Annotated in this window: 49 protein-coding genes and 2 pseudogenes; 26 read left to right on the top strand and 25 right to left on the bottom strand. The window is 71.9% G+C overall.

Annotation, left to right across the window (positions count from 1 at the left end):
• Positions 1-227 precede the first annotated feature (227 nt).
• On the bottom strand, positions 228-1,520 hold the full coding sequence (locus tag P4R38_RS00450; protein WP_277190475.1) for an MFS transporter: 1,293 nt from the start codon (positions 1,518-1,520) through the stop codon (positions 228-230).
• Complete coding sequence (locus P4R38_RS00455) at positions 1,517-1,939, bottom strand: MarR family winged helix-turn-helix transcriptional regulator (RefSeq protein WP_277190476.1); 423 nt, start codon at positions 1,937-1,939, stop codon at positions 1,517-1,519. Before P4R38_RS00455 ends, P4R38_RS00450 begins: the two co-directional genes overlap by 4 nt.
• A gap of 292 nt (positions 1,940-2,231) precedes the next feature.
• On the opposite strand from P4R38_RS00455, the gene P4R38_RS00460 reads away from it, so the two are divergent.
• The 4 genes from P4R38_RS00460 to P4R38_RS00475 all read left to right on the top strand — a co-directional run bounded on the left by P4R38_RS00460 (position 2,232) and on the right by P4R38_RS00475 (position 6,581).
• Positions 2,232-2,936, top strand: coding sequence for a response regulator transcription factor (locus P4R38_RS00460; protein WP_275239958.1), 705 nt, complete (start codon positions 2,232-2,234; stop codon positions 2,934-2,936).
• The gene (locus P4R38_RS00465) at positions 2,933-4,588 is read left to right on the top strand and encodes a sensor histidine kinase (RefSeq protein ID WP_277190477.1); all 1,656 of its coding nucleotides are present in this window, start codon (positions 2,933-2,935) and stop codon (positions 4,586-4,588) included. Before P4R38_RS00460 ends, P4R38_RS00465 begins: the two co-directional genes overlap by 4 nt.
• Positions 4,589-4,633: 45 nt before the next feature.
• Positions 4,634-6,115, top strand: coding sequence for a trypsin-like peptidase domain-containing protein (locus tag P4R38_RS00470; RefSeq protein WP_277190479.1), 1,482 nt, complete (start codon positions 4,634-4,636; stop codon positions 6,113-6,115).
• Between the two features lie 157 nt (positions 6,116-6,272).
• A complete protein-coding gene (locus tag P4R38_RS00475) occupies positions 6,273-6,581 on the top strand; it encodes a hypothetical protein (RefSeq protein ID WP_277190481.1) in 309 nt (102 codons plus the stop codon).
• A gap of 14 nt (positions 6,582-6,595) precedes the next feature.
• On the opposite strand, the gene P4R38_RS00480 is transcribed toward P4R38_RS00475, so the two are convergent.
• Complete coding sequence (locus P4R38_RS00480) at positions 6,596-8,884, bottom strand: hypothetical protein (RefSeq protein ID WP_277190483.1); 2,289 nt, start codon at positions 8,882-8,884, stop codon at positions 6,596-6,598.
• A gap of 268 nt (positions 8,885-9,152) precedes the next feature.
• Between P4R38_RS00480 and P4R38_RS00485 the strand changes: the two genes are divergently transcribed.
• The 3 genes from P4R38_RS00485 to P4R38_RS00495 all read left to right on the top strand — a co-directional run bounded on the left by P4R38_RS00485 (position 9,153) and on the right by P4R38_RS00495 (position 16,392).
• Positions 9,153-11,303 (top strand): MMPL family transporter, encoded by a 2,151-nt coding sequence (locus P4R38_RS00485; protein WP_277190485.1) that lies wholly within the window; start codon positions 9,153-9,155, stop codon positions 11,301-11,303.
• Between the two features lie 172 nt (positions 11,304-11,475).
• Positions 11,476-14,217, top strand: coding sequence for a patatin-like phospholipase domain-containing protein (locus tag P4R38_RS00490; protein ID WP_277190486.1), 2,742 nt, complete (start codon positions 11,476-11,478; stop codon positions 14,215-14,217).
• A 138-nt stretch (positions 14,218-14,355) separates the two neighbouring features.
• Positions 14,356-16,392, top strand: a complete 2,037-nt coding sequence (locus P4R38_RS00495; protein WP_277190540.1) for a HelD family protein — start codon at positions 14,356-14,358, stop codon at positions 16,390-16,392.
• A 206-nt stretch (positions 16,393-16,598) separates the two neighbouring features.
• Here P4R38_RS00495 and P4R38_RS00500 read toward each other — a convergent pair whose 3' ends face one another.
• Entirely contained in the window at positions 16,599-17,036 is a 438-nt protein-coding gene (locus tag P4R38_RS00500; protein WP_277190488.1) for a MarR family winged helix-turn-helix transcriptional regulator, read from the bottom strand.
• Positions 17,037-17,109: 73 nt separating this feature from the next.
• Here P4R38_RS00500 and P4R38_RS00505 point away from each other — a divergent pair, with 73 nt between their 5' ends.
• Positions 17,110-17,481, top strand: a complete 372-nt coding sequence (locus tag P4R38_RS00505; protein ID WP_277190490.1) for a cupin domain-containing protein — start codon at positions 17,110-17,112, stop codon at positions 17,479-17,481.
• A 24-nt stretch (positions 17,482-17,505) separates the two neighbouring features.
• On the opposite strand, the gene P4R38_RS00510 is transcribed toward P4R38_RS00505, so the two are convergent.
• Entirely contained in the window at positions 17,506-20,046 is a 2,541-nt protein-coding gene (locus tag P4R38_RS00510; protein WP_277190492.1) for an ABC transporter permease, read from the bottom strand.
• A 2-nt stretch (positions 20,047-20,048) separates the two neighbouring features.
• Entirely contained in the window at positions 20,049-20,798 is a 750-nt protein-coding gene (locus tag P4R38_RS00515) for an ABC transporter ATP-binding protein (RefSeq protein WP_277190493.1), read from the bottom strand.
• A gap of 160 nt (positions 20,799-20,958) precedes the next feature.
• On the opposite strand from P4R38_RS00515, the gene P4R38_RS00520 reads away from it, so the two are divergent.
• Positions 20,959-21,282, top strand: a complete 324-nt coding sequence (locus tag P4R38_RS00520) for a WXG100 family type VII secretion target (RefSeq protein ID WP_275239973.1) — start codon at positions 20,959-20,961, stop codon at positions 21,280-21,282.
• On the opposite strand, the gene P4R38_RS00525 is transcribed toward P4R38_RS00520, so the two are convergent.
• A complete protein-coding gene (locus tag P4R38_RS00525) occupies positions 21,269-22,210 on the bottom strand; it encodes a winged helix-turn-helix transcriptional regulator (RefSeq protein WP_277190495.1) in 942 nt (313 codons plus the stop codon). The two genes, P4R38_RS00520 and P4R38_RS00525, sit on opposite strands and share 14 nt — an antisense overlap.
• 82 nt (positions 22,211-22,292) lie before the next feature.
• Here P4R38_RS00525 and P4R38_RS00530 point away from each other — a divergent pair, with 82 nt between their 5' ends.
• Positions 22,293-23,567, top strand: a complete 1,275-nt coding sequence (locus P4R38_RS00530) for an MFS transporter (protein ID WP_277190496.1) — start codon at positions 22,293-22,295, stop codon at positions 23,565-23,567.
• On the opposite strand, the gene P4R38_RS00535 is transcribed toward P4R38_RS00530, so the two are convergent.
• Positions 23,533-25,542 carry an NADPH-dependent 2,4-dienoyl-CoA reductase gene (locus P4R38_RS00535; RefSeq protein ID WP_277190497.1) on the bottom strand — a complete coding sequence of 670 codons (2,010 nt, stop codon included), beginning with the start codon at positions 25,540-25,542 and terminating at the stop codon, positions 23,533-23,535. The genes P4R38_RS00530 and P4R38_RS00535 overlap by 35 nt on opposite strands.
• Entirely contained in the window at positions 25,539-26,123 is a 585-nt protein-coding gene (locus P4R38_RS00540; protein WP_277190499.1) for a PadR family transcriptional regulator, read from the bottom strand. The genes P4R38_RS00535 and P4R38_RS00540 overlap by 4 nt, the downstream gene beginning before the upstream one ends.
• Positions 26,124-26,199: 76 nt before the next feature.
• On the opposite strand from P4R38_RS00540, the pseudogene P4R38_RS20080 reads away from it, so the two are divergent.
• Both P4R38_RS20080 and P4R38_RS00550 read left to right on the top strand, forming a co-directional pair.
• Positions 26,200-26,412: pseudogene (locus P4R38_RS20080) on the top strand (4a-hydroxytetrahydrobiopterin dehydratase); the annotation flags it as partial.
• 301 nt (positions 26,413-26,713) lie between these two features.
• Positions 26,714-26,890 (top strand): annotated as a pseudogene (locus P4R38_RS00550) (VOC family protein); the annotation flags it as partial.
• A gap of 3 nt (positions 26,891-26,893) precedes the next feature.
• On the opposite strand, the gene P4R38_RS00555 reads toward P4R38_RS00550, so the two are convergent.
• Positions 26,894-27,316 carry a MarR family winged helix-turn-helix transcriptional regulator gene (locus P4R38_RS00555; protein ID WP_277190501.1) on the bottom strand — a complete coding sequence of 141 codons (423 nt, stop codon included), beginning with the start codon at positions 27,314-27,316 and terminating at the stop codon, positions 26,894-26,896.
• 63 nt (positions 27,317-27,379) lie between these two features.
• On the opposite strand from P4R38_RS00555, the gene P4R38_RS00560 reads away from it, so the two are divergent.
• Positions 27,380-27,967, top strand: coding sequence for a TIGR03086 family metal-binding protein (locus P4R38_RS00560; RefSeq protein WP_277190503.1), 588 nt, complete (start codon positions 27,380-27,382; stop codon positions 27,965-27,967).
• A 10-nt stretch (positions 27,968-27,977) separates the two neighbouring features.
• Entirely contained in the window at positions 27,978-28,814 is an 837-nt protein-coding gene (locus P4R38_RS00565) for an alpha/beta fold hydrolase (RefSeq protein ID WP_277190505.1), read from the top strand.
• Between the two features lie 49 nt (positions 28,815-28,863).
• Here the strand turns inward: P4R38_RS00565 and P4R38_RS00570 are convergent, their stop codons facing one another.
• A complete protein-coding gene (locus tag P4R38_RS00570; RefSeq protein WP_277190506.1) occupies positions 28,864-29,829 on the bottom strand; it encodes a quinone oxidoreductase family protein in 966 nt (321 codons plus the stop codon).
• Between the two features lie 57 nt (positions 29,830-29,886).
• Here P4R38_RS00570 and P4R38_RS00575 point away from each other — a divergent pair, with 57 nt between their 5' ends.
• The gene (locus P4R38_RS00575; RefSeq protein WP_275239985.1) at positions 29,887-30,186 is read left to right on the top strand and encodes an ArsR/SmtB family transcription factor; all 300 of its coding nucleotides are present in this window, start codon (positions 29,887-29,889) and stop codon (positions 30,184-30,186) included.
• Here P4R38_RS00575 and P4R38_RS00580 read toward each other — a convergent pair.
• Positions 30,167-30,643 (bottom strand): GNAT family N-acetyltransferase, encoded by a 477-nt coding sequence (locus P4R38_RS00580; protein ID WP_277190509.1) that lies wholly within the window; start codon positions 30,641-30,643, stop codon positions 30,167-30,169. The genes P4R38_RS00575 and P4R38_RS00580 overlap by 20 nt on opposite strands.
• A gap of 42 nt (positions 30,644-30,685) precedes the next feature.
• On the bottom strand, positions 30,686-31,624 hold the full coding sequence (locus P4R38_RS00585) for a universal stress protein (RefSeq protein WP_277190511.1): 939 nt from the start codon (positions 31,622-31,624) through the stop codon (positions 30,686-30,688).
• Between the two features lie 104 nt (positions 31,625-31,728).
• Between P4R38_RS00585 and P4R38_RS00590 the strand changes: the two genes are divergently transcribed.
• Positions 31,729-32,286, top strand: coding sequence for an NUDIX domain-containing protein (locus P4R38_RS00590; protein WP_277190513.1), 558 nt, complete (start codon positions 31,729-31,731; stop codon positions 32,284-32,286).
• Positions 32,287-32,442: 156 nt separating this feature from the next.
• Here P4R38_RS00590 and groL read toward each other — a convergent pair whose 3' ends face one another.
• From groL to P4R38_RS00610, 4 genes are all read right to left on the bottom strand, one after another.
• The gene (groL, locus tag P4R38_RS00595; RefSeq protein ID WP_275239990.1) at positions 32,443-34,071 is read right to left on the bottom strand and encodes a chaperonin GroEL; all 1,629 of its coding nucleotides are present in this window, start codon (positions 34,069-34,071) and stop codon (positions 32,443-32,445) included.
• 180 nt (positions 34,072-34,251) lie between these two features.
• Positions 34,252-34,857, bottom strand: a complete 606-nt coding sequence (locus P4R38_RS00600) for a hypothetical protein (RefSeq protein ID WP_277190515.1) — start codon at positions 34,855-34,857, stop codon at positions 34,252-34,254.
• Between the two features lie 55 nt (positions 34,858-34,912).
• Positions 34,913-35,293, bottom strand: a complete 381-nt coding sequence (locus tag P4R38_RS00605; RefSeq protein WP_277190516.1) for a hypothetical protein — start codon at positions 35,291-35,293, stop codon at positions 34,913-34,915.
• A gap of 174 nt (positions 35,294-35,467) precedes the next feature.
• Positions 35,468-35,752: a DUF3263 domain-containing protein gene (locus tag P4R38_RS00610; protein ID WP_275240053.1), complete on the bottom strand. Its 285-nt coding sequence runs from the start codon at positions 35,750-35,752 to the stop codon at positions 35,468-35,470.
• A gap of 302 nt (positions 35,753-36,054) precedes the next feature.
• Between P4R38_RS00610 and P4R38_RS00615 the strand changes: the two genes are divergently transcribed.
• Positions 36,055-36,396 carry a YciI family protein gene (locus tag P4R38_RS00615; protein WP_277190517.1) on the top strand — a complete coding sequence of 114 codons (342 nt, stop codon included), beginning with the start codon at positions 36,055-36,057 and terminating at the stop codon, positions 36,394-36,396.
• A gap of 56 nt (positions 36,397-36,452) precedes the next feature.
• Here the strand turns inward: P4R38_RS00615 and P4R38_RS00620 are convergent, their stop codons facing one another.
• Positions 36,453-37,802: a pyridoxal phosphate-dependent decarboxylase family protein gene (locus P4R38_RS00620; protein ID WP_275239995.1), complete on the bottom strand. Its 1,350-nt coding sequence runs from the start codon at positions 37,800-37,802 to the stop codon at positions 36,453-36,455.
• A gap of 121 nt (positions 37,803-37,923) precedes the next feature.
• Between P4R38_RS00620 and P4R38_RS00625 the strand changes: the two genes are divergently transcribed.
• The 6 genes from P4R38_RS00625 to P4R38_RS00650 all read left to right on the top strand — a co-directional run bounded on the left by P4R38_RS00625 (position 37,924) and on the right by P4R38_RS00650 (position 43,370).
• Positions 37,924-38,601 carry a uracil-DNA glycosylase gene (locus tag P4R38_RS00625; RefSeq protein WP_277190519.1) on the top strand — a complete coding sequence of 226 codons (678 nt, stop codon included), beginning with the start codon at positions 37,924-37,926 and terminating at the stop codon, positions 38,599-38,601.
• Positions 38,598-39,398 (top strand): SGNH/GDSL hydrolase family protein, encoded by an 801-nt coding sequence (locus tag P4R38_RS00630; RefSeq protein ID WP_277190521.1) that lies wholly within the window; start codon positions 38,598-38,600, stop codon positions 39,396-39,398. The genes P4R38_RS00625 and P4R38_RS00630 overlap by 4 nt, the downstream gene beginning before the upstream one ends.
• Positions 39,399-39,465: 67 nt before the next feature.
• Positions 39,466-40,224 (top strand): molybdate ABC transporter substrate-binding protein, encoded by a 759-nt coding sequence (modA, locus tag P4R38_RS00635; RefSeq protein WP_277190522.1) that lies wholly within the window; start codon positions 39,466-39,468, stop codon positions 40,222-40,224.
• On the top strand, positions 40,221-41,027 hold the full coding sequence (gene modB / locus P4R38_RS00640) for a molybdate ABC transporter permease subunit (protein ID WP_277190523.1): 807 nt from the start codon (positions 40,221-40,223) through the stop codon (positions 41,025-41,027). The genes modA and modB overlap by 4 nt, the downstream gene beginning before the upstream one ends.
• A complete protein-coding gene (locus tag P4R38_RS00645; protein WP_277190525.1) occupies positions 41,024-42,109 on the top strand; it encodes an ABC transporter ATP-binding protein in 1,086 nt (361 codons plus the stop codon). The genes modB and P4R38_RS00645 overlap by 4 nt, the downstream gene beginning before the upstream one ends.
• A complete protein-coding gene (locus P4R38_RS00650) occupies positions 42,099-43,370 on the top strand; it encodes a hydroxyacid-oxoacid transhydrogenase (protein ID WP_277190527.1) in 1,272 nt (423 codons plus the stop codon). Before P4R38_RS00645 ends, P4R38_RS00650 begins: the two co-directional genes overlap by 11 nt.
• 220 nt (positions 43,371-43,590) lie before the next feature.
• On the opposite strand, the gene P4R38_RS00655 is transcribed toward P4R38_RS00650, so the two are convergent.
• From P4R38_RS00655 to P4R38_RS00685, 7 genes are read right to left on the bottom strand one after another with little or no spacing between them, the layout of a single operon-like run.
• Positions 43,591-44,268: an N-acetylmannosamine-6-phosphate 2-epimerase gene (locus P4R38_RS00655; RefSeq protein WP_277190528.1), complete on the bottom strand. Its 678-nt coding sequence runs from the start codon at positions 44,266-44,268 to the stop codon at positions 43,591-43,593.
• The gene (locus tag P4R38_RS00660) at positions 44,261-45,205 is read right to left on the bottom strand and encodes an ROK family protein (protein WP_277190530.1); all 945 of its coding nucleotides are present in this window, start codon (positions 45,203-45,205) and stop codon (positions 44,261-44,263) included. The genes P4R38_RS00655 and P4R38_RS00660 overlap by 8 nt, the downstream gene beginning before the upstream one ends.
• A complete protein-coding gene (locus tag P4R38_RS00665; RefSeq protein WP_277190531.1) occupies positions 45,202-46,146 on the bottom strand; it encodes a dihydrodipicolinate synthase family protein in 945 nt (314 codons plus the stop codon). The genes P4R38_RS00660 and P4R38_RS00665 overlap by 4 nt, the downstream gene beginning before the upstream one ends.
• On the bottom strand, positions 46,143-47,198 hold the full coding sequence (locus P4R38_RS00670) for an ABC transporter ATP-binding protein (RefSeq protein WP_277190533.1): 1,056 nt from the start codon (positions 47,196-47,198) through the stop codon (positions 46,143-46,145). The genes P4R38_RS00665 and P4R38_RS00670 overlap by 4 nt, the downstream gene beginning before the upstream one ends.
• On the bottom strand, positions 47,195-49,228 hold the full coding sequence (locus P4R38_RS00675; protein WP_277190535.1) for a dipeptide/oligopeptide/nickel ABC transporter permease/ATP-binding protein: 2,034 nt from the start codon (positions 49,226-49,228) through the stop codon (positions 47,195-47,197). Before P4R38_RS00675 ends, P4R38_RS00670 begins: the two co-directional genes overlap by 4 nt.
• Positions 49,228-50,184 (bottom strand): ABC transporter permease, encoded by a 957-nt coding sequence (locus P4R38_RS00680; RefSeq protein WP_275240011.1) that lies wholly within the window; start codon positions 50,182-50,184, stop codon positions 49,228-49,230. The genes P4R38_RS00675 and P4R38_RS00680 overlap by 1 nt, the downstream gene beginning before the upstream one ends.
• Positions 50,185-50,212: 28 nt before the next feature.
• The gene (locus P4R38_RS00685; protein WP_277190536.1) at positions 50,213-51,850 is read right to left on the bottom strand and encodes an ABC transporter substrate-binding protein; all 1,638 of its coding nucleotides are present in this window, start codon (positions 51,848-51,850) and stop codon (positions 50,213-50,215) included.
• A gap of 153 nt (positions 51,851-52,003) precedes the next feature.
• Here P4R38_RS00685 and P4R38_RS00690 point away from each other — a divergent pair, with 153 nt between their 5' ends.
• The 3 genes from P4R38_RS00690 to P4R38_RS00700 are packed head-to-tail and all read left to right on the top strand — an operon-like array spanning position 52,004 to position 54,732.
• Entirely contained in the window at positions 52,004-52,714 is a 711-nt protein-coding gene (locus P4R38_RS00690; RefSeq protein WP_275240014.1) for a FadR/GntR family transcriptional regulator, read from the top strand.
• 9 nt (positions 52,715-52,723) lie between these two features.
• Positions 52,724-53,698, top strand: coding sequence for an acetylxylan esterase (locus P4R38_RS00695; RefSeq protein ID WP_277190538.1), 975 nt, complete (start codon positions 52,724-52,726; stop codon positions 53,696-53,698).
• Positions 53,695-54,732, top strand: coding sequence for an SIS domain-containing protein (locus P4R38_RS00700; RefSeq protein WP_277190539.1), 1,038 nt, complete (start codon positions 53,695-53,697; stop codon positions 54,730-54,732). The genes P4R38_RS00695 and P4R38_RS00700 overlap by 4 nt, the downstream gene beginning before the upstream one ends.
• Positions 54,733-54,854: the final 122 nt, after the last annotated feature.

Here is a 54,854-nt window from a genome sequence, read left to right on the forward strand (position 1 = left end):
ACACCCGCCGGTCGAGTAGGGCGAACGAAGTGAGGCCCGTATCGAGACCAGGTGACCGCGTGCACCTGGTCTCGATACGGGCCTCCGCAGGCTCCGGCCCTGCTCGACCGGCGGGGTTCGCCTCCGCCACCGGCGAGTGGGTCAGGACAGGAATGCGGACAGGACGGGGACGCCGATCAGGGCGACCAGCGCGATGACGACGACCCAGCGGCGGAAGCGCGGCGACATCATCGGACCTGCTCGGGCGTCAGGGCCTGCGATCGGTCACGCAGGCGCAGCACGTTCAGGTGCGGCCCGCGGTCCCACTCGTACCGGAACCGGATGTCGTCGCGTCGCATGAGGTAGATGGTCGCACCCACGGCTGTGAGCCCGGTGGCGATGCTGCCGACCAGGATCGTCCAGCGGGCGCCGTACTCGCTGCCGATCCAGCCGATCAGCGGCGCCCCGAGCGGCGTACCGCCCATGAAGATGGCCATGTAGAGCGCCATCACGCGGCCGCGCATGTGCGGCGCGACGCTGAGCTGGACCATGGAGTTGGCCGTCGGCAGCACGGTCATCGCGGACAGTCCCACCGGGACCAGGAAGATCGCGAACAGCACGTACGACGGCGCGAGCGCGGCCACAGCGGAGGCGACGACGAAGGCCGCGAGCGCGATGAGCAGGGTCCGCAGGCGGGGCCTGCTGCGCCGGGCGGACATCAGCGCCGCGGACAGCGACCCGATCGCCATGATCGAGCCGAGCAGCCCGAACTCGCCGGCGCCCTTCCCGAACACGGTCGTCGCCATCAGGGCCATGGTGATCTGGAAGTTCATGCCGAACGTGCCGAGCATGAACACGATGGCCATGATCAGCATGATGTCGGGACGGTGCCGTACGTACGCGAATCCCTCACGCAGGCCACCGCGCCCCTTGGCCAGCGGCGGCTTCTCCAGCTCGTTGCCGCGCATCATCCGCAGGGCGAAGAGCACCGACACGAAGGACACCGTGTTGAAGACCAGCGTCCAGCCGGTCCCGATCCAGGCGATGAGCAGGCCTGCGAACCCTGGGCCGATCAGCCGGGCGGCGTTGAACGACGCACTGTTGAGACCCACCGCGTTGCTGATGCGGTCCTGCGGGACCATCTCGGACACGAACGCCTGTCGCGTCGGGTTGTCGGCGGCCGTCGCGACGCCCTGCAGGAGCGCCAGCAGGTAGACGTGCCAGAGCTGCACCACCCCGGTCAGCGTGACCGCGGCGAGGATCGCGGAGGTGACGGCGAGTGCCGTCTGCGTACCGAGCAGGATCCGCCGCTTGCGGAACCGGTCGGCCAGCGCGCCGGCCCAGGGCGCCAGCAGCACCACGGGCGCGAACTGGAGGGCGGTGACGATGCCGAGAGCGGTCGAGTCGTGGTCGGTGAGCTCGGTGAGGACCAGCCAGTCCTGCGCGACCCGGCCCATCCACGTACCGATGTTGGAGACCAGCGCGCCGCTGAAGTAGACGCGGTAGTTGTAGATCGACAGCGAGGCGAACGTCGGGCTCATCGGGCGGCCACCCGGGCGAGGATGTCGCGAGCCCGGTCCAGCACCTCGCACTCCTCGTCGGTGAGGTCGCCCAGGCGGACGAGCATCCACTCGTCCCGCGAGCGGCGGGTCTGCCTCAGCGTGCTGCGACCTTCGGGCGTCAGGCTGAGGATCGTCTGGCGGCCGTCGTCGGGGTCGTCGGTACGGGCGATGTAGCCGCGCTCGACGAGTGCGCCGATCGTGCGGGACATCGAGGGGGCGCTGACGCACTCGTGCTCGGCGAGCTCACGCGCGGTGGCGGTGCTCTTCTCGAGCCGCGCCAGGACCGAGAAGTGGTGCGGCGCGATGGTCTCGGTGTTCTCGAAGCGTGCGCGCCGGCTGATCCGCATGCACACGGACCGGAGCTCTCCGGCCAGACGGCGCCGCGCGGCGGTGGACATCGGGGCTGGTCTGGTGGTCGTGGTTCCTCCGCACATCGTTAACTGGGGTAACCATCATAACTCATTACTTCCGTTAACTATGTCAACCCTCACGGCCGCCCTCCCCCGCTAGGCAAACTGAGTCATTCGAAGGTGACGCACTCGCAAGTCGGTCAGATTGGAGTGACTCAGTTGCCTGGGCGGGGCCACCTCGCCGCAGCCGTACGCACCCTCCATGCGGGCCGCCGACCAGCCCTCACACCTCCAGCAGACTCCCAGACGGCTCACAGGAAACAGGCGGACAGTGGTCGGCATGAGCACCTCCGCACCCGAAGCACGACTGCTCGTCGTCGAGGACGAGACCAACATCCGCGAGCTGCTGGCGACCAGCCTGAAGTTCGCGGGGTTCGAGGTGCATACGGCCGCCAACGGCCGCGACGCGTTGGACCTCGCGGACGCCAACGAGATCGACCTCGCCGTCCTGGACGTGATGCTGCCCGACATGGACGGCTTCACCGTCACCCGCAAGCTGCGCGGCAACGGCCACGAAGTCCCGATCGTCTTCCTCACCGCGCGTGACTCGGTCGAGGACAAGGTGAAGGGCCTCACCGTCGGCGGCGACGACTACGTCACCAAGCCGTTCAGCCTGGAGGAGGTCGTCGCCCGCATCCGTGCCGTGCTGCGCCGCACCCAGACCGAGGAGCCCGGCGACCGCGCGGCCATCACCGTGGCGGACCTGGAGCTGGACGAGGACTCCCACGAGGTACGCCGGGCGGGCAAGGTCATCGACGTCTCCCCCACCGAGTTCAAGCTGCTGCGCTACCTGATGCTCAACGCGGGCCGGGTGCTGTCGAAGGCGCAGATCCTGGACCACGTCTGGGACTACGACTTCCGCGGCGAGTCCGGCATCGTCGAGTCGTACATCTCCTACCTGCGCCGCAAGATCGACGTGGTCGGCGAGCCGCTGATCCACACCAAGCGCGGCGTGGGCTACGTCCTGCGTGAGCCGAGGGAGTGAGCTCTCCCACGCCATCGGCCGGGACCGGCGCCTCACCCGCGGGACCCAGCGCCCGCCCGCACGAGCCGGCCCGGCCGCTGGACCCCGGACCCGGCCCGGCAGCCCGCACCCGTGAGCGCCTCGCGGAGCCGCTGCACGAGATGCCGTTGCGGCTCCGGCTGGTCGCGGTCATGGTCAGCCTGCTCGCCGCAGCGCTCGCCATCACCGGAGCCGCCGGCGCCCACCAGCTGCGGGCGTACCTGGAGGACCGCCAGGCCAACGAGCTCGCGCAGTCGTACCGGCCGATCGCGAACGCCGCTCACCAGGCCGTGATCGAGAACCGCAACACCACGATCAACGCGGTCGTCCCCGAGAACACCTACGTCACGCGGATCATCCTCCCGGCGACGGACGACCGGCCGCTGCCCCAGATCCGGGACCTGCCGGTCACGCCGGTCACCGGCGAGGGCTCCTCCGCGACCACGTCCGACGGCCCGCGCCCGCACTTCCCCGACCTGTCGGCCGCCTCGACGCGGGTGGAGGACCACCGGCCGTTCATCGCCGCCTCGGAGGGTGGCGGCTCGACGCGCTGGATGGTCATCGCGGGTACGGCCAGTGACGGCAGCGTGTACGCGGTCGCGGTCTCCCTGGACCGCGTCGACGAGATCGTGTCGAAGGTGCGCTGGTTCAGCGTGATCGTCGCCGCTCTCGCCCTCGCGACACTGGCCGTACTCGGCTGGTTCGCGATCCGGCGGGCGTTCCGGCCCCTACGGCAGATCGAGGACACCGCGAAGGCCATCGCCGCCGGCGACCTCAGCCGTCGCGTCCCGCTGGCCGCCACCAACGACGAGGTGTCCAGCCTGTCGCAGTCGATCAACGTGATGCTCGCCCAGATCGAGGAGTCGTTCGCGGTGCGCGCCGCCTCGGAGGAGCAGATGCGCCAGTTCGTCGCGGACGCCTCGCATGAGCTGCGGACGCCGCTGGCGACCGTGCGCGGGTACGCCGAGCTGTTCCGTCAGGGCGCCGTCTCCGACCCGGAGGACCTGCGCTCGGCGATGCGCCGGATTGAGGACGAGGCCGCGCGGATGGGCGTCCTGGTCGAGGACCTGCTGACCCTGACCCGGCTGGAGCGCCGCGGGACGGCGCCGGGCGACCAGCCGCGCAGCATCGGCCCGGTCGACCTCACCGTCATCGGCGCCGACGCCGCCCAGGACGCCCAGGCCCTGGACCACGGCCGGGCGATCCACGTGGTCGGGCTGAACGGACCGATGCAGCCGGTCGTCGTCCAGGGGGACGAGGACGCGCTGCGGCAGGTCGTCACGAACCTGATGGCCAACGCGATCCGCTACACGCCTGAGCAGAGCCCGATCGAGATCGCGGTCGGCTCGCGCGATGGGCGGGCCGAGCTGCAGGTACGCGATCACGGCGACGGCGTACCCCCGCACCTGCGGGAGCGCATCTTCGAGCGGTTCTACCGCGCCGACGCCAGCCGCAACAGCGCCAGCGGCGGCAGCGGACTGGGCCTGGCGATCGTGGCCGCGATCGTCGAGGGCCACGACGGGACGGTGCACGTGGAGGAGACCGTGGGCGGCGGCGCGACGTTCGTGGTGCGCGTTCCACAGGTCACTCACAGTGACCAGCCAGGACCCGTCCAGACCGAACCGCTTGAGTAGAACCACCGCTTCCGAAGAAGCAAAAGGGCACAGAAGGAGTAGGCGATGACCCCGGACGAGCAGCAGCCACGCCAGGACGACAGCACGGGCCCGGAGCACACGCAGCCGATCCCGCCCGTCCCGCCGGCTCGCCCGTCCGCACCCGCCGGCCAGCACGGCACACCGGCGTACGGCCCCCCGCAGGGCTACGCGGGCCAGGCGTCCGCCCAGGGTCACCCCACTGCGCCGCACGGCGCCCCCGGTCACCAGACCGCCGCCCAGGGCGCCCCTTGGTCGGCTCCGCAGGCGCCGGGCTCGTACGGCCACGGTGCGCACACCCCGGGGTACGCGGCGCCGGGTCACGCACCGACGACGACCGCTCCCCGGTCCAGCAACCGACGCGCGCCGTGGGTCGCCGTCCCGCTGGCGGCGCTGCTGGCCGCGGGGCTCGCGAGCGGCGGTACGTACGCCGCGACTCGGAGCGACAACGGCGGCGGCGCGACCACCGCCGGTCCGACGACCGTCGTCAACGCCAACCCGGCCGACTTCGCCGACGCCGGCTCGGTCAACTGGGCGGCGACCGCCTCCAAGGTGTCCCCGAGCGTCGTGTCGATCACCCTCAAGACCTCCTCCGGTGGCGACCAGGGATCGGGCGTCATCCTCGACACCAAGGGCAACATCGTCACCAACCACCACGTCGTGGCCGACCAGGGCACGCTGACCGTCACGCTTAACGACGGACGGACGTACGAGGCGACGGTCGTCGGGACGGACGCCTCCACCGACCTGGCCGTCATCCGGCTGAAGAACCCGCCGAGCGGCCTCAAGCCGGTCGCGATCGGTGACGACAAGAAGCTCGTCGTCGGTCAGCCGGTGATGGCGATCGGCAACCCGCTCGGGCTGAGCGGCACGGTCACCACGGGCATCGTCAGTGCGCTGGACCGCCCGGTCAGCACGCAGCAGAGCAGCGGCGGCCAGGGCCAGCAGAGCGACCCGTTCCAGCAGCCGCAGCAGCAGTCGACGGAGGCCGAACCGGTCGTCACGAACGCCGTTCAGACCAGCGCGGCGATCAACCCCGGCAACAGCGGGGGCGCGCTGGTGGACGGCAGCGGCCGGCTGATCGGGATCAACTCCTCGATCCCCAACGCCGGCAGCTCGGGATCGGACCAGGCGGGCAACATCGGCATCGGGTTCGCGATCCCGGTGACGGTGATGAAGCTGGTGACCGGTCAGCTGCTGTCCTCGGGCAAGGCTGCGCACGCCCAGCTCGGGATCCGCGCCGACACCAGCCAGGTCAAGGACGGCAACGCGACCATCAACGGCGCGCGCGTCGCCACCGTGAACTCCGGCAGCCCCGCCCAGAAGGCCGGGCTGAAGGAAGGCGACGTCATCGTCGGCATCGGCGGGCAGTCCGTCGAGTCATCGACCTCTCTGGTCGGCCAGGTACGCGAGTACGCGGTCGGTCAGAAGGTGGCGCTCACCGTCGTGCGGGACGGTCAGCGCCAGACCATCACGGCCACGCTGGGAGCTGACACCAGTACGTCGTGATGCAACGGCCGGTCGTGCTCCCCCTTTCCTCCGTGGCGCGACCGACCGGTACGGGGTAGACCCGGCAGAGCTGTGACGGGCTCACACCGGGTCCCGCGGGGCGTCCTACCGATCAGGTAGGACGCCCCGCGGTCGTTCCGCCCCAGGTCGTCGGGGGTTGCCAGGGCGGCTCGCCGCGCAGGACGCTCGTCCCGTCGGCACCGACGCCGACCCGACGTCCCTGGAGGCGACCATGGCGGTGTGCGAGGTCTGTGGCAACGACTACGAGATGGCCTTCCAGGTGGTGACAGCCGGGCAGACGCACACGTTCGACAGCTTCGAGTGCGCCATCCACCGACTCGCCCCCATCTGTGAGCACTGCGGCTGCAAGGTGATCGGCCACGGCCATGTCACCGACCGTCGCTTCTTCTGCTGCGCCCACTGCGCCCGCGAGGCCGCCGGTTCCGCCGCCCACGACGCCGACTGACCGCGGGGGTCGCCTCAACGGAGCTCGAGAACGGCGTAGTCGCCGGTGCGGAGGCGCAGGGACGCGACGCGTTCGAGTCCGGCCAGGTGGGCGGGGTAGCGCACGTCGACCACCAGGTAGCGCACGCGGTACCGGTCGCGGAGGACGTCGACCGATGCGGCCGACGGGCGGGTGAACGCCGTGTCGTTGGTCGCGAGCAGCGCTGGGTCGAAGAACCCGATCCCGAAGGTGGGAACTCGTCGCCGGGCCGCCTCGGCGAGCACGGGCGGTGTGTACGACCAGCCCTCCACCAGCACGCGCCGCTCCCCCAGACCGGCGATCCAGGCGTGCCGGTTGTCGTGCGAAACCGGTTGCCGCATATGGGCATTCGTCGCCAAGAGGTCGTCGGGCGAGGTGTGCTCGCGCAGCCAGCGCGCGGTGTCGAGACCGCCGAGCCCGATCGCCGCGTCCGCCCGGGTGGGCGGCACGGCCTCGCGCCAGGGCCGGTCGGCGACGGCCCGTACGGTGTCGGGGACGCGCACCAGCCCGAGGGCGGTCACCGCGAGGGCCAGGAGGACGACCACGGTCCGCCACGGCGCCCGCTCCTCCGCATCACGCCGGAGCACGATCCAGGCGCCCACGGCGAGGGCGAGCAGCAGCGCGACCGTGACGACGTACGGGCGGGTGAGGTCCGCGTACGACAGGTGTACGCCGCCCTGCCACGCCAGCTCGTGAGCGGTCGACCGTGCGACGAGCGTGATGAGCACTCCGGCGACGACACCGGATCCGACGAGCAGCCGGCGCGACCGCACGGACCGGTCCGCCAGCACCGTCCACAGCCCCCACGCGGAGGCGATGGCCAACGTCGGCTGCGCGAACCGCAGGAAGTAGTCCTCGCTGTTGTGCGGGTGCCCCAGCAGCAGGGTGGCGAGCACCCCGCTGCCCGCACACCCGAGCAGGAAGACCGCGCGGGCGTCCGTCACCCGGCGCAGCTGGAAGATCGCACCGGACCAGGCGCACGCCCACGAGGTGACCAGCAGGACGGTCGCGCCGGCCAGCGGGAGGCCGTGCCGAGGTACGCCGAGCTTGGTGGCGAGGTAGGCGCCGAGGTGCGCGGGCTGGAACCACATCCCCTGGCTGGCCCCGCGGAACAGCGCGACCTGGGCGAAGACGAGACCGGCCACGGTCACCGCTGCAGCCACCAGGAGGCTGCGCTCCGGACGTCGCCGCCGCAGCACGACGACCACGGCCGCGAGCAGCAGGCCGCACAGGATCATCGGCAGACAGGTCGCCTTCGCACCGGTCAAAGCGGCCATGGCCAGACCGAGCAGCAGCACGTCCGGCACCGCCGGTCGAGGGAGGGTCAGCACGCGCAGCAGTACGTGCACGGCCAGCAGCATGAGGGCGAGTCCGTAGCCCAACGACGGGCTCAGCGGGTCCCACGCCGACACGAAGTCCTCGTCGAACGGCGAGACGGCGTACTTGCCGGGGAAGGGCGCGAAGTCGCCCACCATGCCGAGGATCACGGCCGCCGCGGCACCCGCGTACGCGGATCGGCTGAGGCGGTACGCCACGAGCGCGGTCGCCGCGAAGACCAGCACGGTCGTGGTGGGCAGCAGCAACCGGTCCTGCAGGACCGACGGGCTCAGCCCGGTCAGCCACGACATCGAGGCGAGGTGGGCGTTGACGAACCAGTGGTAGTCCAGCGGCTGGCCGCTCACCGTCGGGATCTGCGGTGGGAAGTGGTGCTTCAGCTCCGCGGTCAGCGCCACCTGGTACGGCTCGTCGCCGTTCGGGGTGACGGGGTCGCTGGTCGGGTATCTCCAGCCCAACCAGCCGATCCCGCCGAACCACAGCATCGCGAAACAGCTCGCCGCTGCCGCACCCCACGCCAGGACGCGCGGCGCCGGCCGCAGGACCGGGAGCAGCACCTCCCGCCGGTCACGTCGGGCGAGCGCCACCACGAGCGCGAGCACCGGGAGCACCGCCGGCAGCCGAGGGACGCCGGCCGCGCGGCCGACGACGTACACCGGGAGCTGGAGGCACAGTCCGGTCAGCGTCCCGAACACCACCTGGTCGAGCCAGGTGTCCTCGTCCCGGCCCGACCACAGCAGCCGCCAGGCGACGACGCCGGGAAGGCCGACGAAGACGGCGAACGCCACGACGTACACGGCGATCTCGCGCCAGCGCGCACCGCCCGCGTGGCTGATCGACGCGAGTGTCACCAGCGTGACCAGCCACGGAAGCGCGCTCAGGACGTGTCCGGGCCTCTGCACGGTCGGGCCCGGCCGACCGGCTCGTTCCCTGGTCTGCGTCGCCGCCATCGTCTCCTCCCGTGACGTACGGAGGGTCAGTGCCATCGTGCCCGTGGGGGACGGCGTGGTCCGCACTGCGACACGCCCTACCGAAGTAGCACGCCACCCTGCCGCGGGGTACCCCTTCAGGGCTACCCCGGAACCATCCCTGAGTCGCCCCTGAAACCGCCTTCGGCGTGATGACGCGGCCCGACGCGAGGGCGCAGGCTGTCAGACGTCAGCCGCCGTGCACCTCGCGCAGCGGACCCGCACACCAGACGAAACTCAGGGGATAGACATGTTCGCCAAGCTCGGTAAGGGCGTGGTCAGGCATCCGTGGTGGGTGATCGGCGCGTGGGTGCTCCTCGCCGCCGTCGTCATCGCCACCGCGCCGAAGCTCACCACGACCAACGACGAGTCCGACTTCCTGCCGAAGCACTACGAGTCGATCAAGGCCGCGCAGCTGCAGGAGGCCAAGTACTCCGACACCACCACTCTCGGCGGCATCGTCGTCATCGACCGCCAGGACGGCAAGGCGCTCACCGCCGCCGACAACGCCAAGATCAAGCAGATCGCCACCGACCTCGGCCAGCAGGTCAAGGCCCCCGCCACCGGCGTCGCCGCCGGCCCGCCCGCCGCCGACCACCGCGTCCAGACGCTGATGGTCAGCTTCGGCAAGGACGCCGACACCTGGGGCGACGACGCCCGCGAGGTCGTCAAGGGGATGCGCGAGAACCTCGGCAACCAGGTCAAGGGCACCGACCTGCGGTACGGCATCACCGGACCCACCGCCCAGGCGATCGACAGCGAGGAGTCGGACAGCAAGTCCGAGGCGCTGATCGGGATCGCCACCATCGGCCTGATCATCGTGCTGCTGCTCATCATCTTCCGCAGCCCCGTCATCGCCCTGCTGCCGATCGTGCTCATCCTGCTCGTCTCGCAGGTCGCCACCGGCTTCATCGGCTGGGCCAACGAGATCTTCGACCTCAACGCCGACAGCTCGATCAGCGTGATCCTCATCGTCGTGCTGTTCGGCATCGGCACCGACTACATCCTGTTCCTGATGTTCCGCTACCGCGAGCGACTGCGGATGGGCGAGGACAAGAGGACCGCGATGGTCTCCGCGGTCGGCCGGGTCGGCGAGGCCATCGCCTCCGCCGCGGGCGCCGTCATCGCCGCGTTCATGGCCCTCGTGCTCTCCTCGCTGGGGATCTTCCGAGCCATCGGTCCCGCGCTCGCCATCGCGGTGGCCGTCATGCTCGTCGCGGGTCTGACCCTGGTCCCGGCGGTCGTGTCCCTGATGGGCCCGAAGGTGTTCTGGCCGAGCAAGGCCTGGCAGCGCGAGCCCAAGCACACGACGTCGGCCCGGATCGGCCGCTCCCTCGGTCGTCGTCCGGCGGTGTACGCCGTCGTCACCGGCGGCGTCCTCGTCGCCCTGTCGGTGTTCTCGTTCGGGTTCAAGCCGTCCTTCGACTTCGGCTCCAGCGGCCTGCCGAAGGACGCGGAGTCCACCGTCGCGCTGAACACCCTGAAGCAGAGCCTCCCCGCCGGGTCCACCGACCCGAGCACGGTGCTGGTGACCAGCAACGACGGCGGACGCCTGGCGCAGACCGGGCTGACGTCGTACGCCACCGGCCTGTCGAAGGTGCCTGGCGTCGGGCAGGTGTCACCACCGGAGCTGAGCAAGGACGGCAGCACCGCGACGTACCAGGTGGTCCTGGACGACGACCCGGCGTCGGAGAAGGCGATCGACGTCGTCGGCGGTCCGCTGCGCGACGCGGCGCACCGCTCACCGGCGGGGACGACCGCGTACGTGGGTGGTTCGACCTCGGTCTACGTCGACCTGGACGACGCCATGGTGCGCGACTACAAGGTCGTCTTCCCGGTGGCGGCGGTCGTGATCATGCTGATCCTCGGGCTGCTGCTGCGCTCGATCGTGGCACCGCTCTACCTGATGGCATCCGTCGGGCTCGGGTTCGGGGCGACGCTCGGCGCGACCGTGCTGCTGATGCAGTCCGGCTCGGCCACCGGCGGCCTGATCTTCATGCTGCCGATCTACATGTACCTGTTCGTGGTCGCCCTCGGGACGGACTACAACATCCTGATGGTCGCCCGGCTGCGGGAGGAGGCCCGCGAGGGCCGCAGCCCGAGGGACGCGGCGGCCAAGGCGTTCCAGCACGCCGGCCCGACGGTCGCCGCGGCCGGTCTGATCCTGGCGGGTTCGTTCGCCTCGCTGATGCTGGCGGGCAACGACCTGATGGTGTCGATGGGCTTCGCGATCTCCTTCGGGATCGGGGTGGCGGCGTTCGTCATGGCGATGTTCTTCACGCCGGCGATCACCGCCCTGCTCGGTCACGCGGCGTGGTGGCCCGGGCACGGTGACGCCCGCCGGCGCTCCACCACCCCGCCGCCCGAGCGGGACATGGAGCTGGTCGGCTCCCGCCACTGACCCAGGTCGTCCGGCGCCCTCAGGGGTGGCGCCGGACGACCGGTGAGGCTCGCAGGGCCCGGTCGCTCGACGTGAGCGGCCGGGCCCTTCGGCGGTCGACCTGGCGCCACGGTGGAGGTGGTGCCAGGTCGGTCGTCGGTATCAGCGCCAGGTGAGCCGGGCTCCTCCTCCCATGGAGACGCACGAGCACGTCGACGACGTGGAGCTGCGCATGCTCAGGGCGTCGGTCCGGCACGTCGCGCTCGCGGCTCTCGTCCTGCTGGCGCTGCAGATCCCGATGTGGTCGGCCGTCGGCCGGTCCTCGTACGCGACCGGTCCCGCCACCACGGCCGGGCGGCTGTCCCTGCTGCTGGACACCGGGTTCGCGATCGCCCTCGCCATGACCGCCGTACGCGCCTGCGAGTACCTGCGTGGGTGCGAGCTGCGGTACGCCCGGCACACCTGGCCGGACGACGCCACGCAGCGACGCGCCTACCTCGACGGCCGGTACCGGCGCATCCGGTGGGCGGCGACCGTTCTCGTCGTCGCCGCGCTGCTGGACGTCGTCGAGAACGTCGTCCTGTGGCAGCGGCTCCGCCAGGACGGCGAACCCCTGACCGGGCTGTGGGTCGGGTGGCTGAGCCCCGTGTGGCTCGCGCTCGGCCTCGCCGCGGCCGTCGTCCTGTGCGCCGTGTGGTGGCAGCGCGCCGACGAGCGCCGGCGTCGGATCGCCGACCCGATGGACCAGGTCACCCGCCGCACCGACGAGGCGATGACGACCGGCGGCACGATCATCGCCTGCTCCGGCGGCGGGATCCGCTCGGCGTCCTTCTGCCTGGGCGCGCTGCAGTCCCTGATGACGGCGGGCGTGTACCGGCAGGCGCGTGCGGTGGTCGGCGTGAGCGGCGGTGGCTACATGGCCGCCGCGTTCCACTGGACCGGCCGCACCGTCGAGGACCACGAGCAGCCCCCGTTCGAGCAGGGCACCACCGAGCTCGCCCTGCTGCGCCGACACACCCGCTACCTGCTGCCCCGCGGCACCGAGGTGTTCCGCGGCGTCATGTCGGTGCTGTACGGCGTCGTCATCAACGTCGTCTTCGTCCTGGTGGCGCTGCGAGCGATCTCCTGGCTGCTGGGCTGGTACCTGCACGAGTACGACGTGGTTCAGGTGACCGACGACGCGACGGCGATCCGGTTCTCACCGTGGTGGATCGCGGCGGCGCTGCTGTGCTGGGGTCTCGCCGTCGGGTCCTTCCTCCTGGTCGAGAAGGTCATCGACCGCTTCGGTCAGGTCGACGACCGCGTCCGGCGAGAGCTGCGCTCGGGCATCGGCACGCTGCTGGCGGTCGGGGCGGCCACCACGCTGCTCATGCTCGGCGTGCCGCTGACCGTGCGGTGGCTCACCTCCCGGTCCGCCGACGGCGCCAGGCTCCCCCACACGCTGCGGGCGCTCATCGATCCCGGGCCGGTGAGCTCGGCGACCCTGCTCGCACTGCTCACCGGTCTGGTCGCGCTGGCTCGTACCGTCGCCACCGGCCTGAGCAAGGTCGGGGACGAGGACGCGCGGCTGGCGAGGCTCGTCGCGAAGCTGCGTCTCGTCGTCGCACCCTGGCTCGGCACGGTCCTCATCCTCGCAGCGGCGTACCTGGTCCTCGTGCGCTGGACCTTCGCGTACGCCACCTCGGCGGGCTGGCGCTCGAGCTGGAGCGTCGCCCTGTGGTGCGGGGTCATCGTGCTCGGGGTCCGGCTGGTCTCCGACGTGAACCGCACCTCGCTGCACCACTTCTACCGCGAGCGCCTGGCCACGACCTTCCTCGTCGAGCGGCGTCGCGGCCGGGCCGTCGCCGAGCCGTACGCCAAGCCGCTCCCGGTGTCGGAGTACGCCGCGGTCGGCCCGACCGGCGGGCCGGAGCTGGTGATGGCCGCCGTCGCGAACGTCGCCGACGCAGAGTACGTCCCCGCCGGCCGCGGGTGCGTACCGTTCGTCATCGCCGCCGACCGCACCGGCGTCCTCGGCGACCCGACCCTGCCGGCCGGCGGGACCCGCACGACCGACGAGTACGAGCGCAGCGCCGACTACGACCTGCGCGACCTCACCCTTCCCGCCTCGATGGCGATCAGCGGCGCCGCGGTGTCACCGCTCGCGGGTCGAGCCAGTGCTCGCACCCGGCCGGTCCGCGTCCTGCTGACCGTGCTGAACGCCCGCCTCGGCGTGTGGCTACCCAACCCGTACGCCCGCCCGCCGGCCCTCACCGCGAAGGCGCTGAAGGAGCGCGCGGCGCTGGCCGGGCCCGGCGAGGGCGACCGCCGCGGCCGGTGGCGCGTCCGCGGCTGGGAGCTGCTCGCCCGGACGACCAGCGTCGCGAGCAAGCCCGGGCCGTACCGGCTGCTGCGGGAGGCCTTCGGCCGGCCGTCGCTGTACGACCGCCGCATCTACGTCACCGACGGCGGCCACTACGACAACCTCGGGCTGCTGGAGGCCCTGCGCCGACGCCCGAACCGCGTCGTGGTCATCGACGCGAGCAACGACAAGGAGAACACCTTCGGGGCGCTCGCCGACGCCGTGGCGACCGCGCGGATGGACCTCGGCATCGAGGTCACCGTGGACACCGCCCGGCTGCGGTCGACGTCCGACGAGCGCGCCGCCTCCGCCTGGACCGTCGGCACCGCGACGTACCCACCGGGGGCGGACGGCATGGTCCACGCCGCCGACGTCATCTTCGTCAAGGCGGTGCTCACCGACGGGCTGAGCACCGACCTCGAGCACTACGCGCTGGACAACCCCGACTTCCCGCGGCGCTCGACCGGCGACCAGTCGTACGACGAGTGGGACTTCGAGGCGTACCGGCAGCTCGGTCGTACGCTCGCCGACGACATGGTCAGCGGCACCCGGCTGGGCGGCCTGACCGCGGTTCCCCTCGACCGCACGGCGTGATCCCGGTCGACAGGCCGCGAGCCGCGCGGTAACGTCGCTCCTCCCCCTGCACGCATGGTGTCGTTGCCATGCGGTCAGCAGGCCCACGGTGCGGGACTGCGTGCCGACCTCATCCACCTCAGAGAGGCCATCCTCGTCATGCCCAGCGACGCCGCCACCCTCGACGACGACCTCATCTCCGAGCAGACCTACCTCGCGAACGCCCGCGCCGAGCTGGCGCGGATGCGCGAGGCCGCCGAGTCGCTCGACGCCAGCAAGGCCAGCGACGCGATCTCCGGCGAGGCGCTCAGCCACACGCTGGCCCGGCGCATCGCCACCCTGCAGGACGACCCACGGTCCACGCTGTTCTTCGGCCGCATCGACATGACACCGCCCGAGCGCGAGCAGTGGTACATCGGGCGGCGGCACGTCGCCGACGCCCAGGGCAACCCGGTCGTCATCGACTGGCGTGCACCGGTCTCGACCGCCTTCTACCGCGCGTCCCACACCGACCCGATGGACGTGGTGCTGCGGCGCCGGTTCGGCGTCGACCACGGCGTTCTCACCGCCATCGAGGACGAGCACCTCACCGATCCCGCCGAGGCGGACGAGAAGTCGCACATCCTCGCCACCGAGATCGAGCGGCCGCGTACCGGCCCGATGCGCGACATCGTCTCGACCATCCAGCCCGAGCAGGACGAGATCGTGCGCGCCGACGTCGCCACCACGATCTGCGTGCAGGGCGCGCCGGGCACCGGGAAGACCGCCGTCGGTCTGCACCGCGCGGCGTGGCTGCTCTACTCCTTCCGGGAGCGGCTGGACCGCACGGGCGTGCTCGTCGTCGGCCCGAACAAGGCGTTCTTGGACCACATCGGCGCCGTGCTCCCGGCGCTCGGCGAGATCCGGGTCGGCCACGCGACGATCGAGGACCTCCTCGACCACGGCCGGGTCCGAGCGCTCGAGTCGGCGAATGTCGCTGTCCTCAAGGGCGATTCGCGGATGGCAGAGGTGATGGAGAAGGCCGTCTGGGCGCACGTCCGGCCGGTCACCGAGCCCCTCGTGGTGCCGCGCGGAATCCGCAAGTGGCGCGTGCCCGCGTACGAGGTGCAGGAGATCGTCGACGAGCTGAAGGCGCGCGGGGTGCGGTACGACGCCGCCCGGCAGATGCTCCCCCAGCGCCTCGCCCACGCCGTGCTGCTGCTGATGGAGCGGGCCGGTGACTCCCCCGACGACCGGGTCCAGGACGCCGTGGCTCGATCGGCGCCGATGAAGAAGTACGTCGCCTCGGTCTGGCCGCAGCTCGACGCGGCCCAGGTGCTCTTCGAGCTGTGGTCCTCACCGGACCGGCTGGGTGCTGCGGCAGCGGGCGTCCTCAGCAACGACGAGCAGTCGATCCTGTTGTGGGGCAAGCCCGTTCGCAGTAAGGGCGCGGCACGCTGGTCGCTGGCTGACATGGCCCTGCTCGACGAGGCGCACGACGTGCTCACCCGGATGACCAGCCTCGGGCACGTCGTCCTCGACGAGGCGCAGGACCTCTCGCCGATGCAGCTGCGAGCGGTCGGCCGCCGCTGCTCCACCGGGTCCGCCACCGTCCTGGGTGACATCGCCCAGGGCACCACGCCATGGTCGACCCGGTCGTGGGAGGAGACGATGACGCACCTCGGGAAGCCGAGCCATCACCTGGAGGTGCTGGACCGCGGGTTCCGGGTGCCCGCCGCCGTCATCGAGTACGCGGCTCGCCTGCTGCCGGCGATGGCGCCGGGCCTCGGGGCGCCGGTCTCGGTCCGCGACAACCCCGGCCGGCTCGACCTCGTCCCGGTCGGTCCGGACGAGCTCTCCGACCGGCTCGTCGCCACCTTGCACGAGGCGGTCGGCAGCCCGGGTTCCATCGGCGTCATCGCACCGGACGCCGACATCGACGCGTACTCGGCCGCGCTGAACGCCGCCGGGGTCGGGCACGGCCGGCTGGATCGCGACCACGGCGACGACGAGGACCACCAGGTGCAGCTGGTCCCGGCCACGGTGGCCAAGGGCCTGGAGTTCGACCGGGTGGTCGTGGTCGAGCCGTCCCGCATCGCGGCGGCCGAGCCGGACGAGCGCACCGGGCTGCGCCGGCTCTACGTCGTCCTCACCCGCGCCGTCTCGGCGCTGACGGTGCTGCACTCCGAGGACCTGCCTGCCGAGCTCGCCGCCTGACCCCCGCGCTCACCACGCGAGTCCCGACTGTCCGGCACTCCATGCCGGGCCGAGCAGACGAGATCCGCCAGGCACTCCCCGGCAGAAGTTGGTCAGGAGCACATGCATACCTGTGCCGGACGCCAGCTTTCGCCGGGGCCTCGCCGGCAGAAGTTGGTCAGGAGCACATCCATACCTGTGCCGGGCGCCAGGATTTGCCGGGGAAGTCACCAGGTGGGGCGGACGCGGCCTTCCCGGGCCATGACTGCCGCCACCTGGGCGAACACCTCGAGCCGCTCATCGCCGACCTCCCGCGCCCATCGCCGTACGACGTCGCGGCCCGCGCGCGAGGCAGCCTCGGTCGCCGCGACACCGCGCGGCGTGAGGGTCAGCATCGTCGCCCGGCCGTCGACCGGGTGGGGCGAGCGCCGGACGTACCCCTTGCGCTCCAGGTCGGCGACCAGCGTGCTGGCGGACTGCTTGGTCATGCCCATGTGGTCGGCCAGCTCGACCAGCGTGCAGCCGGGCCCGGAGAGGCGGACGAACGCGAACCCGTGCGCCGGCCGCAGGTCGGGGTAGCCGGCCGCGCGCACACCGGCGTCGATCGCCTCGGTCATCGCGTTGCTCGCGGCCAGCATCCGGAACGGCAGGTCGTCGTACGCCATCCGAGCACCTTGACACACCGGTCAGTGAGTCTGACCATATAGTCAGACAGCCTGACCAAACAGAGGGATCCCGATGCTGCTGCGCTCCACCGACGCCAAGACGTTCGATCTACACGATGCCCGCTTCCACTCCTACGTCGCGCCCCGCACCGGCAGCACCCGGCTGTGCGCCTGGCGGACCGAGCTGGCCCCCGGGGCGCCGGCCCAGCCGCACACGGTCAGCGAGGAGGAGGTGTTCCTCGTGCTGGCCGGCCGGCTCGCCATGACGGTCGAGGAGGAGTCGTACGACGCTGGGCCGGGTGACGTCGTGCACGTACCGGCCGGCGCCACGATCGTCGTCGCCAACGCCGGCGACACCCCGCTGACGCTGTGGGTGACGACGTCGGTCGGCATCCGGGCGACGCTGCCCGACGGGTCGCAGATCACCCCGCCGTGGAGCCAGTGACCGACGGCCCAGCGGTCGCGCCCGTCAGTCGGTGGCGATGGCCCGGAGCACGTCCAGCCGGGCCGCGCGCCGGGCCGGCCACCACGCGGCGAGCACCCCGACAGCCGCCGCCAGCAGCACGAACAGCCAGATCCGACCCCACGGGATCGCCAGCTCGGCGACCCCGGCGCCGGACTGCGAGCGCTGCAGCACGATCCCGAACCCGATGCCGATCACGACACCGAGCACCGCACCGAGCATGGCGATCACGACCGACTCCAGCCGCACCATCCGGCGCAGCTGCCGGCGACTGAGGCCGACCGCGCGCAACAGACCGATCTCGCGCGTCCGCTCGATGACCGACAGGGCCAGCGTGTTGACGATGCCGAGCACGGCGATGACGACGGCGAGCCCGAGCAGGGCATAGATCAGGGTCAGCATCTGATCGATCGGCCGGCGCTGCTCGGCGGCGAACTCGTCCTGGTCCTTCACGGCCACCGTCGGGATGCCGGCGGTGATCCGCTCCAGCCCGGCTCGTACCTGCGCCTCGTCCGCCCCGGGCGCCCGGGCGACGAACGCGTAGTTGTCCTGGTGCGGACCACCGGCGGCCTCGTACCCGGCGATCGTGGTGGTGACGTCCAGCAGGGCGGGGGTCGACTTGACCACCGCGACCACGCGCATCGGCGTCGTCACCCCGCCGAGCGTGATCCGCACCTGGTCGCCGAGCCGGTACCCCTTGTCCTTGGCCGCCTTGTCGGTGACGAACACGGTCTTGCCGACGAGCCGGTCGAGGGAGCCCTGCTGGACGTCGATGCGAGCCACCTGGGTGAGCGGCTTCGGGTCGACCGCGCCGATGCCCGTCCGGTCGCCGTCGATCTGCGCCTGGGTGAACCTCGTCCGGGCGACGGCCTCGACGCCGGGCACGCCCCGGGCCTGGTCGGTCACGGTCGGCGAGAAGGGTGTCCCGAACGTGCCGGAGACGACGTAGTCACCGGTGAAGTTCTTGGCGATCAGCACGTCGACGCTGCGGGTCGCCGACGCCCCGAACACCGACATCATCACCACGAGCGCGAGTCCGATCATCAGCGCGGACGCGGTGGCGGCCGTACGCCGGGGGTTGCGCAGGGAGTTCTGCTCGGCGAGCGTGCCCACCGCACCGAACGTGCGCCGGTAGGCGAGCCCGATCCCCCGGATCACCGGTCGCCCGACGACCGGACTCATCAGCACGGCGCCGAGGATCACTCCGAGCAGCCCGGCCCCGAGCCAGTACGTCTCGCGGGTCCGGTCACCGGTCAGCACCCACAGCAGCGCCCCGACGCCGGCGAGCACCATCAACCCTCCGCCGAGCGCGCGCCGGGTGACAGTGGCCTCCGGCATCGCGACGTCGTCGCGCAGCGCGGCAACGGGAGCGACCCGCGAGGCACGCCGCGCGGGCAGGTACGCCGCGAGGCCGGTGACGAGCATGCCGACGACGTACGCCGCGACGACGGCCCGCGGGGTGAACTCCAGGGGCGTGCCGCTGAGATCGAGCCCGAACTGCGCGAAGAGCGCCTTGATGCCGAGGGCGAGGACGAATCCGAGGCCCAGCCCGACCGTGCTGCCGACCAGGCCGACCGCGACCGCCTCGAACAGCACCGAGCGGGTCACCTGCCGCCGGGAGGCGCCGAGCGCGCGCAGCAGGGCGAGCTCGCGGCTGCGCTGGGCGACCAGGATCGAGAACGTGTTGACGATCAGGAACGAGCCGACGACCAGCGCGACGCCGGCGAAGATCAGCAGGAAGGTGCTGATGAAGGAGAGCGCGTCCTTGATGTCGTCGCTCGCCTCGTCGGCGGCCTGGTCGCCCGTGACCACCTCGGTGCCCGGCGGCAGCACCTGCGCGACCGCCTTCCTTAGCGCCGCCTGGTCATGGCCCGGCTCGGCGGTGACCCACACGTCGGTGAAGACGTCGCGGCCGGCGAAGTAGGTCTGCTGCGCCGTGGCGGGGTCGAGCACGACCAGGCTCGCGCCGACCAGACTCCCCGCGCTGTACGACGCCAGGCCGACGAGCCGGGCGCTCAGCCGCGGGGTCCGGCCGCTGGTCACGACGTTGACCGTGTCCCCGACGCGGTAGTCGGCGCGCTTGGCCGTGGCCGGGTCCATCGCGATCTCGCCCGAGCGCTGCGGCGCGCGTCCCTCACGGACGGTGAGCCCCGGCGTCCCGTGCCCGGCGGGGGCATCGTGGTAGCTGACCGCGATGCCGGGCGCGCCCTGACCGCCGACGATCTTGCCGTTGCGGCCGACGACGAAGGTCGAGTACGACGACACGTCGCCCTCGGCCCGCGCGACGCCGGGCACACGGCGCACCTGGTCCACGACGGAGGCGGGGACCGTGCGCGTCTGGGCGAACGCCTCGTTCGCCTTCTGCCCGGCCGGACGGACCATCACGTCGCCGACCGTGCCGTTCATGATGCTGGTGAACGCGCGGTCCAGGGTCGCGGTGAAGACGAGCGACCCGGCGACGAAGGCCACCCCGAGCACGATCGCGAACGTACTCAGCAGCAGCCGGATCTTCCTGGCCCACAACGACTTCCACGATGCACGAAGCACGGTCAGGCCTCACTCGGAAGTCGCGCATCGAGGTTCTTCATCCGGTCCAGCACGAGATCTGAGGTCGGCTCGAGCATCTCGTCGACGACCCGTCCGTCGGCCAGGAAGACGATGCGGTCGGTGTAGCCGGCAGCCAACGGGTCGTGCGTCACCATGACGATGGTCTGCCCGAGCTCATCCACGCTGTGGCGCAGGAACTGCAGGATCTCGTCGCTGGAGGTCGAGTCGAGGTTGCCGGTCGGCTCGTCGGCGAAGATCACCTCGGGTCGCCCGGCGAGCGCCCGGGCACACGCGACGCGCTGCTGCTGACCACCGGACAGCTCATTGGGTCGGTGCGACAGGCGGGTCCGAAGACCGACGGTGTCGATGACGTGGTCGAACCACTCCTGGTTCGGCTTGCGGCCGGCGATCGCGAGCGGCAGCAGGATGTTCTCCTGCGCCGTGAGCGTCGGGACGAGGTTGAACGACTGGAACACGAAGCCGATCCGGTCCCTGCGCAGCTCGGTCAGACGCTTGTCGCCCAGCCGCCCCAGCTCGTCCTCGCCGAGGAACACCTGGCCGTCCGTCGGCGAGTCCAGCGCCGCGAAGCAGTGCATCAGCGTGGACTTGCCCGACCCGGACGGCCCCATGATCGCGGTGAAGCGCCCTGCCTCCAGCTCGACCGACACGTCGTCCAGCGCGACCACCCGCGCCTCACCCTGGCCGTACGCCTTGGTCAGCCCGACCGCGCGAGCGGCCACCCTCGTCGTCATGGTGTCGACGCTAGGCCAGGGGTCTGACGATGCGCCTCCCCCCACCGCGCGAATCTCGCGCGTCAGGGCGCTGTGGATAAGTCCCGGGGCGGCCGCGCCGCCGGACGTAGCGTCGTGCGCATCGTCCGCCGAGCCACGGCGGACCGGCGAAGGAGGGCTCATGTACCCCAAGGACAGCAGCAGCGGCGGCAGCGGTGGCTACACCGTCGACGCCGACGCGATCTCCGGTCACGGCACCGACCTGAGCACGGTCGCGAACGACATCACCCGCCAGATGAACGCCATCAACCGCAAGCTCAGCACCCTGCAGGGCCAGTGGAAGGGCTCGGCGGCCAACCAGTACGCCACGCTCCACCACGACTGGCAGCGCCAGCAGAAGGCCGTCGCCGACAGCCTGGCCAAGATCAGCCGGGCGCTCGGCGGCGCGGCGACGATCTACCGCACGACCGAGAGCGACGTGCGCCGGGCGTTCACGCCGGTCTGATCCGGGGCGTGACTGCGCGGTCACCTGCGGCAGGGCCCGTCGCAGGTGGCCGTCCTCGTCGGGAACGGACGACCTCCAGCATCTCCTCGACCGAGCCCGCGGGGTCGGTCACCGGCATCTGGATGTGCCGGATCACGCCACCCGGGTCCACGAGCAGGGACTGCCGCTTGAACCGGTCGACGCCGCTGGCCCGGAACGTCGGCAGCCGCAGCGCGGCGGCGAGGTGGAGATCCTGGTCGGACAGCAGGTCGAACGGCAGCCCCGCGTGCGCGGCGAACGCCGCCTGCTGGTCCGGACGCTGCGTACTGACCCCCACGACCTCCGCGCCCGCCGCGCGGAACTGCCCGTGCCGGCGGGCGTACGTCGTCGACTCCAGCGTGCAGCCGGCGGCACCCGGGAGGTCGCCCCAGCCGGGCGGGTAGCCCTGCGCGTCCGGCGCGAACGCACCCGGGAAGAGGTAGAGGACACGCCAGCAGACCGCAGGACGCAGGGCCACCGACCGCCCGTCGTACGCCGGCAGCTCGATCGGCGGGAGCTCGCGGCCGAGCAGCGCGTGCGCCCGCGCGGCCTCGGCCGAGTCCGGTGCCGCCGTCGCGGTGAGGGTGCCGTCACCGAGGAGGTAGCGGTCGCCGTACTCCTGCATCGCCACGAGTACCGGCAGCAGCCCTTCGCCCCTGCGGGTCAGGACGTAGTCGTGGCGCACCGGTCGCTCGGAGTACGGCCGCCGCTCCAGCACGCCGTCCGAGACCAGGGAGTCCAGCCGTTCGGTCAGCGCCCGACGGCTGATGCCGAGACTGCGCTGCACGCCGTCGAAGCGGGTCGTCCCCCCTGCGATCTCGCGGACGACCAGCCACGACCACCAGTCGCCCACGACGCCGAGCGTCTGGGCGATGCCGCAGTCGTCGGCGGACAGGTCCTCGCGGCGCATGGGCACAGCCTGCCCCCTTCCGGTCCCGGTCACTCGCGAACCGTACTAAGTTCCATTTCGGAACTTACTACGGGGAGGCGCCATGCACACCACCACCGAGCGGCCCACGGACCGCCGGATGTTCTGGACGTACTGGAGCGCGAGCGCGACCAGCAGCCTCGGGACGGCCGTCACCTCGATCGCGCTGCCGCTCACCGCGGTGCTGGTGCTGCACGCCACGCCCTTCCAGATGGGCCTGATCGCGGCGGCGAGCTTCGTCGCGTGGCTGGTCATCGGTCTGCCGTCGGGAGCGATCGTGCAGCGGCTGCCGCTGCGCGGCACCCAGGTCGCGATGGACCTCGCCCGCGCCGCCGCGATCGCGTCCGTCCCACTGGCGTGGTGGCTGGACGTGCTGACCCTCGGCCGGCTCATCGCGGTCGCCCTGATCATCTCGTTCGCCGACGTGGTCTTCGACGTCGCGAACTTCACCTTCCTGCCGCGGGTGGTCCCCAAGGAGGCGCTGCAGGCGCGCAACAGCCTGATGAGCGGCACCCACGCCGCGAGCCAGCTGGGTGGTCCGTCGGTGGGAGGCGTCGCCGTCCAGCTGCTCGGCGCGGTGCCGACCCTCCTGCTCGACGCGGTCAGCTACGTCGCGTCGGCCCTGCTCCTGCGCAGCCTCCCGGCCGTCCCGCACGAACCGCCGGCCGACACGGCGTCCGTACGCGAGCGCATCCGGCAGGGCTGGGCGTTCGTGTCCCGGCACCCGGTCATGGGTCCGTGCATGTGGGACGCCACCGCCGCGAACTTCGTGTGCGGCGGGCAGATGGCGCTCTTCGCGATCTACCTCGTCCGCGAGATCGACGCCCCCGCCGGGTTGGTCGGGTTCCTGCTCGCTGCCGAGGGCGTGGGGTCACTCGTCGGCGCCGCCCTGGTCACCCCGCTCGTACGCCGGTTCGGCTCGGCCCGCATGTGCCTCGCCGGCTCGGCCGTCTCGGTGCTCGGGGCGTTCGTGATCCCGCTCGGGACGGGCGTCCCGGCATACGTCGCGTTCGCCCTGGGCAACGTCGTCTTCGCCCTCGGCGTGGTGGTGCTGAGCACGACCACCCGCACCTACCGGCAGGTCGCGACGCCGCCGGACCTGCTGTCGCGGGTCATGGCGACCGTCCGGTTCGTGTCGTGGGGCGCGATCCCGTTCGGCGGGCTGGCGGCCGGTCTGCTGGGCGAGTGGATCGGTGTGCGGGAGGCACTCTTCGTCCTCGCCGCCCTCACCGTCCTGTCGCCGCTCATCCTGCTGGCCAGCCCGGTGCGGCACCTGCGCGACTTCCCCGAGGACGCCGAGCCGGTCAGAGCGAGGCGGCCAGCTCGGTCGCCTGCTTGATCGCGCGCTTGGCGTCCAGCTCGGCAGCGACGTCGGCGCCACCGATCACGTGCCGACCCTCGGCCACCAGGTCGCGCACCGACTCCTGACCGGCACAGACGACGATCGTGTCGACGTCCAGCACGCGCTGCACCGGCTCGGACTTCTCGTCCTTGCGGATGCTGATGTGCAGGCCGGCGTCGTCGATCCGGTCGTACGTCACGCCGCCGATCATCTCGACCTTGCCGTCCTTGAGCGTCTGGCAGTGCACCCAGCCGCTGGTCTTGCCCAGCCCCTTGCCGAGCGAGCTGGTCTTGCGCTGCAGCAGGTAGATCACTCGCCGCGGCTCCTCCGGCTGTTTGTCGGTGAGGCCGCCGACGGCGTCCGGGTCGTCCGTCACGCCCCACCGCTCCATCCAGTGGGAGAGCTTCTCGTCGGGGTCGTGCAGCAGGAACTCACTCACGTCGAAGCCGATGCCACCGGCGCCGATGACCGCCACCCGGTGGCCGGCCTCGACCTCGCCGCGCAGCAGCGCGTCGTACGCCACGACCTTCGGGTGGTCGATGCCGGGGATGGACGGCAGGCGCGGGGCGACACCCGTCGCGAGGACCACCTCGTCGTACGCCGCGAGGTCGTCGGCCGACGCCGTGGTGGACAACCGGACCTCGACGCCGAGCACCTCCATCCGCCGCGTGTAGTAGCGAACGGTCTCGCGGAACTCCTCCTTGCCGGGGATCCGCATGGCCAGCCGGAACTGACCGCCGATCGCGTCGCGCGACTCGAAGACCGTGACCCGGTGACCGCGCTCGGCCAGCGACACCGCGGCGGCGAGCCCGGCCGGGCCGGCGCCGACCACGGCGACCGACTTCGTCCGCTGCTGCGGCACCGGCAGCAGGACCAGCGAGGTCTCCCGGCCGGCCCGCGGGTTCACCAGGCAGGTCGCCCGCTGGTTGGCGAAGGTGTGGTCCAGGCAGGCCTGGTTGCAGGCGATGCACGTGTTGATCTCGTCCGCCCGACCCTGCTGCGCCTTGGCCGCGAAGTCGGGGTCGGCCAGCAGGGGGCGGGCCATCGAGATGAGGTCCGCCTTGCCCGAGGCGACCAGCTCGTCGCCGATCTCCGGGGTGTTGATCCGGTTGGAGGCCATCACCGGGATGCCGACCTGCGCCTTCAGCCGCGCGCTCCAGTCCGCGAACGCGGCCCGCGGCACGGAGGTGACGATGGTCGGGACCCGCGCCTCGTGCCAGCCGATGCCGGTGTTGAGCATGGACGCGCCGGCGGCCTCGATGCGCTGGGCGAGCTCGACCACCTCGGGCCAGGTCTGGCTGCGGTCGACGAGGTCCAGCAGCGAGATCCGGTAGTCGATGACGAAGTCGTCCCCGACCGCCTCGCGCGTCCGCCGGACGATCTCGACGGGGAACCGCATCCGTTTCTCCGCCGAACCGCCCCACGCGTCCGTCCGGTCGTTGGTGCGCGCGGCCAGGAACTGGTTGATCAGGTAGCCCTCGGAGCCCATGACCTCGATGCCGTCGTAGCCGGCCCGCCGGGCCAGCGTCGCGGCCCGGACGAAGGCGCCGACCGTACGCTCCACGCCGCGCGTGCTCAGGGCGCGCGGCTTGAACGGCGTGATCGGCGACTTGCGGCCGGACGCCGACCGGATGAGCGGCTGGTAGCCGTACCGGCCGGCGTGCAGCACCTGCAGCAGGATCCGGCCGTCGTGCTCGTGGACGGCGTCGGTGACCTGGCGGTGCTTGTCGGCGGCGTGACGCGTGCGCATCATCGAGCCGGCCGGCAGCAGCCAGCCCTCGACGTTCGGCGCGTACCCGCCGGTGATCATCATCGCGGTGCCGCCCTTCGCGCGCTCGGCGAAGTACGCGGCGAGCTCGGGCAGGTGCTTGGCGCGGTCCTCCAGCCCGGTGTGCATCGACCCCATGACGATGCGGTTGCGCAGGGTCAGGTGCCCCACCTGGAGCGGGGACAGCAGGTGCTCGTAGCTCACGACTTCTCCTGATCGGGTGATGCGGTCGGTGGGACGGTCGGGCGGGCCGGCGGCGCGAGATGGTCGAGCATCTCGTCGCACCAGTCGACGTACGTCCGCTCGGTGCGGATGCCGCCGCGTAGGACGAGGTAGACGGGCAGCTCATCGGCCGCCACGGCACTCGGGTCGGGGTAGTCCCGCGCCGCGCTCGCCTCGTAGTGCGCGAGCTGCTCGGCGTGGTGGGCCCGCTGCCGCCGGATGTCCTCGATCACGGCGTCGCGGTCGCCGTGCGGCATACCGCGCACCTTCACGGCGAACGCGCTGCGCGGGCGCTCGGGCGGGGTGGGCGTCCGGGTCCAGGCGGCCAGCTCCTGGCGGCCGGCGTCGGTGAGGTCGTACACCTTGCGGTCCGGTCGGCCCGGGACGGAGGAGACCGTGGACGCGACCAGACCGTCGCCGTCCATCCGCGCCAGCGTCCGGTAGATCTGCTGGTGCGTCGCCTTCCAGAAGAAGCCGAGCGAGCGGTCGAAGCGGCGCGTCAGGTCGTACCCGCTCGCGGACCGCTCGGCGAGCGACACGAGGATCGCGTGCTCCAGGGACATGCATCAAGTTTCATATGCGCGTTGGTGCACGTCAAGCGGTGTCGCCGTGTCGGCCCCGGCGCGTAGCGTCCTGCCCATGACCACGCGCCTGCCCGCCAGCCAGTTCGCCACGCTCGGTCTCGACGACTGGCGCTTCGTGTCCAACGCCCTCGAGGCGACCTTCCGGCTCGGCGACTACACCGAGGCGGGCGCCTTCGCCGGACGGGTTGCCGCGGCCGCCGACGCCATGGACCACCACCCGGCGATCGACGTGCGCCACCCGGGCACCGTGCACATCGTCACGACCAGCCACGACGTCAACTGGGTGACCGAGCGCGACGTCGAGCTGGCCAGGACGATCAGCGAGCTGGCGATCGGCGCGTCCGTCGTCTCGCAGCCGCGCGCCGCCGCGACGGTCGAGATCGGCATCGACGCCGCCGACATCGACGCCGTCCGCCCCTTCTGGAAGGCACTGCTGGCGTACGAGGACAAGCCGGCCCGGGTCGAGGGCGACACCGTGCGAGCGATCCGGGACCCGCGCGGCATCGGGCCGGCCGTGTGGTTCCAGGAGCTCGACCCGGACTCCCCCGCGGCGTCCGCCGACCCCGCAGCGGCACAAGACCCACCTGGACGTGCTCGTGCCGCACGACGTCGCCGAGGACCGGGTCCGGCAGGCCGTCGACGCCGGCGGCCGCCTGGTCAGCGACGCGCGCGCGAAGGCGTTCTGGGTGCTCGCCGACCCCGAGGGCAACGAGGCGTGCATCTGCACCTGGCAGGACCGCGAGTAGCGACTACGCGCGTACGGCCTGCGCCGCCCGCTCCACGGCGCGCGCCAGGTCGCGTCGCGTCGTCGGCGACAGGTCGGCCAGCAGCTCGTCCTCCCGGCGGTGGATCTCGCGCTGCACCGCTCGCATCACGCGTCGACCCGCGACGGTGATCTCGATGGCGTTGGCCCGCCGGTCCGCGGCGCGCCGGCGCACCACCAGCGCGCTCTCCTCGAGCGCGTCCAGGTCGGCGACGATGCGGTTGCGGCTGTAGCCCAGGCGTGCGGCCAGGTCGTTCTGGGTCGACCCGGGCACGGCGTCGGCGCCGCGCAGGATCGCGTACCGCCACATCGTCAGCCCCTGCGTGGCGGCGGCGGCGTCCTCGATGCGCCGCAGGGCCTTCGCGAGCGGGTGGACCGACGCGAGCAGGTCCTCCCGGGCAGCAGCCATGTCGACATCCTAACCTTCATCACCCTCTGGCAATGATCATTACTTAGTGATTATCTGGTGATCATGAGCCGCGACCTCAGACCCCTGCACCGCCGAGCGCTTCAGGCCGCCGGCGAGCGCGTACGCCGCGTGCGCGACGACGACCTGCTGCTGGCCACCCCGTGCGCCGGCTGGACGCTGGCCGACCTGCTCGCGCACCTGATCGGCCAGCACCGCGGGTTCGCTGCAGCACTGCGGGACGGCACCGCCGCGCCCGAGGCGTACCGACCGGTCCCCTTCACCCAGGACGCGTGGGCCTCCTCCGTGGACGAGCTCACCGAGGCCTTCGCCGCCGCCGACCTGGACCGGCCGGTCCTGCAGGTCGAGCTGCACCCGACCCGGCCGCTGCCGGGCTCCTTCCTGCTCGGAGCGCAGCTGCTCGACACGGTCGTCCACACCTGGGACGTCGCCGCCTCGCTGGGCGAGTCGTACGTGCCACCGCCGGCCCACCAGCAGGTCGTCCTGGAGCTCGCCGAGCGGATCCCGGACGGAGCCGAGCGGCGGTCCGAGGGGGCCGCCTTCGCGCCCGCCCGGGCGGTGCCCGGCGACGGGTGGGACCGGGCGCTCGGCCTGCTCGGGCGCGACCCCGCCTTCGTCACCGCTGCGGGCTAGCCTCTCGCCCGTGAGCGACTTCATCGCCGTCGGCGACTCGTTGGTCCACGTCGTCGAGCACGGTCCGGCGCGACCGCAGCACGGCACGATCGTGCTGCTGCACGGTTTCCCCTGCGACCACCGGCTGATGACCGGTGCGTTCGAGCCGGTGCTGTCCGCCCGGGAGGGCTGGCGCCGCCTCTACGTCGACCTCCCCGGACTCGGCCGCAGCGTCGCCGGCCCGAGCATCGACTCCACCGACGCGGTGCTGGCGGTGGTCCAGGAGCTCGTCGCGACGCTGGTGCCGGAGGGCCCGGTGCTGCTCGCCGGCGAGTCGTACGGCGGGTACCTCACCCAGGGTCTGCTCGCCGCCGATCCCGGCCGGTACGCCGGGGTGTGCCTCGTCGCGCCGGGCGTGATCGCGCAGCGCGACCGGCGTACGGTGCCGCCCGCCGAGGTGCTGGTCCGCGACCCGGACGCCGTCGCGGACCTCACGCAGGAGGAGCGGGCCGAGCTCGACGAGTACGCCGTCGTCCAGGACGCCCGGGTCCTGCAGCGGATGCGCGAGGAGATCGAGGTCGCCGCCGCGGAGGCTGATGACGAGGCCGTGGCGCGCATCTCCGCGCGCTACACCGGCACGTTCGAGACGATGCCCGCCCCCTCGTACGACCGCCCGAGCCTGATGATCGCGGGCCGGCAGGACTCGGTGGTCGGCTACAGCGACCAGTGGCCGATGGTCGAGCGCTTCAGCCGGATCACCTACGCCGTGCTGGACCGCGCCGGCCACAACGTCCATCTCGAGCAGGAGGTGCTGTTCAGCGCCCTGGTGCACGAGTGGCTCGACCGCGTGGAGGAGTGGCTCGACTGAGTCGCCCCGCTCATCCGACCGGCCGGCGCACCACCGCCGGCCGGCCCCGTCAGAGCGCGATGACGTACTTTCCCGGAGCCCGACCGGAGGCGAGGGCGTCGTGGGCGACCCGTGCTTGGTCGAGCCCGTGGAGCACGGTGACGGCGCCGCGGACCTCGCCCTGGGCCATCGCGTCCAGGACCTCGGACATCGCCGCACGGACGAGGTCGGGCCGCACGGCCGACAGCGCGTTCACGCTGAACCCGGCGAGGCCGACGTTCCGGGACATCAGCTCCGGATGGGTCGGCAGCGGCTCCGACGCCCCGCCCCCGGCGTTGCCGAACAGCACGACGACGCCGCCAGGTGCAGTCATCTCGACATCCTTGCCGAGGTGCTCGGTACCGAGCGGGTCCAGCACCAGGTCGAACCGTCGCGCACCGACCCGCTCCACGAGGTCCTGGCCCCGCACGTGCACCTCGTCGTACCCGGACGCCTCCGCGGCCTGGACCCGACCCGGCGAGCCCACCGCTCCGACCAGCTCGACGACCCCGTGACGTGCGGCGAGCTGTGCGACCGCCTGAGCCACGCCTCCTGCCGCCGAGTGGACCAGGACGCGTCCCCCGTCACGAGGGAGGCGACGGAGCAACAGCTGCGGCGTCGCCCAGGCGCCGGGCACGGTTGCAGCCAGCTCGTCCGACACCGAGGCCGGCGTCGGGACGACTAGCTGCGCCGGGACCACAACGAGACCCGCCAGGCCGTGCAGGTTCGTCAGCGCGACGACACGCGAGCCGACCGGTGGCGCCACGGCTCCTGGGCCCACCGAGCGCACGACGCCCGCGACCTCCAGCCCCGCGACCGCAGGCCACGCTGCCGCATACTCCGGGTCGCCGCGTCGGACCATCACGTCCTTGAAGTTGACGCCGGCGTGCGTCACCTCGATCAGGACCTCGCCCGGACCGGGAGTCGGATCCACCACGTCGGCGACCACGGTCGCGCTGCCGTCGGGTGCGGGCGCGGTGAACTGGAGCTGCTTCATCTCGGGAGTTCCTTCGATAGATGTCGAACAACCGAGATGGACGTTACTCTTACTTCGATGACTGTCAAACAAAGTGGAAGCACGGTCAGCGACGCGGACGCCGCCGTCCTCCACGCCCTCGGCGAGCCCAACCGGCTACGCATCGTCACGGTGCTGATCGCCGAGGGTGAGCGCGCGTGCGGCACGTTTCCCGTCACCGTGGGCGCGAGCACGCTGAGCCACCACTTCAAGATCCTCCGCGAGGCGAAGGTGATCGAGCAGCGGGCCGACGGCCAGCGCAAGGTGAATTCCCTGCACCCGGAGTTCCTCGCGCGGTTCGGCGGCCTCGTCGCCGACCTCAGCGCTCGCCGAGACTGAGCCGCATCGCGGGGAACGTCACCTCGCGGAAGCCGACCCGCTCGTACATCCCGCGCCCCTGGCCGGTCGCGAACAGCTCGGCACCCTCGGCGCCGGACTCCTCACGTACCCAGACCATCAGCGCGTCGAACACCGCCTGCGCGTGCCCGTGACCGCGCGCGTGCGGCAGCGTGCAGACGTTGTGCACGAGCACCTGCCTGCCACCCGCAGCCCCGGGCGACGGCACGACGCGGCGCAGCGTCGCCATCGCCGAGGCCACCACCTCGCCGCCGACCTCGGCGACGAAGAGCGCGATGTCGGGTGAGTCCCAGGTCGCGTCGAACCACGCGGCGGCGGCCTCCCGCCACCGCTCGCCCTCCACGTCCGCCACGCCCATCGCCTCGAACATCGCCGCGCGCAGAGCCACGAAGGCGTCCCGGTCCGCTGCTCGCGCGCGACGCACCACTCGCTCACCCAAGGTGCCCTCCTGAGCGCCCGTGGACCTGATGCCTCCGCCGAGTCACTTCTCCGGACGCGACTTCACGACGACGACCGGACACCGCGCGGCCTGCAGCACCTTGTGACTCACCGAGCCCAGCAGCTTCCCCGCGAACCCGCCACGGCCGCGCGTCCCGATCACCAGCACGTCCGCATGGTCCGACTGCGCCGCCAGGACCTTGCTGCTCGGCCCGTTGAGGATCTCCACGTCGTACGGCACGTCCGGGAAGTCCTCGCGCGCCGCCCGGATCGCCGCCTCGACCCGCTCGCGCTGACGCGTCTCGATGACGTCGCGCTGCTCGCTGTCCTCGTCGGTGATGACGACCCCGCCCACGACCTCGAGGTACCAGGTCGAGATGCACGCGACGCGGGCACCGCGCGCGGCGGCGGTGGCCCAGGCGATCTCTGCCGCGGCCGCGCTGTCCCGGCTGCCGTCGACCCCCACCACGATCCGTCCGACCGGCTCGGCCGACACGTCCACGCCCGGGTTGACGACCGCGACCGGGCACGCGGCGTGCATGGCGATGTTCAGCGAGGTCGACCCGAGGATGCGCTCGCCGATGCCACCGCGCCGACCGCTCCCGACGACCAGGACGAGCGCCGACTCCTGCTTGTCCATCAGCGCCTGGGACGCCGCGCCCGCCGCCTCGACCGCCTCCACGTCCACGCCCGGGTACTGCGCGCGGACCTTCTCGACGAGCTGGTCGGCCACCCGCGGTGCCTCGCCGTGCTCCCGCAACGCGCTGAGGGTCTCGTCGCTCCCAGCGGCCGGGTCGTCCTGCACCGCCCCGGCCACGGCGACCTCGTTCGAGTGCACCACCCGCAGCGGGACCCGGTGCCGGGCCGCGGTCAGCGCCGCCCACGCGACGGCGGGCTCGTCGGTGCCCGAGCCGTCCACCCCCACGACCACGGGTCCGTGCGAAGCCCCACCCCTGACGTACTCGTACTCCTGCGCAGTCATGGCCTCATTATGGGTACGCGTGACGCCCGACCGGCGGACTGCGCGTTCACACGACACGCTCGAGGTCCCACGCCGCGACGTGGCGCCTCACTAGCCTCGATCGCGTGGACCACGGCTGGCAACAGCGGTTCCCCGCCCTGTTCGCCCCGCACTACGTCGAGTACGCCGACGCCGACGTCCGGCTGTGGCTCGGCTCGTTCAACCGCGCCGTCGTCACCCGGCTGCACCTGATCGCCGTCACCGGTGACGGCACCGTGATCGTCTGCCGCGCCGACGACGGACGCCGGTTCCTGCCCGGCGGCACCCGTGAGCCCGGCGAGAGCCTGGACGAGCTGGCGGCGCGCGAGCTGCGGGAGGAGGCCGGCGCCGAGCCGACCGGGCTGCTGCAGTACTTCTGCGGCCTGGACGTCCTCAGCAGACGGGACCAGCCCTGGCGGCCGCACCAGTCGCACCCGCGGTCCCTGTGGGCGTACGCCGCCGTCGCGGTCGACGTCGTCGGGCCGCCCACCTGTCCGGCGGACGTCGAGCAGATCGTCGATGTCCGCGCCCTGGAGCCGGACGAGGCCGCCGCGTACCTGGACGAGGCGCCCGGGGACGGCCATGCGGACGTGGTACGGCTCGCCGAGGCGATGGGCCTCATCCGCGCCGTCGCCCGCCGGTAGGGACGACGAAGGGCGGCCCCGTACGGGACCGCCCTTCGCGTGATGCTGCTGATCGGATCGATCAGAAGCCCATGCCTTCTGGGCCTCTTCCGTCGGACTCCGCTACGGCCGGACGCTCGCCTAGCGGCTCGCGCCCAACCTCCGCTTCGTCCTCGATCAGAAGCCCATGTCGCCCATGCCGCCCGACGGGTCGGCCGGCGCGGCGCCGGCCTTCTCGGGCTTGTCGGCGATGACGGCCTCGGTCGTCAGGAACAGCGCGGCGATCGAGCCGGCGTTCTGCAGCGCCGAACGCGTCACCTTGGCCGGGTCGATGATGCCTTCCTTGACCATGTCGACGTAGTCGCCGGTCGCGGCGTTGAGGCCCTCGCCCGGGTTCAGGCTGCGCACCTTCTCGACCACGACGCCCGGCTCGAGGCCGGCGTTGAACGCGATCTGCTTCAGCGGGGCCTGGGCCGCCACCTTCACGATGTTCGCGCCGGTCGCCTCGTCGCCCTCGAGCTTCAGGCTCGCGAACGCAGCGTCGGTCGCCTGGAGCAGAGCCACGCCACCACCGGCGACGATGCCCTCCTCGACGGCAGCCTTCGCGTTGCGGACGGCGTCCTCGATGCGGTGCTTGCGCTCCTTGAGCTCGACCTCGGTCGCGGCACCCGCCTTGATGACGGCGACGCCACCGGCGAGCTTGGCCAGGCGCTCCTGGAGCTTCTCGCGGTCGTAGTCGGAGTCGCTGTTCTCGATCTCGGCGCGGATCTGGTTCACCCGGCCCGCGATGGCGTCGGCCTCGCCGGCACCCTCGACGATCGTGGTCTCGTCCTTGGTGACGACGATCTTGCGCGCGCGGCCCAGCAGGTCCAGCTCGGCGGTGTCGAGCTTGAGGCCGACCTCCTCGGAGATGACCTGACCACCGGTGAGGATGGCGATGTCGCCGAGCATGGCCTTGCGACGGTCACCGAAGCCCGGAGCCTTGACGGCGACGGACTTGAACGTGCCGCGGATCTTGTTCACGACCAGGGTCGACAGGGCCTCGCCCTCGACGTCCTCGGCGATGATCGCCAGCGGCTTGCCCGACTGCATGACCTTCTCCAGCAGCGGGAGCAGGTCCTTGATGTTCGAGATCTTGGAGTTGACGACGAGGATGTACGGGTCCTCGAGGACGGTCTCCATGCGCTCGGTGTCGGTCACGAAGTAACCGGAGATGTAGCCCTTGTCGAAGCGCATGCCCTCGGTGAGCTCGAGCTCCAGGCCGAAGGTGTTGCTCTCCTCGACGGTGATGACACCTTCCTTGCCGACCTTGTCCATCGCCTCGGCGATCAGCTCGCCGATCTGGTTGTCAGCAGCGGAGATGGACGCGGTCGCAGCGATCTGCTCCTTGGTCTCGATCTCCTTGGCCTGGCCGAGCAGCGACTCGGACACGGCGGCCACGGCGGCCTCGATGCCGCGCTTGAGCGCCATCGGGTTCGCACCCGCGGCGACGTTGCGCAGACCCTCGCGCACCATGGCCTGGGCCAGGACGGTGGCCGTCGTCGTACCGTCACCGGCGACGTCGTCGGTCTTCTTCGCGACCTCCTTGACCAGCTCGGCGCCGATCTTCTCGTAGGGGTCCTCGAGCTCGATCTCCTTGGCGATGCTCACACCATCGTTGGTGATGGTGGGCGCGCCCCACTTCTTCTCGAGCACGACGTTGCGGCCCTTCGGGCCCAGCGTCACCTTCACGGCGTCGGCAAGGGTGTTCATACCCTTCTCGAGACCGCGGCGCGCCTCCTCGTCGAATGCAATGGTCTTGGCCATGCGCGGTGGTTCCTCCCACACGAAAGCGGATCGACCGCACGACGCCCGCGACGGACGGAGCCACCTCGCGAGCTCACGTCACCCGCTCGGTCGGCCCCTCGACATACGGCCTGGTCTGTCACTCTCACACAGAGAGTGCTAAGCCCATGATTAGCACTCGACCCCCATGAGTGCAAATGCTCAGCCGGTGGCCAGTGGAGCGTCCGTGCCCCTGCCGTTCCCCTCCGCTTCGCGCAGTCGCTCGCGAACGCCGTCCTGACGCCGCCGCCGGCGCGCCTCGTGGACGGCGACGAGCACCGCGACCAGCACGGGTACGGGGACCAGGGCCGCGTGGACGGACGGTACGTGCGGCCGGTCCCCCTGGCCCGCCACGAACCACAACGTGTCGGTGATCAACGCGGCGAGCTGGCTGCTGAACAGCAGCAGGCACACGGCGCCACCGGCCAGCAGCCCTTGCCGTGCGGCGGACGTCCGAGGATGCCGGCGGGCCAGCGCCTCCCGGCGAGCGGACGCGGACCCGTGCTCGGGTTCGAGGTCCACCTCCAGCCCGTCGATCTCCAGGGTCGCGCGTTCCGCGCGGCCGAACGGGCTGACCTCGACGGTGACCACGCCGAGATCCTCGGCCTGCGGCCTGAGCACGGTGCGGCCCCGCTGGGCCTGGGCGGATTCCTCGCCGTCGACGAGCAGCGCGAGGGTCCCGACCCCACGCCAGGCGTTGCCACCGGAGGCCGCGACTTCGTAGGACCGGCCATCGACGGTCGCCGCGAAACGTTGGGGCTCTCTCACGCAGGAAGTATGCGGCTACCTCGGGAGTGCCGTGGGACTGAGCGGGTGAGCCCTGTTACGCGACGAGGTAGGTGGTGTGCAGCTCGCGACGGACGCCGTCCAGGAGGTCGTCCACCCGGGCCGCCGGCGGCAACCACGCGGAGACACTCACCCCGAGGACGTCCTCGACGGTCTGGCAGAGCGCGAACAGCTCGACGACCCGGCCGTGCTGGGCGGCGTCCGCGACGTGGCCGGTCGACCGCGCGACGCGCAGGTCCTGGTCGTCCAGGCCGCACAGCCCGGCGATGACCTCCGGCGCGAGCGCGAACGCCGCGCCCAGGTCGTCCAGCATCTCGCCTGCCGACCGGTGGCGGTTGCGCTGGACCCGGCGGGCGAACGCCGCCCGGCACGGGTCTGCTCCACAGATTCCGTCGCTGCTGACCACGTCGATGCTCATGATGGTGCGACGCCCCGCCCGGCAGTGGTCGTTCCCCGCTCCGGACGTCGCCTTCCTCCCGTCCTCTTGTCTGGAGGAGCGCACTCATCGCTTCCCAGTACCTGCGCGAGTGCCCTTGCATGCGCAACGCCCGCCCCGGCCTTGCACCGAGACGGGCGTTGCACGTTCATGGGACTAGATCTCGATCCCGAGCCGACGCGCCGAGCGTTGCTTCTGCCGCGACGCGCGCAGCCGCCGCAGCCGTTTCACCAGCATCGGATCGTGCTCGAGGGCCACCGGACTGTCCAGCAGCGTGTTGAGCACCTGGTAGTACCGGGTGGAGCTCATCTCGAACTGCTCGCGGATCATCTGCTCCTTGGCACCGGGGTACTTCCACCACTGGCGCTCGAACGCCAGGATCTGCTGGTCGCGATCGGTCAGCTCCTCGCGAGAGGACTGCTGCTGCTCCGCGGCGCTCATGTGATCGGGGCCCTCCATCGACATCGGCTCGACCTCGTCGAGGTTCGTGTCCACCCCCGATGATACGGGCGGAATCACATGGGTGTCATTCATCTGCGAGGTGTCGGAGGCGTCTGTGACGGGTGTGGCGGATGAGGTCCGGAGGTCGCGCACCAGCCGACGATACGTCAGTCCCGCCTCCCGGCTGAGGGCGTATCTGCCCCTCGGCGGATTTCTGCTGGAAGGCTGTCGCATCCGACCCGTTCCGTTCGTGGAACAGGTGAAGGCGGGGCATCCGGTCACGCCGTGAGCGAGGAGCCGACATGGCCACGTACCTCATCTACTTCAACCAGCAGTGGGTGGGCGACCACGACGAGGAGTGGTTCCGCGGACGCGGGCCGCTCGCCAGGGCGGTGGTCGAGGAGATCAAGACCGCGGGCCACTACGTGTTCGCCGGAGGCCTGGTCGAGGAGATCGATCAGGCCTTCAGCGCCGATGCGACGAGCGGCACGTTGACCTTCACCGACGGGCCGTACACCGAGACCAAGGAGTACCTCGGCGGCCTCACCGCGGTGAACGTGCCCGACGTGGAGACCGCGAGGATGTGGGCCGGGAAGATCGCCGAGGCCTGCGGCTGGCCGCAGGAGGTCCGCGAGTTCAAGTAACCGCCCCGCCGCAGCCGACGTCCGGCTCGGAGCCCACTGCTGGTGGGCTCCGAGCCTCAGGCCATGGAGTCCAGCAGCGCGAGGATGTCCTCTCGCGTGGTGCGCGGGTTGACGATCGCGAACCGCGCGAGGGTCTCGCCGTCGTGCGACGTTGGGACGACGAAGCCCTCCTCGCGGGCGAGCAGCCCGTCCGACCAGGCGTGGTAGTCGGCCGGCTCCCATCCGCGGCGGCGGAAGACCAGCACCGACAGGTCGGCCTCGCGCACGACCTCGAGGTACTCGCGGCGCGTGACCTCCTGCTCGGCGAAGCGGGTGATCTCCAGCGTCTGCTCGATCGCCTCGGTGTAGGCGTCGGTGCCGTTGGCGACCAGTGAGAACCAGAACGGCAGGCCGCGCGCCCGACGCGTGAGTCCCACCGAGTAGTCGGTGGGGTTCCAGTCGGGCGCGTCGGTCAGCACGTCGAGGTACGAGGCGTGCTGGGTGTGCGCCACCCGTGCGAGGGACGGCTCACGGTAGAGCAGCGCGCAGCAGTCGAACGGCGCGAACAGCCACTTGTGCGGGTCGACGATGAAGGAGTCGCAGCGCTCCACACCGGTGTACTTACCCCGCACGGACGGGGCGGCCAGCCCGGCGCCGCCGTACGCGCCGTCGACGTGGAACCAGATGCCGAACTCCTCGCAGACCTCGGCGATCGAGTCCAGCTCGTCGATGACCCCGAAGTTGGTGCTGCCGGAGGTCGCGACGACGGCGAAGAACGTCTCCGGGCCGTGCTCTTCCAGCACCGCGCGCAGGTTGTCGCCGGTCAGCTGGAGGCGGTCGTTCACCGGCACCGAGACCTGCTCGGCGTCCATCACCCGGCATGCCGTCGCGATCGAGGAGTGCGCGCCGACCGTCGCGGCGATGCGGTACGGCCGGACGCCCTCGGCGGCCCGCTCACGGGCGGTGGCCCGCGCGGTGACGAGCGCGGAGAGGTTGCCGATCGTGCCGCCCTGCACGAACGAGCCACCGGCGGTCTCGGGCAGGCCGGCGAGGTCGGCGATCCAGCGCAGCGCCTGGTTCTCGGCGTACACCGCGCCGGCGCCCTCCAGCCACGACCCGGCGTAGATCGAGGAGGCCCCGACCACGAGGTCGAACATCGCCGCCTCGCGCGTGGGCGCGCACGGGATGAAGGAGAGGTAGCGGGGATGGTCGGTCGACAGGCAGGCGAGCGCGAGGTGTTCCTCGAACAGCCTCAGCGCGTCGATGCCGCCGCGGCCCTTGGCGTTGATCGCCCCGGCGGCGACGGCGTCCAGCGCCTCGACCGTCGTGGTGCCGTCCAGCGGCACCGGGTCGAGGGCGAGGCGTTCGGCGGCGTAGCGGAGGATCTCCTCGCCCAGCGCCCTGGTCTCTTCGGTGAACCCATGCACGGTGCGGAGTCTAGGCGGCACCTCACCCGCGCCCGGCGACGATCCCGGACCGGACCTCGACCGGACCGGGCGGACGAGGCCGATCGGCGCCGTCGCGAAGCGTGCGCTTACCCTGGGCGCCATGCCCGCACGGCCCCTGACCGAGCTCGTCCACCCCAGCTGGGTCACGGCTCTCGCCCCTGCCCAGGACCACCTCCAGCGGCTCGGCCAGTTCCTCCGTACGGAAATCTCGTCCGGCCGTCCGTACCTCCCGGCGGGCCAGCACGTCCTGCGCGCGTTCACCCGGCCGTTCGAGGACGTGCGGGTGCTGATCGTCGGCCAGGACCCGTACCCGACGCCGGGCCACGCCGTCGGCCTGTGCTTCTCGGTCGCGCGGGAGGTCTCGCCGATCCCCCGCAGCCTGCAGAACATCTACGCCGAGATGGAGTCCGACATCGGCATCCCGCCCGCGCAGCACGGCGACCTGTCCGCCTGGGCGGACCGCGGTGTGCTGCTGCTCAACCGGGTCCTCACCGTCCGCCCGGGCGCGCCGGGCAGCCATCGCGGCCACGGCTGGGAGCACGTGACAGCGACCGCGATCAACGCTCTGGTCGAGCGCGGCGGCCCGCTCGTGGCCGTGCTGTGGGGCCGCGACGCGCGCAACCTCGCCCCGCACCTCGGCGAGGTGCCCCGCGTCGAGAGCGCCCACCCCTCGCCGCTGTCCGCGCGGTCCGGCTTCTTCGGGTCACGGCCGTTCAGCCGCACCAACGAGCTCCTGCAGCAGCAGGGCGCCGAGCCGGTCGACTGGTCGCTGGCATGAGCCCGGCATCCCCCGCACGCCCCTGGCAGCGGTACGTCGCGATCGGCGACTCCTTCACCGAGGGCATGAGCGATCCGTCGGCGACCGAGGCGGACGCGTACGTCGGGTGGGCCGACCGGCTCGCGTCGCGCCTCGCCCAGCGGAACGCCGCCGAGGGTGAGCCGTTCGGGTACGCCAACCTCGCCGTCCGCGGGCGGCTGATCGCCGACGTGGTCGGCCCGCAGCTGGACGCCGCGCTCGAGCTCGAGCCCGACCTGGTCAGCCTGGTCGGCGGCGGCAACGACGTCCTGCGCCCCAAGGTCGACCTCGACGACGTGGCCGACCTGCTGGAGGACGCCGTACGGCGGGTGCGCGCCACGGGCGCGGACGTGCTGCTGTCGACCACCGCCGATCCGTCGCGGCTGCCGGTGCTGCGGCGCGTCCGCCCGCGCCTGGCGTACCACGCGGCGAACGTGTGGGGCATAGCGCAGCGCAACGACTGCCGGGTCCTGGACCTGTGGACCCAGCGCGCCCTGCGGGACATCCGGATGTGGGCGCCCGACCGGATCCACCTGTCGACGGCGGGCCACCAGCGGGTCGCTGCCCAGGCCGCCTGGACGCTGGGCGTCCTCGACGAGAGCCGCGACTGGGCCATTCCCCTGCCTCCGGCGCCGCCGCTGACGCGTCGGCAGAACGCGCAGGCGAACGCCTCCTGGGCGCGCGCGTACCTCGGGCCGTGGGTGCAGCGACGTCTCCAGGGCCGCAGCTCCGGCGACGGGCGGGCTCCCAAACGGCCCGGCCTCGACCCGCTCGACTGATTTCTCGCGCCCGTCGTGGACGCCGGTCGCGGGATGGCGGCGGCGGTCGACATCTAGGCTCCTGGGCATGAGTGCACTCCGGTCCGGGACGGCAGTCCTCACCGCCACCGCCCTCGCGACGACCCTCGCCGGGTGCGGCGGCGACGAGCAGCCCGCCCGGTCCAAGGTCGTCACGGTGCTCGCCGCGGCGTCGCTGACCGAGGCGTTCACCGACCTGAAGAAGCAGGTCGAGGACGCCCACCCGGACGTCGAGGTGCGGGTGAGCTTCGCGGCCAGCTCGACGATCGTCCAGCAGGTCAACAACCACGCCGACGCCGACGTCGTCGCGCTCGCCGACGAGAAGGCCGGCAAGACCCTGAAGCCGGACGTGCTGGGCTCCGCCGCGCCCCGCCTGTTCGCGACGAACCGGCTGATGATCGCCACTCCGGCCGACAACCCGGCGCACGTGACCGGGCTGGACAGCCTGACGTCGTCGTCCGTCGACACCGTCCTGTGCGCCCCGCAGGTGCCGTGCGGCCGCGCCGCGAAGAGCGTGCTGGCCAAGGGGCACGTCACGCCGCACGTCGTGTCGTACGAGCAGGACGTCAAGGCGACGCTCGCCAAGGTCCGGCTCGGTGAGGCCGACGCCGCGATCGTGTACGTCACCGACGTCACGGCCGCCGGGACGTCCGTGCGCGGGGTGGCGCTCAAGCCCGACCAGAACGTCACGACGCGACTGCCGATCTACGCACTCAACGACGACGAGGGCACCCGCGCGTTCGTCGATGCCGTGACTTCCTCGACCGGTCGAAAGGTGTTGACCACGAGGGGTTTCGGAGCGCCGTGACCCGCGAGCGCGCCACGACGGGCGGGCCGGGAGCACCGGCTCGCAGCGTCCTGGCGATCCCCGCCGCACTCGCGCTCGTGCTCCTCCTGCTGCCGCTGGTCGCCCTGCTCTCCCGGGTCCGGTGGGGCAGCCTCGGCTCCGCGCTGTCGACCGCGGGCGCCGGCGAGGCCGTCAGCCTGTCGATCCGGACGACGCTGACGACGGTCGTGCTCTGCGCGCTGCTCGGAACGCCGCTGGCCTGGGTCCTCGCCCGCTCGACCGGACGCTGGCTGCCGTGGCTGCGTGCCGTGGTCACCGTGCCGCTGGTCCTGCCTCCGGTCGTCGGCGGTGTCGCCCTGCTCGTCGCGTGGGGCCGAGAAGGGTTGGTGGGCGGGCCGATCCACGACTGGTTCGGCTGGACGATCCCGTACTCCTGGGTGCGCGTCGTGCTCGCCGAGACGTTCGTGTCGATGCCGTTCTACGTCCTGGCCGTCGAGGGTGCGATGCGGGCGCTGGACGGCCGGTACGACGCCGTCGCGGCCACCCTGGGCGCCTCGCCGTGGCGGACGTTCCGGTCCGTCGTCGTCCCGATGGTGCTCCCCGGTGTCGCCGCCGGAGCCACGCTGGCCTGGGCCCGCGCGCTCGGGGAGTTCGGCGCGACCATCACGTTCGCCGGCTCCTTCCCCGGCCGGACGCAGACGGCTCCGCTGGCGGTGTACCAGGCGTTGGAGATCGACCCGGACGCCGCGACCGCGCTCAGCATGGTGATGCTGCTCGTCTGCGTCGCGGTGCTGGCGCTGCTGCGCGGGCGGTGGTGGCGGTGAGCGTCCACCTCGACGGCTCGACCCGGCGCGGCGACTTCACGCTCGAGCTGGCTCTGGACGTGGAGCCGGGCGAGGTCGTGGCCGTCCTCGGACCGAACGGCAGCGGCAAGACCACGCTGGTCGACGTGCTGGCCGGCCTCACCGGCCTGACCGAGGGCGCGCTGTCCGGTCCCGGTGGGGGCGCCGGGGACGCGGCAGGTGCGGTCGGGTGGGACGCGCCGGCGTCCCGGACCTGGGTGGCGCCGCAGCAGCGCAGGGTCGGGTTGGTGCTCGCGGATCCGCTCCTCTTCCCGCACCTGAGCGTGCGGGACAACGTCGCCTTCGGGCCACGGTCGCGCGGCGCCGGGAGGGCCACGGGACGCCGTACGGCGGACGCCGAGCTCGCGACGGTGGGGCTGGCCGACCGGGCGGGCGCGCGTCCGTCGACGCTGTCGACCGGACAGGCGCAGCGCGTCGCGCTCGCTCGCGCGCTGGCGGGCGAGCCCCGCCTGCTGCTGCTGGACGAGCCGCTCTCCGCGCTCGACGCCGAGACCCGGGTCACGACGCGAGCGACGCTGGCGGCGAGGCTGCGGACGTTCGAGGGCTGCACGGTGCTCGTGACGCACGACCCGCTGGACGCCCTCACCATCGCCGACCGGCTGGTGTTCCTCGACGCCGGACGGGTCGTGCAGGTCGGGACCCCGCACGAGGTCGTCTCCCGGCCGCGTAACCCGTACGTCGCACGGGTCGTGGGACTCAACCTGTGGCGCGCGACGGCGGACGCGACCGGCGTCGTACGGCTCGACGGTGGTGCTGCTGTGCAGGTCGCCGAGCCCCCGGACGCCGCCGACGTCTGGGTGACGGTACGACCCTCGGCGGTGGCACTGTGGCCGCAGGAGCCGCACGGCTCGCCCCGCAACGGCTGGCGCCTGACCGTGGTCGCGGTCGAGCTGGCCGGCCAGTCGGCGCGCGTGTCGCTCACGGGTCGGATCGACCTGGTCGCCGAGGTGACGGCCGCCTCGGTGGCCGAGCTCTCCCTGCACCCCGGCACCGAGGTGTGGGCAACGGTGAAAGCAACGGAGGTCAGCACGTATGCAGCATGAGCAGGTCTTCACGTACGGCGCGCCGCAGCTGAAGTTCGGCGCCGGGGCGAGCGACGAGATCGGGTACGACCTCAGCGTGACGGGCGCGCGGACCGTCCTGGTGGTCACCGATCCTGGTGTCGCCGCGACCGGCGGTCCACAGCGGGTGGCTGACCAGATGGCCCAATTCGGTGTGGTGGCAACTGTATTCGACGGTAGTCATGTCGAGCCGACCGACGAGAGCCTGGCCGCTGCAGTGGCGTGGGCTCGCGAGAACGGGCCGTTCGACGCGTTCGTGGCGGTCGGCGGCGGGTCGAGCATCGACACGGCCAAGGCGATCAACCTGCTGACCAGCAACGACGGCGAGCTGATGGACTACGTCAACGCGCCGGTCGGCGGCGGCCGCGCGCCCGAGCACCCGCTCAAGCCGCTCATCGCCGTACCCACCACGACCGGCACCGGCTCGGAGAGCACCACCATCTGCGTCCTCGACGTGCTGTCGCAGAAGGTCAAGACCGGCATCTCGCACGCGCGGCTCCGGCCGACGTCAGCGGTGATCGACCCCGAGCTCACGCTCACCCAGCCGCCCGGAGTGACCGCGGCCGCGGGCATGGACATCCTGTGCCACGCGCTGGAGAGCTACACGGCTCGCCCGTACACCTCGTACGAGCGCAAGCAGCCGCACGAGCGGGTGCCGTACTGCGGGTCGAACCCGATCGCGGACATGTGGTCGGAGAAGGCGCTTCATCTGCTGGCCGGAGCGTTCCGCCGGGCGGTGCGGGATGGCGACGACCGCGCGGCGCGGACCGACATGGCGATGGCGGCGACGTTCGCGGGCATGGGGTTCGGCAACGCGGGCGTGCACGTGCCGCACGCCAACGCGTACCCGATCGCGGGGCAGGTCAAGGACTTTCGACCGGAGGGCTACCCGCAGGACGAGCCGATGGTGCCCCACGGCATGGCCGTCGCGCTGACGGCACCCGAGGCGTTCCGCTTCACCTACGAGGCGGCGCCGGAACGGCACCTGAGGGTCGCGCAGATCCTGGACCGCGACGCCCCCGCGACCGACGAGCCTGCCGACCAGCTGCCGTCGGTGCTGGTCGCCCTGATGCGCGACATCGGCATCCCGGCGGGCATCGGTGCGGTCGGGTACGACGAGTCCGACGTCCCGTCGCTGGTGGACGGGACGATGAAGCAGCAGCGCCTCCTCGCGACCGCTCCCCGCCCGGTCACCGAGGACGACGTCGCCGCGATCCTCACCCGCTCGATCCACCTCTGGTAGCCGCACCCCCGCGGCAGAAGCTGGCCAACCGCACACGCATACCTGTGCCACCGGCCAACCTTTGCCGCACCCCGCGGCAAAAGCTGGCGAACCGCACACGCATACCTGTGCTACCGGCCAACCTTTGCCGCACCCCGCGGCAGAAGCTGGCGAACCGCACACGCATACCTGTGTCACCGGCCAGGTTTTGCCGGAGGGGTGGGTGAGGTGGGGGCGCGGGTCAGGGGCGGCGGAGGGCGTCGACGAACCAGCCGGTGATCGAGGCGGGGTGCGTGATCGCCGTACCCACGACCACGGCGTACGCACCCGCCTCGAGCGCACGGGCGGCGTCGTCCGGCGTGTGCACCCGGCCCTCACAGATCACCGGCACCTCGACCGCCCGAGCCAACCGCTCCACCAGCCCGAGGTCCGGACCGGAGGTCTTGACCGTGTACGGCGTGTACCCGGCGAGCGTCGTGCCCACCAGGTCGGCACCCGCGTCCACGGCGGCGACGCCCTCCTCGAGGGTCGAGCAGTCGGCCATCACGAGGGCGTCGGTCCGCTCGTGCAGGGTCGCGATCGTCTCGGCGACGGTCAGGCCGTCCGGGCGGTCCCGGGTCGTGCCGTCGAGGGCGACGACCTCGACGCCGGTGTGAGCGACCGCGACCGCGTGGGCGAGGGTCGGGGTGATGTGGACCGGCGCATCGCCGTCCTTCCACAGCCCGATCACCGGCACGTCCACGGCCATGCGGATCGACGCGAGGTCCTCCAGACCCTGCGCACGGATGGCCGCGGCTCCCCCGGCCACCGCGGCCTGCGCGACCTGGGTCATCGTCCGGGGGTCGCGCATCGGCTCGTCCGGGTAGGCCTGGCAGGACACGATCAGACGGCCGCGCAGGCCGGCGAGGACGTCAACCATCGAGGCTCCTCCACGCGAGTCGGGCGGCCCCGACCAGTGCCGCGTCGGCACCCAGCGAACTCGGCACCACCGCGACGTCCCGGGTTGCGGGCAGCAGCTCACGCCGCAGCGCATCGATCATCGGCCGCCACCAGATGTCGCCTGCGCCGACGACGCCGCCCCCGATGACGACCATGTCGGGATCGAGGAGGTTCACGGCACCGCCGACGACGGAGCCGAGCGCCTGCGCACCGCGCAGCAGCTCGTCGCGCGCCGGCCCGGGCCCGTCGAGGGCACGTCGGACGACGTCCTGGAGCCGGGCGAAGGGCGCACCGGTACGGCGCGTGACGGCCCGGCAGATCGCCGGCCCCGCCGCGATCGCCTCCAGGTGCCCTTCCCCCCCGCACACGCACGGCAGGCCCGAGGCGTCCGGGGCGGGCACGTGCCCCAGGTGGCCGGCGGCGTTTCGGGCGCCGTGCCGCACCCACCCGCGGTGCACCCACGACGCACCGACGCCGGTGCCGACCGCGACGTACAGCACCTGGTCGACCCCCTTGGCGGCGCCCCGCCACACCTCGCCGAGCGCGTGGGCGTGCACGTCGTTGTCCACGGTGGTGGGCAGGCCGGTGGCCCGCCGCAGCTCAGCGGCCACGGGGGTACCCGCCCAGCCCTTCAGCACGTCGGTGGACGAGACGACGACGCCGGCCCGGCTGTCGATGACGCCCGCGGCCCCCACGCCGACCGCGAGCGGCTCGGCGCCGGTCACGCGGATCACCTCGTTGATGCGTTCGACGACGTTGTGCAGCAATGCTTTCCGCCCGTCCGGTCCGGGAGTGCCGGACTCGGAGCGCGCCAGCACGACTCCGGTGTCGTCGATGACGGCGGCGCAGGTCTTCGTACCGCCGATGTCGACACCGACGACGGTGCGCGGCAGGGCGCGCGTGGGCGCACCCGTCATGCGTGGACCGTGAGGCCGGCCAGGTCGAGCTGCATTCGTACGCGGGCGATCTCGTCGTCGTCGTACGCACGCATCGGCAAGGAGACCGTCGGGGAGTCGATCACTCCGAGCAGGTGCAGGGCGGTCTTGAAAGCTCCCACCCCGCGCGTCGCCCCCGCCGTGGTCGCCGGATCCGCGGCGTCGACGATGCGGAAGAGCCGCACCAGCCGCTCCTGCTCCTTGCGCGCGGTGGCCCAGTCACCCTCGGCGCACGCCCGGTGGAGGCGGACGTAGCCGTCCGGGTCGACGTTGCCGAGTCCCGGGACGGCGCCGTCGGCACCGGCGAGCAGCATCCCGTCGACGACCACCTCGTGGCCGGTCAAGGCCGAGAACCCCTGCACGCCGGCGTCTTCCAGAGCCAACAGCAGCTGCCGGAACGCGACGTCGTCACCGCTGGAGTCTTTCACTCCGGCGAGCAGGCCGTCCTGGGCCAGGCTCAGCAGCAGGTCGTTGCTCAGCTTCCGCCCGACACACACCGGGATGTCGTACGCGAGCACGGGCAGGTGGGTCCCGGCGGCGACGGCGGTCAGGTGACGGCGGATCTCGTGCGGCCCCACGATGGCGTAGAACGGCGCGGTCACCACGACGGCGTCGGCACCGAGACGCTCGCACGCCCGTACGCGCTCCATGACCCTCGGCGTCGTCGGCTCGATCGCACCGGCGACCACGGGCACCGCGCCGGCCGTCGCGCCGACGACGACGTCGATCGCAACGTCGCGCTGCGCGTCGGTGAGGAAGACCGTCTCCCCCGAGCTGCCCAGCACGAAGAGGCCGTCGACCCCCGCCGCCAGCTGCCGGTGAACCAGCCGCTCCAGCGATCCGCGGTCGACCTCACCGGCGGGCGAGAGGGGGGTGACCACCGGCGGGACCACACCCGAGAAGGTGGCGGTCGTCGTACTCACAGGATCTCCTTGACGTCATCGGTGACGGCGCGTGCCTCACGCGCCTGGGCGGCCAGGTCACGAGCGCTCGTGCCGGCGGAAATCGGGTGATGGCAACGCAACTCGTGACCAACGCCAACGCGCTCCGGCTCGGGCATCGCGGTGGCGCAGGTGTCGTCGGCGCGCCAGCAGCGCGTCCGGAACGGGCAGCCGCTCGGCGGCGCCGTCGCGGACGGGACCGGACCGACGAGCGGGATCGGCTCGATCGGGTCGAGCAGGCCTGGCGTCGCCGAGAACAGCGCCCGCGTGTACGGGTGGCGCCCGTCATCCGGCAGTGCGGATGCGGGGGTCTGCTCGACGATGCGGCCGAGGTACATCGTCACGACCCGGTCGCTGATGCGGCGGACCGTCTGGATGTCGTGCGAGACGAACACCATCGCCAGGTCGAGCTCGGTCTTGAGGTCGAGGAGCAGGTTGAGGATCTGGGCTCGCACCGACACGTCGAGCGCACTCGTCGGCTCGTCCGCCACGATCACCGAGGGGCTGAGCGCGAGTGCCCGTGCGATGGACACCCGCTGGCGCTGACCGCCGGACAGCTGACCCGGCAGGGCCCGAGCCAGCGACGACGGGAGGCCGACGAGGTCCATCAGCTCGCGGACCCGATCCTCTCGCTCTCGCCCGGACCTCCAGCGGTGGACGTCCAGCGGGTCGCGGATGACCTGGTCGACCGGCATCCGGCGGTTCAGGGAGCCGGACGGGTCCTGGAAGATCATGCCGACGCCCTGGCCTACCGTGCGGCGCCGCTCGGCTCCCGACATCGACCACACGTCGGTGCCGCCGAACAGGACCTGCCCGCTGGTCGGCTGCTGCAGCCCGACGAGCGCCTTGGCGAGCGTGGACTTGCCGCAGCCGGACTCGCCGACGACGCCGACGGTCTCCCCCGCGCGGATCTGCAGGTCCGCGCCGGTGAGGGCGTACACCTTGGTGCGGTCGAGCAGTCCGCCACCGCGTGCCCGGTGGACGACGTGCAGGTCCTTCGTCTCCAGCACGGGCCGGATCTGGTCGTCGTTCACGAGCGGGCCTCCTGCGCGTCGACGGTCTGTGGTCCGGCATGCTGAGCGGCCGGTGCCGCATCACCGAGCGGGTCGTCCGCCGGGTGATGGCAGGCCGCGACGTGGCGGGACGGCTCGCCGACGAGTGCCGGGACCTCGTCCAGGCAGACCTGGGTCGCCATCGGGCAGCGGTCGGCGAACCGGCAGCCTTTCGGGAAGTCGGCCGGTGACGGCACGACGCCCCTGATCTGGGTGAGTCGCTCGGCACCGGCCTCCAGGGACAGCACCGAGCCGAGCAGGCCGCGTGCGTAGTGGTGGCGCGGCTCGGCGACGACCTGGGAGGTGACGCCTGCCTCGACGATGCGGCCGCCGTACATCACGTCGACCCGGTCGCACACGTCGCTCACCAGGGCGAGGTCGTGGCTGACCAGGATCAGCGCGAAGCCGAGCTCGGCCCGCAGCCGCAGCAGCAGCTGGACGACCTGCGCCTGCACGGTCACGTCGAGCGCGGTGGTGGGCTCGTCGGCAATGATCATCCGCGGGTCGCGGGACAGCGCCATGGCGATGACGACGCGCTGGCGCTGGCCGCCCGACAGCTCGTGCGGGTACGACGACAGGGTCCGCCTCGGGTCGAGCCCGACGAGCTCCATCAGCTCCTCGGCGCTGCGGGTACCACCGCGTCGAAGGACCTGAGCGAGCTGCGACTTCACCGTCATCGCGGGGTTCAGGGCGGAGAGGGCGTCCTGGTAGATCATCGCGATCTCCTTGCCCATCAACGCCCGTCGACGCTTGGCCGACATACCGACGAGCTGCTCGCCGGCGAACTCCATCGATCCGGAGACGCGAGCACCGGCCGGCTCGAGGCCCATGATCGCCAGCGAGGTGAGGGACTTGCCGGAGCCGGACTCACCGACCAGGCCGAGCACCTCGCCGGGGCGGACGTCCAGGTCGACGCCGTCGACGATGTCGACGCCCTCGTGCCGGCCGGGGAAGGAGATGTGCAGGTCGCGCACGGTGAGGATCGGGTCGCCGACCGGCAGCGGACGGGCATTCACGCGCAGCCGCTGCGCCGCGACCCGCAGGCCGGGCAGCGCCACCGGCGCGCGCTCTGCGGACTCCTCGGCGACCGCCGCGGCTGTCTCGGGAGTACGCCGGGCGACGGCTCGACGCGCGGCCGGCGCGGCCCACGCGTCCGAGATGCCCTCCGACACGACGTTGAGCGCGAGGACGGTCAGGAGGATCAGCAGACCGGGGAAGAACGTCGCCCACCACGATCCGGACTGCAGGATCTCCTTGCCGTACGCGATGACCGAGCCCCATGAGGACTCCGCGGCCTGACCCGGCAGACCGCCGCCGATGAACGACAGCGACGCCTCGAAGATGATCGCGTCGGCGACCATGACCGTCGCGAACACCATGACCGGTGCCGCGCAGTTGCGCAGCACGTGCCGGCGCAGGATGTGCAGGCGGCGAGCGCCGATGACGTGCTCCGCGGCGACGTAGTCCTCGCCGTACTGCGCGAGGACGTTGGCCCGGACCACCCGGGCGATCGACGGTGCGAACACGAAGCCGATCGCGAGGATCAGGACCAGCAGGCTGTCCTTGCCGTACGCGACGATCAGGACCGCGGAAAGGGCGATGGCCGGGAACGCCATGACGACGTCCAGCAGCCGCATGACGACCTCGTCGACGACCTTGTGGCTGGTGGCGGCGAGCGCGCCGAGCACCGTACCGACGGCGAGCGCGATACCGGCCGCGCCGAAGCCGACGACCAGCGACCGGCGCGTACCCGCGATCAGCCGGGAGAGGATGTCGCGCCCGGAGCGGTCGACGCCGAACCAGAAGTCGCCGCCGGGCCCGGTGCCGACCGGTGCGAGGTTGGTCCGCGTCGGGTCGTGCGGCGTGAGCCACGGGCTGAGCAGACCGACGAGCACGAGCAGCGCGACGAAGACCAGCGCGATGCGGGCCGGCCAGCCGAAACGCCTGAGGCTGAACGACTTCCACGGTGCGGCCGAGAGCCGCTGGGTGAGCTGGGGACGGTAGGCGGTCATCAGTGGCCTCCTCGCAGCCGCGGGTTGGCGATCAGGTACAGGACGTCGACCACGAGGTTCACGACCACGAAGCAGGCTGCGATGACGAGGATGGTCCCCTGGGCGAGCGCGGTGTCGTTGGTCTGCACGGCCTGCATGACGAGTGTTCCCATGCCGGGCATCTGGAAGATCGCCTCGATGATGATCGTGCCGCCGATCAGGTAGCCGACCCGCAGGCCGAGCACCGTGAGCGGGTTGACCAGCGCGTTGCGCAGGACGTTACGCCCCACCACGACGCGCGGCGGCAGGCCGGAGCCGTACGCCGTCCGCACGTAGTCCTTGTCCAGCTCCTCGACCATCGCCGTGCGGACGATGCGCGCCAGCGAGCAGCCGACAGGTACGGCCAGCGCGATCGCGGGCATGGCCATCGACTTCAGGAAGCCGGTGAAGGAGTCGGCGGGGTTGGTGTAGCCGGCGTTCGGGAGCCAGCCCCAGCTGATCGACAGCTGCTGGATCAGCAGCAGCGCCAACCAGAACGACGGGATGGAGATGCCGGCCATGGACACCACCCGGATCAGCTGGTCCGGCCAGCGGTCCCGGAACAGGGCCGCGGTGATGCCGAGGACCAGCGCGATGACCAGGGCGAGCGCGACGCCGATGAGGGTCAGCTGCAACGTGAGCGGGAGTGCCTCGCCCACCAGTCCGCTCACGGACTTGTCGAGCGAGATCGTGGTGCCCAGGTCCCCGGTCACGGCGTCCTTCACGAACGTCACGAACTGGACCGGGGCGGGCTTGTCCAGCCCGTGCTCGTGCTCGAACTGCTGGATCTGCGCGCTGGAGGCGTTGTCACCCAGCGCCGCGACGGCCGAGTTGACCGGCGACAGGCGCATGATGACGAACACGAACAGGGCGATGCCGAGCAGCAGCGGGATCAGCGTGAGCAGTCGCCGGACGACCATGCCGAGGACCTGGAGCACACGACCTCCTTCGGGTGGACGACCTGGATCAGGCCTTGCGGGCGGTGTCGAGGAAGTACAGCCCGGTGGTGGACGCCGGCTGGAAGTCACTCAGCGTCGTGTCGTCCCAGCCGGTGACGATCTTGGTGTGCAGGACCGGGTAGAGCGGCGCCTCGTCGGCGACGAAGTCGAGCACCTGCTTCCAGATCGCCTTCTGCTTCGCCTCGTCGGTCTCGGCGGCGGCCTGGTCCAGCCAGGTCGCGACCTTCTTCTGCGAGGCGGCGTCCCAGTGGTAGCGCTTCTGCGGCCAGGTCTCACCGAAGTAGAACCAGCGCAGCAGCAGGTCGGTGTCCACGCCGAACACGGTCGGGTCGCCGGACGCCGCCAGCACCCGGAACGAGCTCTTGGTGACCAGCCCGTCGGGTGCGGGTGCGTACACCGAGGAGGACGGCGCGGTGTTGAGCGTCGCGGTGACGCCGATCTGCTTCCACGCGTCGACGAGCAGCGGGGCGATGTCCTTGACGAAGGCCGCGTCGGTGGTGACGAGCTCGAACTTCAGGCTGCTGGCGCCGGCCTGCTGCAGCAGGGACTTCGCCTTGGCCTGGTCGAAGCCGTAGACGGTGGACGCCTTCTGGTACGCCTTGTTGCCGTGGTCGAGGTAGCTGTCGGCCGGGGTGCCGTACCCCTGCAGGGCAGTCTGGATGATGGACGTGGTGTCCAGCGCGTAGTGCAGGGCCTGCCGGACGCGCTTGTCGTCGAACGGCTTGGCCGAGCAGTTGAACATCAGGAACAGCTGGTTGAACGCCTGCTTGGGCTCGGCCTTCTTCTTGCCGGCGACCTGCTTGACGTTGATGTACGGCACCGCCTCGATCGCCTGCGAGCGACCGCTCTCCAGGTCGGCGACGCGCGTCGCGGCCTCGGTGGTGGTGTGCCACACCATCTTCTGGGCCTTCGCCTTGCGCGGTCCGTTGTAGTGGGGGTTCACCGAGAAGGTGAGGCCCTTGCTCTGGTCGGCGCTGTCGATCTTCCACGGGCCGCTGCCGACCGGCGTGGTGTCGAACGCCTTGCTCGCCGCAGCGTCGCCCGTCTTGGCCTTCGGCACGATCTTGATGACCGCGACCCGCTCGACGAAGAGCGCGAACGGCGTCTTCAGCGTGAACTCGACCGTCTTGGCGTCCTTGGCCTTGACCGCCGCGATGAAGCCGATGAACTGCGACATCAGCATCTCGGGGTCCATCGCGCGGGTGAAGGAGTGCGCGACGTCCGCAGCGGTGACGGCGGTGCCGTCGGAGAACGTCGCGCCGTCGCGCAGCGTGGCGGTCCAGGTCCTGCCGTCGGCGCCGGCCTTCGGGAGGTCGGCGGCCAGCGCCGCGTACGGCTCGCGGGTCACCGGGTCGAGGTCCACGAGTCCCTCGAACGCGTGCTGGTTCGCGGCGGTGGCGACCGCGCTCGAGGCGTTAGCCGGGTCGAAGCCGCTGGAGAGGGCGAAGGCCAGCGTGGCCTCGATGGTGGACGACGCGGCCTTGCCTCCGCCGCCGGCGTTGCCGGTCGACTCCGGGCCGCCGCTGCACGCGCTCACGGCGGCGGTGATGGCCGCGGCGGCGCTGAGCGTGCCGGTCAGCTTGAGGAAGCTGCGCCGAGACGGCCGGGCGGCGCCGGGCTCGGTGCGGAGCGGGTGGTGCGACACATCTGCCTCCAGGTGGGACGTCGAGATGTGACCCACCGTACATCAGACATCAGACGTCTGACGTTGATATGGTGAACTCGCTCGTCCGAGCGGTCGACCCTCACGGACCGCCGCCGTACGACACGATGCCAGGGCACGTCAGAGGAGGGGTTCATGGCACTACCGGCCAGCACGCGGGTCCGTTCGGCGCAGCACGAGGCGACCGAGCGGATCAAGGCGTACATCCTCGACCACCGGCTGCACGCGGGCGACGCGCTGCCGACGGAGGCCGAGCTGATGACCGCCATCGGCGCGAGCCGATCGAGCGTGCGCGAGGCGATCAAGACGCTGAGCGCCTTGGACATCGTCGAGGTGAGGCACGGGCACGGCACCTTCGTCGGCCGGCTCTCGATGAGCGCGATGGTCGAGAGCCTGGCCTTCCGGTCGATGCTCAGCAGTGCCAGCGACTACACGGTGCTCGCCGACCTGGTCTCGATCCGGGAGATGCTCGAGCAGGGGCTGGCCGGGCGCATCATCGACGGCTTCGATGCCGAGCAGGAGCGGGGGCTCAGCACCCTCGCCCGAGCCATGCACGACCTCGCCGAGCTGGGTCGCCCCTACGTCGAGGAGGACCGCCAGTTCCACCTCCTCCTGCTCAAGCCGCTCGGCAACGAGCTGGTCGTGCAGCTGACCGGTGCGTTCTGGGAGGTGCAGTCCCGCGTAGCCCCGTCGCTCGCCGTCACCGAGGAGGACTGGCTGCGGACGGCCGACGCGCACGTCGAGATCGTGGCGGCCGCGGCGGCCCGGGACCGCGACCGCCTGCACGCGGCGATCGAGGAGCACTACGCGCCGGTGAAGAACCACATCCGCGCGCTGGCGCAGTAGGACCCGGCCGTGCCGCACTACGACCTGCCGCTGCCCGAGCTCGAGACCTACGCGCCACCGCGCCACGAGCCGGCGGACTTCGCCGAGTTCTGGGCCAAGACGCTGGCCGGCGCCCGCGAGCACGACCTGGACGTGACCGGCCGGCCCGCGGCCGCGTACCTGCGTACGGTCGCGGTCCGGGACGTCTCGTTCGCCGGCTTCGGCGATCACCGCATCGGCGCGTGGCACCTGCGACCCCGCGAGGCCTCCGGCGACGTCCCGACGGTCGTGCAGTTTCTCGGGTACGGCGACGGTCGGGGTACGCCGGTCGACTGGCTGATGTGGCCGGCCGCCGGCTTCGCGGTCCTCGTCGTCGACACCCGAGGTCAGGGCGCCCGCGCCCGACGCGCCGGGCTGACGGGTGACCCCGGCGGGAGCGACAACGCGCACGTCGAGGGATTCCTCACCAAGGGCGTCCTCGACCCCGACGACTACTACTACCGGCGCGTCTACACCGACGGGGTGCGCGCGGTCGAGGCGGCTCGCACGCTGCCGGGCACCGACGCCGGGCACGTCGCCGTCGCCGGGACCAGCCAGGGCGGCGCCATCGCGCTCGGCGTCAGCGGGCTCGCGCCCGAGCTCGTCGACGCCGCGATCGTGCACGTGCCGTTCCTGTGCGACGTCCGGCGCGCCGTCACGATCGCCGACCGGGCGCCGTACGCCGAGCTGCTGGCCTTCCTGCGTACCCACCGGGGCGCGGCCGAGCAGGCGTTGCGGACCATCGACCACGTCGACGGGACCACTCTAGCGGCGCACGCGACGGCACCCGCGCTGTTCTCGGTGGCGCTGATGGACCAGATCTGCCCGCCCTCCGGGGTGTACGCCGCCTACCACCACTACGCCGGGCCGAAGTCGCTCGACGTCTACCCCTACAACGACCACGAGGGCGGAGCGGCCGACGCCGACATCGCATCCGTCCAGTGGCTTCAGGAGCTCTGGTCATGACGACACCCGGTCAGCTGATGAGGGCCGAGATCGCCGAGCAGCCCACGGTTCTCGCGAACGTCCTCGCCTCGTACGGTGCGCATCTCGCGCCGGTCGTCGCGCGGCTGCGGTCGCACGACACCCGCGCGGTGCTGCTGGTCGCGCGAGGCACGTCCGACCACGCGGCGCTCTACGCGAAGTACCTGATCGAGACGCGCATCGGGCTGCCGGTCGGGCTGGTGTCGACCTCGACGTACACCGCGTACGACACCCGTCCGGCGCTGGACGGCGTCGTGTGGATCGCGGTCAGCCAGTCCGGCGGCTCGCCCGACCTGGTGGAGTCGACGGAGAAGGCCCGCGCGGCGGGAGCGATGACCATCGCCCTGACCAACGCCGACGGCTCACCGCTGGAGGAGGCCGCCGAGCTGCGCCTGCCGATGCTGGCCGGCGCCGAGCGCTCGGTCGCCGCGACGAAGACGTACACCACGTCGCTGCTGTGGCTGTGGCTGCTCGTGGAGGGCTGGGCGCAGCGCCCGCTCGACGCCGCAGCCGGCGTCCCCGACTGGGTCGCAGCATCGTTGGACCGACCCGAGGTCGCCGACGTCGCCTCGCGGTACCGGTTCGTCGAGCGGCTGGTGACCACGTCGCGCGGGTTCGCCTACCCCACGGCGCGCGAGGCCGCGCTGAAGCTGATGGAGACGTGCTACCTGTCGGCGCACGCGTTCTCCGGCGCCGACCTGCTCCACGGCCCGCTCGCGATGGTCGACGAGGACCGCCCGGTCGTGGTGATCTGCCCCGACGGCCGGGGCGGCGCGGCGCTGGAGCCGGTGCTGGAGCAGCTGCACGCGCGGTCGGCCGACGTCTGTCTCGTGGCACCGAGCGAGGTGCGGGGGTCGGCCGCGCTGCGGATCCCGCTGCCGTCCGGCATGGTCGAGGAGCTGGCGCCGATCGCGCAGATCGTCCCGCTGCAGCAGCTCGCCCTCCAGCTCGCCGTCTCGCGGCACCACGACCCCGACCACCCGCGCGGCCTGCAGAAGGTCACCCGCACGACCTGACCACCCCCCTCTCCCCCCGGCAAAAGGTGGTCGCCGGCACACGCATACCTGTGCCGAGCCCCAGCTTTTGCCGCTCACCGGCAAAAGGTGGTCGCCGGCACACGCATACCTGTGCCGAGCCC

Source organism: Luteipulveratus flavus (assembly GCF_029439465.1).
GTDB classification, from domain to species: domain Bacteria; phylum Actinomycetota; class Actinomycetes; order Actinomycetales; family Dermatophilaceae; genus Luteipulveratus; species Luteipulveratus flavus.

Excerpts from the sequence above, each read along its gene's own strand:
- P4R38_RS00450 (WP_277190475.1), bottom strand. The coding sequence starts at position 1,520 with ATGAGCCCGACGTTCGCCTCGCTGTCGATCTACAACTACCGCGTCTAC.
- P4R38_RS00455 (WP_277190476.1), bottom strand. The coding sequence starts at position 1,939 with ATGTCCACCGCCGCGCGGCGCCGTCTGGCCGGAGAGCTCCGGTCCGTG.
- P4R38_RS00460 (WP_275239958.1), top strand. The coding sequence starts at position 2,232 with ATGAGCACCTCCGCACCCGAAGCACGACTGCTCGTCGTCGAGGACGAG.
- P4R38_RS00470 (WP_277190479.1), top strand. The coding sequence starts at position 4,634 with ATGACCCCGGACGAGCAGCAGCCACGCCAGGACGACAGCACGGGCCCG.
- P4R38_RS00480 (WP_277190483.1), bottom strand. The coding sequence starts at position 8,884 with ATGGCGGCGACGCAGACCAGGGAACGAGCCGGTCGGCCGGGCCCGACC.
- P4R38_RS00485 (WP_277190485.1), top strand. The coding sequence starts at position 9,153 with ATGTTCGCCAAGCTCGGTAAGGGCGTGGTCAGGCATCCGTGGTGGGTG.
- P4R38_RS00490 (WP_277190486.1), top strand. The coding sequence starts at position 11,476 with ATGGAGACGCACGAGCACGTCGACGACGTGGAGCTGCGCATGCTCAGG.
- P4R38_RS00495 (WP_277190540.1), top strand. The coding sequence starts at position 14,356 with ATGCCCAGCGACGCCGCCACCCTCGACGACGACCTCATCTCCGAGCAG.
- P4R38_RS00500 (WP_277190488.1), bottom strand. The coding sequence starts at position 17,036 with ATGGCGTACGACGACCTGCCGTTCCGGATGCTGGCCGCGAGCAACGCG.
- P4R38_RS00505 (WP_277190490.1), top strand. The coding sequence starts at position 17,110 with ATGCTGCTGCGCTCCACCGACGCCAAGACGTTCGATCTACACGATGCC.
- P4R38_RS00515 (WP_277190493.1), bottom strand. The coding sequence starts at position 20,798 with ATGACGACGAGGGTGGCCGCTCGCGCGGTCGGGCTGACCAAGGCGTAC.
- P4R38_RS00520 (WP_275239973.1), top strand. The coding sequence starts at position 20,959 with ATGTACCCCAAGGACAGCAGCAGCGGCGGCAGCGGTGGCTACACCGTC.
- P4R38_RS00525 (WP_277190495.1), bottom strand. The coding sequence starts at position 22,210 with ATGCGCCGCGAGGACCTGTCCGCCGACGACTGCGGCATCGCCCAGACG.
- P4R38_RS00530 (WP_277190496.1), top strand. The coding sequence starts at position 22,293 with ATGCACACCACCACCGAGCGGCCCACGGACCGCCGGATGTTCTGGACG.
- P4R38_RS00540 (WP_277190499.1), bottom strand. The coding sequence starts at position 26,123 with ATGTCCCTGGAGCACGCGATCCTCGTGTCGCTCGCCGAGCGGTCCGCG.
- P4R38_RS00555 (WP_277190501.1), bottom strand. The coding sequence starts at position 27,316 with ATGGCTGCTGCCCGGGAGGACCTGCTCGCGTCGGTCCACCCGCTCGCG.
- P4R38_RS00560 (WP_277190503.1), top strand. The coding sequence starts at position 27,380 with ATGAGCCGCGACCTCAGACCCCTGCACCGCCGAGCGCTTCAGGCCGCC.
- P4R38_RS00570 (WP_277190506.1), bottom strand. The coding sequence starts at position 29,829 with ATGAAGCAGCTCCAGTTCACCGCGCCCGCACCCGACGGCAGCGCGACC.
- P4R38_RS00575 (WP_275239985.1), top strand. The coding sequence starts at position 29,887 with ATGACTGTCAAACAAAGTGGAAGCACGGTCAGCGACGCGGACGCCGCC.
- P4R38_RS00585 (WP_277190511.1), bottom strand. The coding sequence starts at position 31,624 with ATGACTGCGCAGGAGTACGAGTACGTCAGGGGTGGGGCTTCGCACGGA.
- groL (WP_275239990.1), bottom strand. The coding sequence starts at position 34,071 with ATGGCCAAGACCATTGCATTCGACGAGGAGGCGCGCCGCGGTCTCGAG.
- P4R38_RS00605 (WP_277190516.1), bottom strand. The coding sequence starts at position 35,293 with ATGAGCATCGACGTGGTCAGCAGCGACGGAATCTGTGGAGCAGACCCG.
- P4R38_RS00610 (WP_275240053.1), bottom strand. The coding sequence starts at position 35,752 with ATGAGCGCCGCGGAGCAGCAGCAGTCCTCTCGCGAGGAGCTGACCGAT.
- P4R38_RS00615 (WP_277190517.1), top strand. The coding sequence starts at position 36,055 with ATGGCCACGTACCTCATCTACTTCAACCAGCAGTGGGTGGGCGACCAC.
- P4R38_RS00625 (WP_277190519.1), top strand. The coding sequence starts at position 37,924 with ATGCCCGCACGGCCCCTGACCGAGCTCGTCCACCCCAGCTGGGTCACG.
- P4R38_RS00630 (WP_277190521.1), top strand. The coding sequence starts at position 38,598 with ATGAGCCCGGCATCCCCCGCACGCCCCTGGCAGCGGTACGTCGCGATC.
- modA (WP_277190522.1), top strand. The coding sequence starts at position 39,466 with ATGAGTGCACTCCGGTCCGGGACGGCAGTCCTCACCGCCACCGCCCTC.
- P4R38_RS00650 (WP_277190527.1), top strand. The coding sequence starts at position 42,099 with ATGCAGCATGAGCAGGTCTTCACGTACGGCGCGCCGCAGCTGAAGTTC.
- P4R38_RS00655 (WP_277190528.1), bottom strand. The coding sequence starts at position 44,268 with ATGGTTGACGTCCTCGCCGGCCTGCGCGGCCGTCTGATCGTGTCCTGC.
- P4R38_RS00660 (WP_277190530.1), bottom strand. The coding sequence starts at position 45,205 with ATGACGGGTGCGCCCACGCGCGCCCTGCCGCGCACCGTCGTCGGTGTC.
- P4R38_RS00675 (WP_277190535.1), bottom strand. The coding sequence starts at position 49,228 with ATGACCGCCTACCGTCCCCAGCTCACCCAGCGGCTCTCGGCCGCACCG.
- P4R38_RS00690 (WP_275240014.1), top strand. The coding sequence starts at position 52,004 with ATGGCACTACCGGCCAGCACGCGGGTCCGTTCGGCGCAGCACGAGGCG.
- P4R38_RS00700 (WP_277190539.1), top strand. The coding sequence starts at position 53,695 with ATGACGACACCCGGTCAGCTGATGAGGGCCGAGATCGCCGAGCAGCCC.